This window comes from Frankia sp. CcI156 (assembly GCF_001983015.1).
In the GTDB taxonomy this organism is placed as follows: domain Bacteria; phylum Actinomycetota; class Actinomycetes; order Frankiales; family Frankiaceae; genus Frankia; species Frankia casuarinae.
Genome location: NZ_MOMD01000014.1, coordinates 57,672 through 115,342 on the forward strand (window position 1 = coordinate 57,672; position 57,671 = coordinate 115,342).

General features: G+C 71.7%; 40 protein-coding genes (1 of these 40 only partly in view). 21 read left to right on the forward strand and 19 right to left on the reverse strand.

The window, feature by feature from the left end:
• Positions 1 to 1,775: 1,775 nt before the first annotated feature.
• The 5 genes from CcI156_RS06565 to CcI156_RS06585 all read right to left on the reverse strand — a co-directional run bounded on the left by CcI156_RS06565 (position 1,776) and on the right by CcI156_RS06585 (position 8,402).
• A complete protein-coding gene (locus CcI156_RS06565; RefSeq protein ID WP_011435173.1) occupies positions 1,776 to 3,002 on the reverse strand; it encodes a glycosyltransferase family 1 protein in 1,227 nt (408 codons plus the stop codon).
• Positions 3,003 to 3,047: 45 nt separating this feature from the next.
• Complete coding sequence (locus CcI156_RS06570) at positions 3,048 to 4,652, reverse strand: glycosyltransferase (RefSeq protein ID WP_076804768.1); 1,605 nt, start codon at positions 4,650 to 4,652, stop codon at positions 3,048 to 3,050.
• On the reverse strand, positions 4,649 to 6,067 hold the full coding sequence (locus CcI156_RS06575; RefSeq protein WP_011435175.1) for a glycosyltransferase family 2 protein: 1,419 nt from the start codon (positions 6,065 to 6,067) through the stop codon (positions 4,649 to 4,651). Before CcI156_RS06575 ends, CcI156_RS06570 begins: the two co-directional genes overlap by 4 nt.
• Positions 6,064 to 7,326, reverse strand: coding sequence for an ABC transporter ATP-binding protein (locus CcI156_RS06580; protein ID WP_076804769.1), 1,263 nt, complete (start codon positions 7,324 to 7,326; stop codon positions 6,064 to 6,066). Before CcI156_RS06580 ends, CcI156_RS06575 begins: the two co-directional genes overlap by 4 nt.
• 119 nt (positions 7,327 to 7,445) lie before the next feature.
• Complete coding sequence (locus CcI156_RS06585; protein WP_076804771.1) at positions 7,446 to 8,402, reverse strand: ABC transporter permease; 957 nt, start codon at positions 8,400 to 8,402, stop codon at positions 7,446 to 7,448.
• Positions 8,403 to 8,916: 514 nt separating this feature from the next.
• Here CcI156_RS06585 and CcI156_RS06590 point away from each other — a divergent pair.
• Both CcI156_RS06590 and CcI156_RS06595 read left to right on the forward strand, forming a co-directional pair.
• Positions 8,917 to 11,505: a haloacid dehalogenase gene (locus CcI156_RS06590; RefSeq protein ID WP_076804773.1), complete on the forward strand. Its 2,589-nt coding sequence runs from the start codon at positions 8,917 to 8,919 to the stop codon at positions 11,503 to 11,505.
• Complete coding sequence (locus CcI156_RS06595; RefSeq protein ID WP_076804775.1) at positions 11,502 to 12,932, forward strand: class I SAM-dependent methyltransferase; 1,431 nt, start codon at positions 11,502 to 11,504, stop codon at positions 12,930 to 12,932. Before CcI156_RS06590 ends, CcI156_RS06595 begins: the two co-directional genes overlap by 4 nt.
• On the opposite strand, the gene CcI156_RS06600 is transcribed toward CcI156_RS06595, so the two are convergent.
• The 3 genes from CcI156_RS06600 to CcI156_RS06610 form a co-directional block, all read right to left on the reverse strand.
• Positions 12,914 to 15,247, reverse strand: a complete 2,334-nt coding sequence (locus CcI156_RS06600) for a WD40 repeat domain-containing serine/threonine protein kinase (protein ID WP_076804776.1) — start codon at positions 15,245 to 15,247, stop codon at positions 12,914 to 12,916. The genes CcI156_RS06595 and CcI156_RS06600 overlap by 19 nt on opposite strands.
• A 366-nt stretch (positions 15,248 to 15,613) precedes the next feature.
• Complete coding sequence (locus CcI156_RS06605; RefSeq protein ID WP_235462814.1) at positions 15,614 to 17,692, reverse strand: DUF2142 domain-containing protein; 2,079 nt, start codon at positions 17,690 to 17,692, stop codon at positions 15,614 to 15,616.
• A 504-nt stretch (positions 17,693 to 18,196) separates the two neighbouring features.
• Entirely contained in the window at positions 18,197 to 18,871 is a 675-nt protein-coding gene (locus tag CcI156_RS06610; RefSeq protein WP_175637544.1) for a DapH/DapD/GlmU-related protein, read from the reverse strand.
• Between the two features lie 212 nt (positions 18,872 to 19,083).
• Between CcI156_RS06610 and CcI156_RS06615 the strand changes: the two genes are divergently transcribed.
• From CcI156_RS06615 to CcI156_RS06660, 10 genes are all read left to right on the forward strand, one after another.
• Positions 19,084 to 20,067 carry a glycosyltransferase family 2 protein gene (locus CcI156_RS06615; protein WP_023839898.1) on the forward strand — a complete coding sequence of 328 codons (984 nt, stop codon included), beginning with the start codon at positions 19,084 to 19,086 and terminating at the stop codon, positions 20,065 to 20,067.
• A 5-nt stretch (positions 20,068 to 20,072) separates the two neighbouring features.
• Positions 20,073 to 21,266 (forward strand): glycosyltransferase family 4 protein, encoded by a 1,194-nt coding sequence (locus CcI156_RS06620; RefSeq protein WP_076804779.1) that lies wholly within the window; start codon positions 20,073 to 20,075, stop codon positions 21,264 to 21,266.
• 151 nt (positions 21,267 to 21,417) lie between these two features.
• Positions 21,418 to 22,131 carry a class I SAM-dependent methyltransferase gene (locus tag CcI156_RS06625; RefSeq protein ID WP_011435185.1) on the forward strand — a complete coding sequence of 238 codons (714 nt, stop codon included), beginning with the start codon at positions 21,418 to 21,420 and terminating at the stop codon, positions 22,129 to 22,131.
• Between the two features lie 3 nt (positions 22,132 to 22,134).
• Positions 22,135 to 22,410, forward strand: coding sequence for a hypothetical protein (locus CcI156_RS06630; protein WP_011435186.1), 276 nt, complete (start codon positions 22,135 to 22,137; stop codon positions 22,408 to 22,410).
• Positions 22,411 to 22,491: 81 nt separating this feature from the next.
• Positions 22,492 to 23,907, forward strand: a complete 1,416-nt coding sequence (locus CcI156_RS06635) for a glycosyltransferase family 1 protein (RefSeq protein WP_076804781.1) — start codon at positions 22,492 to 22,494, stop codon at positions 23,905 to 23,907.
• 82 nt (positions 23,908 to 23,989) lie between these two features.
• Positions 23,990 to 25,120, forward strand: coding sequence for a glycosyltransferase family 1 protein (locus tag CcI156_RS06640; RefSeq protein WP_011435188.1), 1,131 nt, complete (start codon positions 23,990 to 23,992; stop codon positions 25,118 to 25,120).
• 136 nt (positions 25,121 to 25,256) lie between these two features.
• The gene (locus tag CcI156_RS06645; protein ID WP_175637545.1) at positions 25,257 to 26,177 is read left to right on the forward strand and encodes a glycosyltransferase family 2 protein; all 921 of its coding nucleotides are present in this window, start codon (positions 25,257 to 25,259) and stop codon (positions 26,175 to 26,177) included.
• A gap of 205 nt (positions 26,178 to 26,382) precedes the next feature.
• Positions 26,383 to 27,456 (forward strand): sugar phosphate nucleotidyltransferase, encoded by a 1,074-nt coding sequence (locus tag CcI156_RS06650; protein ID WP_011435190.1) that lies wholly within the window; start codon positions 26,383 to 26,385, stop codon positions 27,454 to 27,456.
• Between the two features lie 175 nt (positions 27,457 to 27,631).
• The gene (gene dnaN, locus CcI156_RS06655; protein WP_076804783.1) at positions 27,632 to 28,933 is read left to right on the forward strand and encodes a DNA polymerase III subunit beta; all 1,302 of its coding nucleotides are present in this window, start codon (positions 27,632 to 27,634) and stop codon (positions 28,931 to 28,933) included.
• A 364-nt stretch (positions 28,934 to 29,297) separates the two neighbouring features.
• Positions 29,298 to 30,182: an alkaline phosphatase family protein gene (locus CcI156_RS06660; protein ID WP_076804785.1), complete on the forward strand. Its 885-nt coding sequence runs from the start codon at positions 29,298 to 29,300 to the stop codon at positions 30,180 to 30,182.
• Between the two features lie 98 nt (positions 30,183 to 30,280).
• On the opposite strand, the gene CcI156_RS06665 is transcribed toward CcI156_RS06660, so the two are convergent.
• The 4 genes from CcI156_RS06665 to CcI156_RS06680 all read right to left on the reverse strand — a co-directional run bounded on the left by CcI156_RS06665 (position 30,281) and on the right by CcI156_RS06680 (position 34,359).
• Positions 30,281 to 31,087 carry a DUF3105 domain-containing protein gene (locus tag CcI156_RS06665; RefSeq protein WP_023839903.1) on the reverse strand — a complete coding sequence of 269 codons (807 nt, stop codon included), beginning with the start codon at positions 31,085 to 31,087 and terminating at the stop codon, positions 30,281 to 30,283.
• A gap of 160 nt (positions 31,088 to 31,247) precedes the next feature.
• The gene (locus CcI156_RS06670) at positions 31,248 to 32,576 is read right to left on the reverse strand and encodes a coenzyme F420-0:L-glutamate ligase (RefSeq protein ID WP_011435194.1); all 1,329 of its coding nucleotides are present in this window, start codon (positions 32,574 to 32,576) and stop codon (positions 31,248 to 31,250) included.
• Positions 32,569 to 33,588 carry a 2-phospho-L-lactate transferase gene (cofD, locus tag CcI156_RS06675; protein WP_023839904.1) on the reverse strand — a complete coding sequence of 340 codons (1,020 nt, stop codon included), beginning with the start codon at positions 33,586 to 33,588 and terminating at the stop codon, positions 32,569 to 32,571. The genes CcI156_RS06670 and cofD overlap by 8 nt, the downstream gene beginning before the upstream one ends.
• A 162-nt stretch (positions 33,589 to 33,750) precedes the next feature.
• The gene (locus CcI156_RS06680; protein ID WP_035940905.1) at positions 33,751 to 34,359 is read right to left on the reverse strand and encodes a TetR/AcrR family transcriptional regulator; all 609 of its coding nucleotides are present in this window, start codon (positions 34,357 to 34,359) and stop codon (positions 33,751 to 33,753) included.
• A 278-nt stretch (positions 34,360 to 34,637) separates the two neighbouring features.
• On the opposite strand from CcI156_RS06680, the gene CcI156_RS06685 reads away from it, so the two are divergent.
• The 4 genes from CcI156_RS06685 to CcI156_RS26650 all read left to right on the forward strand — a co-directional run bounded on the left by CcI156_RS06685 (position 34,638) and on the right by CcI156_RS26650 (position 44,010).
• Positions 34,638 to 34,934 (forward strand): hypothetical protein, encoded by a 297-nt coding sequence (locus CcI156_RS06685; RefSeq protein WP_011435197.1) that lies wholly within the window; start codon positions 34,638 to 34,640, stop codon positions 34,932 to 34,934.
• 135 nt (positions 34,935 to 35,069) lie between these two features.
• Complete coding sequence (locus CcI156_RS06690) at positions 35,070 to 37,769, forward strand: bifunctional FO biosynthesis protein CofGH (protein ID WP_076804787.1); 2,700 nt, start codon at positions 35,070 to 35,072, stop codon at positions 37,767 to 37,769.
• A 448-nt stretch (positions 37,770 to 38,217) separates the two neighbouring features.
• Entirely contained in the window at positions 38,218 to 38,841 is a 624-nt protein-coding gene (locus CcI156_RS27605) for a WhiB family transcriptional regulator (protein WP_076804789.1), read from the forward strand.
• 27 nt (positions 38,842 to 38,868) lie between these two features.
• Positions 38,869 to 44,010, forward strand: coding sequence for a DUF5719 family protein (locus tag CcI156_RS26650; protein WP_076804792.1), 5,142 nt, complete (start codon positions 38,869 to 38,871; stop codon positions 44,008 to 44,010).
• A gap of 139 nt (positions 44,011 to 44,149) precedes the next feature.
• On the opposite strand, the gene CcI156_RS06705 is transcribed toward CcI156_RS26650, so the two are convergent.
• Both CcI156_RS06705 and CcI156_RS27610 read right to left on the reverse strand, forming a co-directional pair.
• Positions 44,150 to 45,451, reverse strand: coding sequence for a type I phosphomannose isomerase catalytic subunit (locus CcI156_RS06705; RefSeq protein ID WP_076804794.1), 1,302 nt, complete (start codon positions 45,449 to 45,451; stop codon positions 44,150 to 44,152).
• A gap of 70 nt (positions 45,452 to 45,521) precedes the next feature.
• On the reverse strand, positions 45,522 to 45,914 hold the full coding sequence (locus CcI156_RS27610; protein ID WP_035940918.1) for a metallopeptidase family protein: 393 nt from the start codon (positions 45,912 to 45,914) through the stop codon (positions 45,522 to 45,524).
• Between the two features lie 401 nt (positions 45,915 to 46,315).
• Here CcI156_RS27610 and CcI156_RS06715 point away from each other — a divergent pair, with 401 nt between their 5' ends.
• From CcI156_RS06715 to CcI156_RS06730, 4 genes are all read left to right on the forward strand, one after another.
• Positions 46,316 to 46,681 (forward strand): DUF3499 domain-containing protein, encoded by a 366-nt coding sequence (locus tag CcI156_RS06715; protein ID WP_035908204.1) that lies wholly within the window; start codon positions 46,316 to 46,318, stop codon positions 46,679 to 46,681.
• Positions 46,682 to 46,913: 232 nt separating this feature from the next.
• On the forward strand, positions 46,914 to 48,272 hold the full coding sequence (locus CcI156_RS06720) for a phosphomannomutase/phosphoglucomutase (protein WP_076804796.1): 1,359 nt from the start codon (positions 46,914 to 46,916) through the stop codon (positions 48,270 to 48,272).
• A complete protein-coding gene (locus tag CcI156_RS06725) occupies positions 48,272 to 48,469 on the forward strand; it encodes a Trm112 family protein (protein WP_011435205.1) in 198 nt (65 codons plus the stop codon). The genes CcI156_RS06720 and CcI156_RS06725 overlap by 1 nt, the downstream gene beginning before the upstream one ends.
• Before the next feature lie 15 nt (positions 48,470 to 48,484).
• Positions 48,485 to 49,633, forward strand: a complete 1,149-nt coding sequence (locus CcI156_RS06730) for an SIS domain-containing protein (RefSeq protein WP_011435206.1) — start codon at positions 48,485 to 48,487, stop codon at positions 49,631 to 49,633.
• A gap of 36 nt (positions 49,634 to 49,669) precedes the next feature.
• Here the strand turns inward: CcI156_RS06730 and CcI156_RS06735 are convergent, their stop codons facing one another.
• Both CcI156_RS06735 and CcI156_RS06740 read right to left on the reverse strand, forming a co-directional pair.
• The gene (locus tag CcI156_RS06735) at positions 49,670 to 51,913 is read right to left on the reverse strand and encodes a transglycosylase domain-containing protein (RefSeq protein ID WP_254847301.1); all 2,244 of its coding nucleotides are present in this window, start codon (positions 51,911 to 51,913) and stop codon (positions 49,670 to 49,672) included.
• A gap of 790 nt (positions 51,914 to 52,703) precedes the next feature.
• Positions 52,704 to 53,666, reverse strand: coding sequence for an RDD family protein (locus tag CcI156_RS06740; protein WP_076804798.1), 963 nt, complete (start codon positions 53,664 to 53,666; stop codon positions 52,704 to 52,706).
• Positions 53,667 to 53,833: 167 nt separating this feature from the next.
• On the opposite strand from CcI156_RS06740, the gene CcI156_RS06745 reads away from it, so the two are divergent.
• On the forward strand, positions 53,834 to 54,844 hold the full coding sequence (locus CcI156_RS06745; protein WP_011435209.1) for a stage II sporulation protein M: 1,011 nt from the start codon (positions 53,834 to 53,836) through the stop codon (positions 54,842 to 54,844).
• A gap of 30 nt (positions 54,845 to 54,874) precedes the next feature.
• Here CcI156_RS06745 and CcI156_RS06750 read toward each other — a convergent pair whose 3' ends face one another.
• The 3 genes from CcI156_RS06750 to CcI156_RS06760 form a co-directional block, all read right to left on the reverse strand.
• On the reverse strand, positions 54,875 to 55,750 hold the full coding sequence (locus CcI156_RS06750; protein WP_011435210.1) for an ABC transporter substrate-binding protein: 876 nt from the start codon (positions 55,748 to 55,750) through the stop codon (positions 54,875 to 54,877).
• A 311-nt stretch (positions 55,751 to 56,061) separates the two neighbouring features.
• On the reverse strand, positions 56,062 to 57,357 hold the full coding sequence (locus CcI156_RS06755) for a DUF58 domain-containing protein (protein WP_076804800.1): 1,296 nt from the start codon (positions 57,355 to 57,357) through the stop codon (positions 56,062 to 56,064).
• Between the two features lie 9 nt (positions 57,358 to 57,366).
• Positions 57,367 to 57,671, reverse strand: partial view of a MoxR family ATPase gene (locus CcI156_RS06760; RefSeq protein ID WP_076804803.1) — the final stretch only. 751 nt of this gene lie beyond the right edge of the window; the window shows 305 of its 1,056 coding nt (coding positions 752-1,056); its start codon lies off the right edge, out of view; it ends in the stop codon at positions 57,367 to 57,369.

A 57,671-nucleotide genomic window follows, 5' to 3' on the forward strand; every position in this document is an offset into this window, starting at 1 on the left:
TGTTCGATGGGCTGACCGGCGTTGCGGCGTGGTAGTCGGGGCGACACTACCCGGCCGAGGCGGAGAGGGTTGCCGACGTGCCTGGCGGGGATGCGTGGCAGGCGGTCGAGACCTCCACGCGGGTGCCTGGGACCGGTGCGGCGCCGGAGGCTTGGCGGGTGGCGGATCCGGGGCGGCGCTGGCTTGTGATCGGGGTGGTCGCGGCCGGCATGGTTTTCTCCGCGCTCGGCGTGCTCGTCGCCGCGGTCGTGCCTCCCTTCACCTCGGCCGACGAGGCACAGCACACCGCCTACGCGTTCGACGTCGCCGACGGCTMGTTGCCCGTGCTCGACTCGCCCGTGCACTCCCGCATCCCGAGCATGCCGGGACTGCCCGCCGACTGCGTGGTGCCGCCGCCGCAGGCGCGGGCCGCGGTGGCCTCCCACGTCGATCGGCTCTGTGGGGTGCGCCTCGGCCGACCACTGGCGAACGTCGACCTCACCTACACCGCGAACCATCCACCACTGTTCTACGCGGTCGAGGYCGTCCCGCTCCGGACGGGCGTCGCGCTGGATCATCCGCTGGCCGGTTTCCGGGCCGCCCGCCTTCTCAACGTGGCGTTTGGGATTACCGCGGTGATCGCGACTGCGGCGCTGGTCCGCGGTGTGCTGCCGGGGCGGCCCGGTGTCGCGGTCGGCGCGGCGGCGATTGTCGGCGTGGTCGGCATGTTCGTCCTCATCTCCGGCCAGGTCTACAACGACACCCTGGCGGTGGCGACCATCACCGGCCTGCTCGCGGTGACCGTTGCGATCATCCGCCGGGGACCGGGGCCGCGGACCTTGGCGGCACTGGCGGTGCTCGGCCCGGCGGCGGCGGCGAGCCGGGCCAGCGGCGCGCTGGCCGTCGCGGTGGTCGTCCCGGCTCTCGCTGTCGCCGTCTCGATGTGGACGTCCGGTGGCGCGCTGCGGCGAGCCGGGCGTGGCCTGACGGCCGCGGTCGTGCTCGTCGCGCTGACCTTCGCCGCGACCGGCTGGTTCTACCTGCGTAACGTGCGCCGGTACGGCGATCCCACCGCCTCGGGCCGGGTCGCCGAGATGTTCCCGATCCGCGATGGGCGGACGTCGGCCTGGCAGGTGTCACGCGACAGCGACTTCTGGTGGCACATCTACCGCGGGTTCTTCGGACGTTCCGTCCTGCTGACCGGTCACGCCCGGACGATCGCCGTCGGGGTCGCGGTCGTGACCGGTGCGGGTCTGGTCGCGGCGGGGATTCGGGTCCTGGGCGCCCGGCTGCGGACCGTTGCGCGGCCGGGCACTCGGATCGCGGATACCACCGATACCCGGCCGGCGGACGACGGGGCGGACGACGGGCATCCCGAGGCGGATCCACCGGGAGGTCGGCTGGCCGGCAGCGTCGTCATCGGCCTTCTGCTCACCCTGCACTGCCTGCTCGTCGTCGCCACCCTGGTGGGCTACGTCGCCGTCGGAGGCGCGCCGTTCACCCGGTACCTGCTGCCGATACTGCCGATCCTCGCCCTTGTCGTCGCGGCCTGCTGCGGATCGCTGCCGCTGGGCCGTCGCGGCCTGCCGACGGTCGCGGTCGTCGCCGCGCTGGCGGCGCTCACCGTGGTCATGCTCATCCGTGACCTGGCATTCAAGCGGCCCGCGCTCGCCCCGCTGGCGAACCTGGACCGGCTGCGGACCGCCTGGGACCAGACGGCCCCGGGCCCGCCCGACCTCGGGCTGTCGTGCCTGGCGGGATGGGCCGTTCTCGGCGGTGTCCTGCTCGTCGTCGCGTTATGGAAGCTCGCTGACCCGGCGGTAGACGGCCGCGGTGAGCTGCGCGGTGCGCCGCCAGGTGAACGTGCGGGCGTGCGCCCGGCCGGCGTCGGTGTCGCCGGGGGAGTCGAGCAGCTCCAGGATCGCTTCGGCGAGGTCGTCGGCGAACGAGTCGCGGTCGGTCTGCCGAACGAGCCGCACCGGACTGGTGGAGCGGGTGATGGTCAGCCCGGGGGCCTGGCCAGGGGTCTGCTCAGGGGACCGGCAGGCGGGGGCGGCGACGTCGACGAGAGCGGCGGTGACCTCCCGCACGGTCGGGATGTCGGCGGCGACCACCGGAGTCCCGGCGGCGAGCGCCTCCAGGGGGGGTAGCCCGAAGCCCTCGTACCGGGACGGGAAGCACAGCACGCTCGCTCCGGCGACGGTCATCCGCAGTGCCTCGCTGTCGAGATAACCGGCGACGACGACGGCGTCGGACGGCAGGTTCGCCAGGTCCAGTGCCGGTCCCCACCCCGGAGGCCCGACGAGCACCAACGGCGGAGCGTCGATTTTCGCCGCGTGCAGCCGGCGGACCGCCTCCAGCAGCGCCGGGAGGTTCTTGCGGGGCTCCACCGAACCGACGAACAGCAGGTACCGCTCGGGCAGGCCACGGGCCCTGCGCCAGGCGAGGCTCGGCTTCGCCGTGGTGAACCAGGCGTCGTCGACGCCGAGCGGCGTCGGGGTCACCAGCGCGGGGTCGAGCCGGTAGGCCGTCACCACCTCGTCGGCCACCGCGCGGCTGGGCGTCAGCACGGCGGACGCCCGGCGCAGGCCGCGGGGGACCAGATCGCTGTAGCGGGCGGACGCCGCCGTCACCGTGTCCGGGGTACGCAGGTAGGACAGGTCATGGATGGTCAGCACACCGCGGGCCCGGCGCAGCGGTGGAAGGACGAAGTTCGTCGCGTGCACGACGTCGGCGGGGCCGGTGAGCCACTCGACGGGCGGGTACTCCGAGCGGGCCCAGGCATCCTGCAACAGCCGGGCCGGTGCCCGCCGGGCCGCCGTTCGCACCCCGGCCGGCAGCGCGCCCGGCAGCTCGTCCAGCCCGCGCCAGGTGAACGCCGTCGCCGCGAGTTCCCACCCGGCCCCGGCTTCCCGCCCGGGCTCGGTGGCGAGCCGGGCGAGCCCGGTCAGCAGATGCTCGGTGTAGCGGCCGACCCCGGTGCGTTGCCCGAGCAACGGCGTGCCGTCCAGCACGACCCTCATGCCGGAATCATCCCCTCCTTTCCGGGAGTGCCACGCCCCGCCGGTTCACCGCTCGTACAACCCGTGCCGGATGGCGATCTCCCGCCATTGCCGCGCGAACGCCGCATCGGAGAAGGTCTGGGCGCGTTCGATCGCCGCGGCGGCGAGCCGACCGCGTAGACCGTCCTCGGCGGCGAGCCGGCGAGTGAAGGAGGCAACCTGCTCCGGGCCGGTCCATCGGTAGCCGTCGATTCCGTGCCGGACGATCTCTCGCTGGYCGGCCCGGTCGATGACGACGGGAACGCAGCCCCCGGCCATCGCCTCGACGGTGGTCATCCCGAAGTGCTCCGCCGTCCAGGGACGCCGGTCATCGTCCTCGCCGTACCCGGTGGCCGACCAGAACACCGAGCTGGTCGAGAGCAGCCGTTCGACCTCGGCGCGCGGGGCATTGGGATGGATCTCCACCGGCAGCCCCGCGCCGGCCGCCCGGACCTGTTCCAGGTAGGGCAGTTGAGAGTCCTCACAGCCGCCGACGACGTGCATCGTCCAGTCGGGCAGGTTGCCCGCACGGTACAGGTCGCCGAACCACTGCACCATCTCCAGCTGTCGCTTGGCGTGGCCGAGGCCGGGGGCGAAGAACCGGCCGACGGTGACGACGGCCTTCTCCCGCCGCGGCGCCGGATGCAACCGTTCCACCTGGATGGGGGGGAACAGCAGGTCGGCGTCGCGCTTCCACAACCGGCGGATCCAGCCGCGGGTGAACCGCGAGTTGGCCATGACCACGTCGTAGCCGTCGAGGTAGCCGAGGTCGGCCGGGTCCCGCAGCAGCCAGGGGAAACGCAGCGGGAGCCGGGCGATCGGCCCCTCGCCACCATCGGTGACCCGGGGGCGGCTCACCGCCACGCCGAGTTCGCGCACGTCCGCCGCGCCTGGCGAGAACGCGTCACTGACCAGGGTGAGCTCGGTACCGTTCGCCGACGGCGGCAGCGATACCTCGAACGGGGTGAAGTCGGTGCCGATCCGCAGCTTGGCCAGCACGCCGCCGTCGGCGTCGAGGAGGCGCAACGCCGTACCGACGGGCGCGCCGGGCCGGCCGATATCGGCGCGCAGGGTGCGCCGCTTGCCCGGGCTGACGGCGAGGATGCCCGCCCCGTTCGTCCAGGTCCACTGCCGGCGGCGGCCGCCCTCCGGCGGGTACCAGCCCTGGCCGAAGCTCACCGCTGGGCGAACCCCGCGCAGCAGCGGCCCGGCCGTGCGGACCGCGGCCTTGCGCCAGGCCGCCATGTCGTGGTCGAACGGCGTCGGGAAGAAGCACAGGTACGCCGAGTGGCGGGCCTTCGGCATGATCCGGCTCATGTACGAACCGTTTACGAACAGGTCGTAGCGCCTGGAGAGGACGGCGATGGCCTCCTCGCCCCGGTCCGGCAACCGCACGTACCGGCAGTCGGCGAGATCCAGCCCGAGATGCTCGCCGAGCGCCGCGAGGTCGACCTCGGAGTGCCCGAGGAGATCGACCACGGCGCCCTCGGCGGCCAGTACCTGGGCGATCATGCCGTTGTGGCGTTCCCCGCCGCCCATGGAGTGCCAGAACCGGTTGTAGACCGCCGCCCGCACCCCGTCGGCCGGTTGGTCGTTCTCGGCCGGTTGGCCGGCTCTCGCGGGATCGTTCATCGGGACACCAGCCAGCTCTGCAGGCTCGCCCGCCGTTGCGCGGCGCTGCGCCCGATCTCGCGCCGGGCCCGCAGCATGTCGGGCAGCAGCCGCAGGTAGGAGCCATACACCCGCAGCCGCAGCAGGGTCGGTCGGATCGCGGGCTGGCTGCGCGCGCGCCAGGCCTGGCGCAGCGTGCGCACCGCGATCGAGACGGTGGTCAGCGGGTAGCGGATCACGGCGGCCAGCGCCATCGGCGCGGTCGCGTCCTTGGTGAGCATCAGCAGCCGGTTGCGGTCGGTGTGGAAGACGAACAGCGGTGACCATTCGACGCTCGACGCCGAGTGGATGTGACGCAGCACCGCCCCCGGGACGTAGCGGATGCCGTACCCGCGGGCCCGGATCCGCCAGGACAGGTCGGTGTCCTCGTAGTAGAGGAAGAACGCGTCGTCGAACCAGCCGAGCTCGTGGCCGAGCGACGAACGGATCGCCATCCCGTTCCCRCAGGCGGTGAACACGTCCTCCGGCTGGTCGAACTGGCCGACGTCGACCTGCTGGTAACCACGGTCGGCACCGTAACCGTCGGTCAGGACGATGCCGCCGACGTTGTTGATGACGTCCACCCGCGGCGCCTCACCGCCGACGGTCAGCGACACCGTCGTCGACTCGGGGCCCACCGCGAGGTCCGCTCGCCCTCCGGCCGACGTGCCGGTCGGGCCGTCCCAGCTCAGGGTGACCTGTTTGCGCGATTCCGCCGCCCAGGTGAACCCGAGGGTGACCGGGCCGCCGTCGGGGATCGGCACGCACAGTTCGCCGTCCCCTCGGGTCCAGAAGTACGGCGAGCCGCTCGGTCCCTCGGCACCATAGGTGAGGTTCTCCCAGAGCACCTCGCGCAGCGCCTCGCGCCCGTCCACCGTCACCGAGGACACCCGCACCCCCAGCTCGCGGGAGTCGTGCGGACCCGGGACGAAGGTAGGCGTGTGCAGCCTGATCCGCAGGAACCGGGGGAGGAAGACGACCTTGCCGGTGGTGGCGCCGAGATGCCGGCCGCCGGGCTCGTCGAACGGCGCCAGCAGCGCCGCGAGCCAGGTGGGCTCGGGGATCGCGTCGTTGTTCACCAGGACCGCGAACGGCGTCGTGACCTGGCGCAGCGCCAGGTTGTTGCCGCCGGCGAAACCGAGGTTGCATTCCGCGGGCACCACGCGTACCCAGGGGTAGCGCTCGGCGAGCAGCTCCCGCGAGCCGTCGGACGAGGCGTTGTCGACCACCCAGGTCTGGTAGGCGAAATCCGCCTCCTGCTTGGCGATGCCGTCCAGGCAGGCCGGGAGGAGATGCGCGCCGTTCCAGTTGACGATCACGATGGTCGCCAGCGGCTCGACGGTCTTCGACTCGACGGCCGATCCCGCCTCCGGCCGGGTCGGGCGTTCCTCGCTCATCCGCGCAACCTCGCATCGTAGTCGACCTTGAGCAGTCCGTCCGCCTGCGCACCACCGACGCCGAACAGCTCCTCGAACCGGCGGGTGGTGACCGGGACGCCGGTGGCGGCGTCCGAGACGTGCACCTTCACCGCGAAGGCGCCGAGCAGCTCGGGCAGGCGTGGTACCGAGAAGTCGACGATGTGGCGGCCTGGCCCGATGGCGAGCCCGCCGAGTGGCGTCTCCATCATCCAGATCGGCACCTCGTTCTGGCCGACGATGTAGGTGTGCAGGTACACGTGCTCGGGGGCACCCTCGGTGACGTCGAACTCGACGCTGACGGTGAGGGACTCGCCGGGGCCGTACTGCACGGTGGGCGGCCCGCCCGGCTCGTGGCTGAAGGTGACCGACTCCGGCCTGACCGTGGCGTACTGGTAGGAGACCGGTTCCCCCGCGGGCAGGCTGCCCAGCTTCTGCCGCAGCAGTTTGGTACCCACGGCCGGCGGGCCGTCGAAGAACAGCGACCCGGACTCCAAGACCAGGATGCGATCGCACATGTTCTCGATGAGGTCGAGGGAGTGCGTCACGAACAGGATCGTGYGGCCCTGGGCCCGGAATTCGGCGATCTTGGCCAGGCACTTGCGCTGGAACGCCTCGTCCCCGACGGCCAGGACCTCGTCGACGAGCAGCACGTCCGGGTCGACGTGCACGGCGACGGCGAAGCCGAGGCGGACGTACTGGCCCGACGAGTAGTGCTTGACGTCATCGTCGATCTTGTGGCGCAGCTCGGAGAAGTCGACGATGGAGTCGAAGAGCTGATCGATCTCCCGTTTGGACAGTCCGAGCAGGGACGCGTTGAGGTAGACGTTGTCCCGGCCGGAGAGCTCGCCGTTGAACCCGGCACCGAGTTCGAGCAGCGAGGCGATCCGACCGTGTACCGAGACCCGTCCGTCTGTCGGGCGCAGGATCCCGGCGAGCACCTTGAGCAGCGTCGACTTGCCCGAGCCGTTCGCACCGGCGAGACCGACCGTCTGGCCTCGTCCGATCGTCACGTCGATGTCGCGCAGTGCCCAGAAGTCGTCCCCGGCGGGGCCGCCCCGACGKACGAACCGTTCCTTCAGACTGGTCGCCCGGTTGTGGTACGAGACGAATTTCTTGCTCACTCCGGCGGCCTCGATCACCACGGGCGCCTCGCGCGCCGGGTCGGGTGACGCGGCGGCCTCCCTGCCCTCGGGCGGGGCGGCGGGGCTCGGCGGGTACGCGGACGAGTATCGGGCCACTACTGCTACTCCTTGCTGGCCGCCTGCGGACGTCCCAWCATGATCGCACCGCGGTCGGCGTGCTGGCTCCCGGGGCCTTCGGCGGGCGACGAGGACAGGGCCGGTCCGCCACGGGCCGACTACAGATCCTCGGCGAAGTCCGCCTGCAGGGCGCGGAACACGTGCAGCCCCAGCCACAGCAGGGCGAGGGAGWTCACCCCGGCGACGGCGAGATGTTCCAGGTAGAACGTGTAACCGGGGTTCGCCAGGATGGGGGCGGAGCCCGTCGAGTTACCCGGGGGTGGATCGTAGATCGCCCGCTGGAACGTGATGACCACGACGGCCATCGGGTTGAGCAGATACACCCAGGTCAGGTCGGCCAACCTGTTCTGGATGAGGCCGAAGGCGTACACCATGGGATTCAGCCAGAACCAGGCGAGCAGCGCCACGTCGAGCAGATGGGCGGTGTCGCGGTAACGCACGTTGAGCGCGCTGACCAGCAGGGACAGTGCCACGGTGAAGGTGAGGGCGACGGCTCCGGCCGGGACGAGCAGCAGCAGCTCGGGGCCGAGCAGGCTGTAGCCGAGCGCGAGGATCACCACGAACAGGACCAGCAGTTGCAGCAGGAAGTGCACCGCGGCGAAGCCGACCGCCGACAGGGGGAGCACGGCGAGGGGARAGCGGACCTTCTTGACGAGGTTCGCGTTCGCCACGACGCTGCCGCAGGACGCGGACACGCTGCCCGAGAAGGCGTTCCAGACGAGCAGCCCGGACATCAGGTAAATACCGAAGCGGGGGATTCCTGATTTCAGCACGATCTGGAACACGAAGGTATACACGACGAGAAGGAGCATCGGGTTCGCCAGTGACCAGGCGAATCCCAGCGTCGACCCCTTGTACTTGACCTTGAGATCCTTGCGGATGAGATTGCGCAGCAGTTCCCAGCGCACCCTCGTCTGGGCCCGGCTGCGACGGGCCAGCCGGCTCACGTCCAGCGCGTGATGGTGCTCCGGCCCGGGCGGCCCTGGCGGACCGGTCTGCGGCTCCGGGGCGGACGGAGCCACCGGCGGCAGCGCGGCGTCAGCCAGATGTGACACGGCCCGCCCTCCCCGTCTCCCGAACGCGCGGGTACCGCTCGCCGCCATGGCGCGACTGGAGCTGCACCTGTCCGCTCCTCCTCGACACTTCGGCTCGACACTTCGGCTCGACACTTCGGCTCGACACTTCGGGGACCTGAACACTACCGAGACCGAGGCGCCCCTGGTTCGTCCCACGTCCAAGCGGGTTCCGCGACTCGACCGGCCRTCTTTTCCGGCTACCGAGAGTATCGCCCTGCTTGCGGAAGAATAGTCAATGGTGTCCAGGGTCGAACTGGCCCGCTTCTCGTCAGAATCGGACGGTACCGTGCCATCGCCGGGCGGGCGACGCCACCCACTCCKGTGGCCGACGGCCAGAGCACGGTTCATAGTATTGATCCGTCCATCTGGCTTCGGCCGGCCGAGGCCGCGGGGGAGAATCCCGACGCACGCCGGCCGTCGTGGCTGACCCGGCGGAGGCGGTCGTAACCGGCCGCATGGAGCGGTCGTAACCGGCCGCACGGAGAGGACGGTCGTGTTCACCGACGTCCGGCTACGCGAAGTGTGGTCGCACCTGGAGTCGGGCGGGGCACAGGCCCTGACTCTGGATGTCTTCGACACCCTCCTGTGGCGCATGGTGCCAGAGCCCGCCCATGCCTTCGTGCTGTTGGGCCGGYGGCTCGCGGACGCGGGCCACCTGCCCGCCAGCGTCTCCCCGGGCGAGTTTGCCCGGCTGCGGGTCCACGCCGAGCAGCTGGCCCGCCTGCACGCCGAGGCCACCCGCGGTACCCATGAGGTGCGGCTGGACGAGATCTGGCAGCTGCTGCTGCCTGCGCTACCCGGTGCCCCCGGCGTCCAGGACCTCCTGGACGCAGAGGTCGCGGTCGAACGCGAGCTCTGCCGCGCCGACCTCGCCGTGGTGGAGCTCGCCGAGCTCGCCATGACGAAGCTCGGCCTGCCGGTCTACCTGCTGTCCGACACGTACTTCTCGGCCGGCCAGCTCGAACGGCTGCTGAACCGGCCGGAGCTGGCCGGCGTGCCCTTCACCCACATCTTCACCTCCTCCGACGCAGGGACGTCGAAGAGTGACGGGCTGTTCCAGCACATGCTCGCAGCGTCGAACCTGCGGCCGTCCCGGGTCGTGCACCTTGGCGACCACCCCGTCGCCGACGTCGAGGGCGCCCGCGAGCACGGGCTTGTCGCCATCCATTACCCGAAGTACTCCGGGGCGCTGGAGCAGACCCTTGAGCTCGAGGGTCTGCGTAAGGCGCCGAGCGACGACCTCCCGATCGACCCGGTAGACGGCGACTACGGGATGACCGCGTTGCGAGCCCGGTCACTGCACCGTGCCGACGCCCTCGCGGTCCCCGCGGGGCTGCGCCGGTACTGGGAGGCCGGCGCGACGGTCTTCGGGCCGGTCTTCACCGGTTTCGCGGAGTGGGCTGTGGAACGGGCCCGTGACTTCGGCGCCGACCACATCCACTGCCTGATGCGGGAGGGCGACTTCCTTTCCCGCCTGCTCGTCGGTCCCGGCGAGGATGTCGGGGTCACCATTTCGACGCTGTGGGCGTCGCGGCAGGTGTGCGCGCTGGCCAACGTCTTCGAGGGCAACCCCGAGGAGCTCAGGAGCTTCCTGGTCCGTCGGCACGCGCCGAGTGTGGGGCAGTTGCTGCGCCAGCTCGGGGTCCGGCTGGAGAACGTCGCCGGCATCTCGGCGCTGGCCGACCGCCGCCTCGACGTGCCCGGCCTGCTCGACGACACCCTCGAGGCGCTCTGTTCCGATGAGCGGATCCGCAGCGAGATCGTGCTGACCGCGTCCCGCCTGCGTGAGCGTTACGTGCGCTACCTCGACAGCCAGCTACCCGAGAGCGGCCGGGTCGTCTTCCTCGACCTGGGCTGGGGCGGGACGATCCAGGCGCTGCTCACCCGGCTGCTCGCCTCCACCGGCCGCGGGCTGGACATCCTCGGCCTGTACCTGGCTACGAACCAGGCGGCGATGACGCACCGGTTGGCCGGTCTGGAGCTGGAGGGATATGTTGCGACAAGCGGTCAGCCCGAGACCCTGGCGAACCAGCTCATGCGTAGCCCCGAGGTACTCGAGCAGCTTTGCATGCCCGACGTCGGGTCACTGGTCTCCTTCGACGAGATGGGTAATCCGGTGCTCAGCATCGACCGGACCTCGCGGACGCAGGTCGCCCAGCGAGCCGCCGTCCAGGACGGCGTCCTGGCCTTCCAGCGGGAATGGCTGCGTTACCGGCGCTCGGAGACCCCGATGCCGTCGCTGGCCTGCGCCGGGGCGCGCCAGGCGGGGCTGCGGACGCTGACCCGCTTCGTCGCCCGGCCGACCGCGGTGGAGGCCGCGGCCTTCGGTGCCTGGGCGCACGACGACAACTTCGGCTCCGACGCCACCGAGGGCCTGCTGCCGCCGGAGCTGGTCCGCCGGATGCCGTATCTCACCCCGGCCGACATCGACCGGATCTCCATGCGCGAGCTTTACTGGCCCGCCGGGGTGGCCGGGGTCGCGAACCGGCCGCTGGCCGTGATCAGCGGGCTGGCCGCCGCCGCGGGCATCCCGCCGGAGGAGGTCTCGCCCGAGGCCGCGGCGGGGCCCGTGGAGGTCTACATCGACACGGGCGGGGACTTCGTCAACGGTCCGAAGGAGACGGCGGTCACCCGGTCGGCCCGCGACGGCCTGTCGATCGTCCGGCTCAGCCTGGAGGCGGTCGGGGTACGCCGGATCCGCATCGACCCGGCGGGTCGGCGCGGTCTGCTCCGCCTGGACTGGCTGACGCTGTCCTTTCATATCAACAACACCCCAGAGCCGGACAAGATAACCATCACCTCGCTGGACGATCCCGCCCAGCAGCTCGCCCTCCTCGGCTGCCGGCTGCTCCAGCCGAACCTGGTAGAGATCACCGGGGACGACCCACAGTTCGTCTACACGATCGACCTCGCCACACAGCCGCAGCTCGCCGGGGTCTACGCCCTCGACGTCGAGCTGGCGTTCGGCTGGATGGGCATCCGGGGTGATCCGCTGGCCCTGCCCGCGGCGGAGCCCGCCCGCGACGGTCTGCCGCTGCGGGCGGCCYGCAAGATCCGGCGCGAGCTCGGGGGATCGCGGTGACGGACCACCCGGACTCAGAGCGCAGCGAGGTTCGGGACAGTTTCGCCGAGCTCGCCGCCGTCGCCGCCGGGATGGACGCCGGAACGGACCTCGAGGCCCGACCAGGCACCGGACCGGGCACCGGACCAGGCACGGCGCCCACCTGGCAGGGCGATCACGCCGTCGAGGTCGGGGACGCCGCCGAACCCACGCTGGCGCCCCTGCTCCTGCACTCCCTGYCCGATCTGCGCGAGATCTGGGTGCCGCTGCTGGAGACGTCCGGGGCGCGCAGCATCGCGGAGATCGGTTCCGAGAGCGGGGTCACCACCTCGCTCCTCGTCGACCTGCTGCGCCGTGGCGGTGGCGGGCGGTTAGTGGTCATCGATCCCGAGCCCGGGGTGTCGCCGGCCTCCGGCGGGGGCCTCGATGTGCACGTGATCCGGGGGCACAGCCCGCAGGCGCTCGACGGCCACGCGCCGACCGACGCCTACCTCATCGACGGGGACCACAACTACGCCACCGTGCACGGCGAGCTCACCGAGATCGACCGAGCGGTCACCTTGTTCGGCCGGTCCTACTTTCCCCTGGTGATCCTGCACGACGTCGGCTGGCCGGCAGGCCGGCGCGACCAGTATTACAACCCCGACCGCATTCCCGAGGGCGCCCGGCAGCCGCACTCGTGGGACGTCGGTGTCGAGATCGACAACAKGGAGACGGTTCCCGGGGGATTTCGGGGCATGGGAGCCTTCGCCTGGGCGCTGACCGAGGGCGGTCCGCGTAACGGGGTGCGCACGGCCGTCGAGGACTTCGTCGCAGACCACCCTGACCTGCGTTTCTTCACCGTGGCACCGATCTTCGGGTTGGGCGTGGTGATCGACCGGCGGGCTCCCTGGGCGCGTCGCGTCGCCGACCTGCTCATTCCGTGGGTGTCCAACCGGCTACTTTCCCGCCTGGAGCGCAACCGCATCGACCTCTACCTGCACGTCCTGCGGTTGCAGGACACCGCGGCGGCGGTCGCCCGGGCGCGGCAGCGGGAGTGGGCGCGCCTGGACGACGAGCGCAGCCGGCTCGCGGCCATCGAGCTCGAGCACCTGCACCGTATCGCCCAGCTTGAGCAGGAGGTCGCCGAGCTCCGCCGGCGCGAGCAGGAACGCGAGGAGCGGTGGGCCCAGAGCCACTGGGCGGCCGCGGACGTCGACGAGCCCAAGCTGATGCAGGTCGCGCGGATCGCGAACTCGGTGCTGCGGTCCCGGCTGAGCACCACCGGACAGGACCGCCTGGCGAGGGTACAGACGCGGATCGCCGATGCCGGCGCGGGTCGCGGCGCCCTGCCCGCGCTGCGCCGTCGCTCGGCCACCCCGGTGCCACCCCCGCCGGCAGCGGCGCCGCCGGGCATGCGGCGACCGCCCTCGGAGCGGACCTCRGATGGTCAGCAGACCGGTTGGTAGGGCACGTCTGAGATGTGGCGCTGCCATTCGGCATCGGTGATCTGCTTCGACGGGTCGGCGCACGCGGCGGCGATCAGGTCGGCGTCACCGATCCGGCTGATGCGCACGGTGTAGTCGTCGCTTGYCGTGGCGATGCTGTGGCTGTCCGGTGTCCACGCCAGGGCCTGCACCCAGTCCCCGTGCCCGGTGATGGTGCCGATCGCCGGCGGCCGGCCCGGTTCGGTGACATCCCACAGGTGCACCGTGGTGTCCCAGCCCGCGGTGGCCAGGGTCCTGCCGTCCGGGCTGAACGCCACGTCGAACACCCATTTCTCGTCGGCCGGGAAGGAAGCGGTGGCCGCCGGCCGAGACGGATTGGTGATGTCCCAGATTCGGGCCGTACCGTCATAGGCGCCCGTGGCGAGGCGCCGGCCGTCCGGGCTGAAGGCGACCGCCCACACGTAGTCGGTGTGCGCGGTGATGGCCGCGAGCGGTCGCGGCCGGCGCGGATCGGTGACGTCCCACAGCCGGGCCGTCCGGTCGGCGCTGGCGGTCGCCAACAGGTGACCATTCGGGCTGAACGCGACCTCGTTCACCCAACTGGTGTGGCGGTCGAGCACGGACAGTTGACTGGGGCGGSGCGGATCGGTGACGTCCCACAGCCGGGCCGTGTTGTCATAGCCCGAGGTGGCGAGGACCTTCCCGTCCGGGCTGAACGCGGCGTCGAGTACCCAGYCGTTGTGTCCGAGGATGACGGAGAGTTCGACGGGGTGGCGCGGATCRCCGAGGTCCCACAGGATCACCGACCGGTCGTAGCTGACCGTGGCGAGCAGCCGTCCGTCCGGGCTGAACGCCGCGTCGAGCGTCCACGAGGTGTGCCTGGCCAGGGTGGCGAGCTTCACCGGATGGGAACGCGCGGAGATGTCCCACAGCTGGACGAGGTTGTCGGCACCGGTCGAGGCCAGCAGGCGCCCGTCCCGGCTGATGTCCACACCGAGCGCCGACTGCGTGTGCCCGTCGAGCACCGTCGCCGTCGCGGCGGCGAAGGAGGTGCGCAGGGCGGCGCGGGCCTCCCGCACCGGGCTGATGCGGTAGGCCGCCAGGGACAGCCGGGCGGCCAGGTTCGCATCGGAGTTGCGGACGGCCTCGGCGGCCAGAGCGACGCGAGCGGCCGTCTCCTCCCGGCTCGGCCGCCGGTCACTGCCGGTGGTGAGCGCGAATGGTATGAGGGCCGCGATGAGCAGGACCGCGAGGAGCGGGGCGGCCAGCAGCGCGACGCGGCRCCAGTTCCACCGGCCGCGGTCCCGTGCCGACAGGTCGACGGGCGGCCCGGCGCCGACCGACCCGCTTGAGGCAGACCCGCCCGGGRCAGACATCTGTCCGGGCGCGCAGCGGTCCGGGTCGGTCCGCTGCGGKGGCGCGGGCATCGACACCCCGGCACGGATGACGCGGGTCACCTCCGGGTCGGGATGCGTGGTCGGACCCATTCCGACCAGACGCAGGAACAGCTCCTGGGCACTCGGCCGGGTGGCCGGGTCCTTGCGCATGGCCTCTTCGACGATCGGCCGCAGGGCTGGAGCGAGACCGTCGAGCAGTGGTTCGCKGTGTACGACGCGGTAGAGCTGCACCGGCGTCGGCCCGTCCCMGAAGGGGAAGGAACCGGTGCCCGCATAGGTCACCAGGCCACCCCACGCGAAGACGTCCGCCGCCGCCGTCACCGGCTCGCCGTTGGCCTGCTCCGGGGCCATGAACGCCGGTGTACCGATCCGCTGGATCTCCTGGCTGAGCATCGTCGGGGCGTCCAGCGCCCGGGCGATGCCGAAGTCGATGACGCGGGGACCCAAGGCTGAGAGCAGCACGTTGGACGGTTTGAGATCACGGTGTACGAGGCCGGCGCCGTGGATGGCGGTCAGCGCCGCGGCCACGCTGACCGCGACGCGCTCCAGGTCGGCCGACCGCAGCGGGCCGTCCGCGGCCACCGTCTGGGCGAGGGTGAGGCCGTCGATGTACTCGGTGACGAGGTAGGGCCGCCCGTCCGGCGGATCGACGACGCCGAGTACCTCGGCGGTGCAGAAGCGGGCGACCCGGCGCGCGATGTCGGCCTCCCGGCGGAACCGGGCCCGGAACTCGGGCACCCGGGCCAGGTCGGGCCGAATGACCTTGACCGCGACGAGCCGGCCGGCGTGCTCGGCGACGTCCGGCCTGCCCCGCCCGAGGAAGACGGTCCCCATCCCGCCCTCACCGAGGCGTCCCAGCAGCGTGAACTGGCCCAGTTCGGTCGGGTCGCCGCTGTCGAGGGGCTCGATGGACGGCCCCGTCAGACCGCTGCCGCCCACCGGGCCGAAGCYCGGCGCCGAGGACGTCCCCCGTCCCGACCGAGCGGCGGGTCCGGAGGGCGTCTCGGGTCCCACGGGGTTCGCTTCGGAGGCGGGGTCGGGTCGAGCGGGCGATGCGGACGGGGGCGCCACCGTCCCCGCGTTGCCCGTCTCCCGCTTGCGGCGCAAGACCCCTCCCGAACCGAGATGGTTGACATCGCGGATCCTATGCGCCTCGGAATCACCATCCGAGGCCCCCGAGCCCCGATGCGCAGCGCCGCCGTGGCCGGTTGCGCCTTGTCCGAGGCCCAGGATTCAGTGTTACTCTCCGTGAGAGAACGCGCACGATGGTCGGATGGTTTCCGGTTCCTTGTCGGCGATGCCGGATCAGGGGGAGCGCGGATGCCCCGCGGCGGAGGGGCCCTGGCCGGTGGGCTCCGGACTCGTGCCGGCCGCCGGGCCCGAGCCGGTGACCGCCTTCGAGCCGGTGGTGGCATCCGGCGCGCCGGCGGTCCGCGGCCGTTTCGGCGGCAGGTGCGACGGATACGGCGCGAGGGGTGGAGCCGGCCGCTGTCCCGTCGATGGCGACCGTCCCCTGGACGAGGACGGAGGCTGAGCGGGGGCCCCGCCGGCGGAGCGGGTGGCCGGACCGCCGGTGACAAGGACCCCGATGCAGCAGGCCAGGGCTGCCACGGCGAGGACGCACACCGCGCCGGCAAGCCACGTCAGGGCGCCCTGCGGCCATGGGGCCCACGCCACCATCGCGTCCCACGCGTCGCTGAGGTCGCCGCCCGTGGGTCGCCAGAAGTGCGGAAACACCATCGAGATCGCCCAGGCCTGCAGGGTGGTCGCGCCGGCCAGGAAGAGCAGCGGCATGATCCGGGAGAGATAACGGCCGGTCGCCGCCGCACCCATCCCGACCCCGATCGCCAGCGACGCCAGGCCCGCGTACAGGTAGCGGCCGGAGATCCCGCTGACGTGGAAGTACCTGTCGAAGTTCTTCGCGGACTGCAGGGTCATCAGGCCGAACAGCGCCCAGGTGGGCCAGAGCAGGAACAGCAGGTCCACCCGGATGCGTCCGGTCCGGGCCCGGATGAGGGCGAGGGCGAAGAAGACGATGACGACGGCGGTGCCCGTGCGCACCGGGACCGTCGTCAGGTTGACCTCGAACCATCCGAAGGATCCCCACCAGCGCAGGATCGTCCCGTTGATCAGCAGCTCGGTGTAGGCACCCCAGTCGTCGCCCAGATACTGGCCGAGCGGGAATCCCGGCGTCTCCGGTTGGAAGGTGCCGTAGCGGACGATGTTGACGATCCACCACCAGCCGCCGAGCGCGATCGCCAGCGCGCCGCCAAGCAGCAGCTGGCGCCAGGGCACGCGAAGCGCGGAGGCGGGTGGTCCCGCGGGTCCGGCCTCGGCGAGCAGGAAGGGCTCCGTCCCGGTGGGGTGAGGGCCCGTTGTGCGGGGGCCGGTTGTGCGGGGGCCGGCGGGGTAAGGGGTGGCCGGGTAAGGGGCGATGGCGGCTGGTCCGGTTACTGCCACGGCGACCGCTGGTCCCCGCGCCCACGCAGCCCGGGCGTCGCGTCGGGCCCGGCCCCAGGCGACGAGGTAGGCCAGCGCCGCCATGGGAACCAGCGTGATCGCCAGTGACTTCGTCATCAGGGCGAGGCCGACGAAGACCCCCGTCCAGGTCGCGGTGCGCAGGGAGGTGTCCCCGCGCAGCACGTAGACGATCGAGACCGTGGCCAGGCCGCTGGTCAGAACCAGCAGGTTGTCGTTGTTGACGCTGGATCCGATGTGGGTGAGCTGGGGGATCCCGAGCGGTACCAGGGCGGCACAGATCCCCGCCACCCGGCTGCCACCGCTGAGCCGGTTCGCCCCGGCCCAGGCGAGCAACGGCAACGGCGCGACCATTGCCACGCTGATCAGGCGCAGGATCCCGATGATCTCGTCCCAGCGCAGGTGGTCGCCACCGCCGGGGACGGCCTTGAGAATCATGGCGTCAACCCAGTAGTACAGCGGGGGATGCTGCACGAGCTGCTGGATGCTACCCTCCGGCGCCGGCGTCCGGTCCAACTCCTCCCAGCTGGGACGATCGTGGCGGGGGACGGCGTCGGCCGCGGTGAACGGGCCGGCGGACAGGTCGCGGGGCCGCTCCTCGGATCCGTAGGGGGCAGCCATGATCGCCCCCACGCCGCCCTGCGTCACGATCGCATGGCCCGGATGCGGCCAGCCCTTGCCCTCGACGAGCCGCATCACAGCGTCCACGTGGTTTGGTTCGTCGGGCGCATGGTATTGCGGCATCATCACCGACCAGCCGGCCAGCAGCGCGGTGAAGAGCAGGGTGATCACCCAGATGGCCGCGGGGATGGTGCGGAGAATCCCCCACGGCCGGAAGCGCGTCCCCATCGGGAACACGTCTCCGCCGGCCTCGGCGTCGGCGCGGGCCGTTGCGGTCGAATCCACAGAGTCACCCACGAGTGGCAGAGTCCCATCGGACGAAGGTGGAGTCATGCTACGGACCCCCGATTCCCCGTCGACATCATGGGTGCCCTTCTCCCGTCAGCCCTGGTCGCGCACGGTGGTGAGGGTGCTCCCGGGCGGGTGTCCAGACCGTTGTCGCGGTGTTCCCGGACCGTCAGTGTTCCCGGACCATCAACGTCGCAGCCCGCAACCATCATCCTGACCRCCCGAGGGCCGGTTCACCGTCATTGAATCGGGAGGTCGATACGGATGTCCTCGGCTATCCGGCTGCGAAGTCCGCCGGATAGCAGGACCTGTCGGATAGCAGGATCTGTCGGATTTCGGCGAGGCGAAGATTCCGGTTTAGGCGTGGCCGCGGAGGTGTCCGCGTGGCACGCGGACAGCCGAGGCCGCCTTTGACGTCCGACTGCCCCCGACGTCCGGCTTCCCACCCTGGCGTCCGAGGTCCGAGGTCCGGCGTCCGGAGCGCGTGATCCGGACGCCGGATCAGCGCCAGGAGTCGATGTGGCCGACGATCTTCGCGGGGGATCCGGCGGCGACGGCTTTGGGCGGCACGTCCCGGGTCACCACCGAGCCCGCGGCGACGACGGCGCTCTCGCCGATCGTCACGCCCTTGAGCACGATGGCCCCCGCGCCGATCCAGGCCCGGTCCTCCAGCACGATCGGTCCGCTCATCGGCTGCTCCACGCCGTCGACGACCATCGGGTGAAAGTCGTTGTCGAGTAGCTGGGTGTCCCACGAGACGTTGCAGCAGGCGCCGATCGAGACGCGTTCGCGCACGAGGATCTTGGCGAACCCGTTGATGTTCGCCCCGGGGCCGAGTTCCAGCACGCCCGAGTCGACGACGATCCGCACGCCCCGCTGCAGCGACACGACACCTTCGCAGCGCAGGCGGYCCTCGGGATGCACCCGGATGATCGAGGTATCGCGTCGGGTCGACAGCCCGAACGCGCCGAGCCCCACCCGCAGCGCCGCGCCCTCGGCGAACTCGATGCGCTCCCGGCCTTCGATCACGGTGGGGGAACCGGTCCAGATCGGTTGCCTGTATGCGAGCGGGTAACGCAGCCCGGCCACGAACGAGCGGGCCGAGGTCTCCTGCGCCGCCCGCAGCGAACGAACGTGCCGCACATACTCCCGCAGATCACTTTTGAACGCACCCACGGAGCAACAGTAGGCGCTGCCCAGGTGGCCGGACCGCCCGGCTGTCGGCTCGCCGGGTCGGGCGTGCCACCCTAGAGTCGTGCGCGAGCCCTCGACGGAGCGTGCACCACCGCCACGGACCGGCGATCGGAGCGGGAACGACGACGTCGGACCGCCAGGACGCCGGCCCGGGACGCYGCTGGGCCGGAACGACGACCGGGAGCCACACCGACGTGAGTGTCAGCGCCATCCACCGACCTGAACATCCGCAGGCCGGCACCCCAGTGCAGGCGGCTTCCGGGGACGGCGTCGCCGCCGTCGGTCCGGACGCCCCCTACGTGACCATCGTGCTGCCCTGCTACAACGAGCAGGACCATGTGCTGCTCGAACTCGAGCGCATCACCGCCGCGATGGACGCGAGCGGTTACTCCTACGAGGTCCTGGCGATCGACGACAAGTCGACCGACAACACGCTCGCGGTGCTGCGCGAGGTGGCCCCGCGGTTTCCGCGCATGCGGGTGATGCCGTTCCGCCGCAACGGTGGTTCCGGCACGGCCCGCCGGATCGGGACCCAGGAGGCCCGCGGCAAGATCGTCGTCTGGACCGACGCGGACATGACGTACCCGAACGAGCGCATCCCGGAGTTCGTCCGTTACCTGGACGACAACCTCGACGTCGACCAGGTCGTCGGGGCGCGCCGCACCGAGGAGGGCACTCACAAGTGGGCCCGGGTGCCGGCGAAATGGTTCATCCGGATGATCGCCCAGCGGCTGTCCGGCATGAAGATTCCCGACCTCAACTCCGGGCTTCGCGCCTTCCGCCGGGACGTCTCCCTGCCCTATCTGCGGCTGCTGCCCCCCGGTTTCTCCTGCGTCACCACGATCACGATGTCCTTCCTGTCGAACCAGCATCCGGTGGATTACATCCCGATCGATTACGCAAAACGGTCCGGAACGTCGAAGTTCCATCCCTTCCGGGACGCGCGGCGTTACATCCTTCAGGTGCTGCGGATGGTGATGTACTTCGATCCGATCAAGGTTCTCATGCCGGTCGCCCTGTGGATCATGGGCTTGGGTTTCGTCAAGCTGATCGTGGACCTGATCCGCTACGACTTCCACGTGGCGACGTCAACGCTGCTGGCGATTCTGGTCGGCTTCCAGATCGTCGTGCTGGCGTTGATCGGCGATCTGGTGGCCCGCTCGCGCAGCGACACCTGACCGGCGTGCGCATCGCGATCGTCGGTCCGACCCATCCCTACAAGGGGGGGATCGCGCAGCACACCACCGAGCTCGCGCACCGGCTGTCGGCGCGGGGCCACGAGGTGGCGGTCGAGTCCTGGTCGGCGCAGTACCCCGCGCGGCTCTATCCCGGCGTGCAGCRCGTCACCGAGCCCGAGATGGAGCCGTTCGAGGTCACCCGCTACCCGTTGTCGTGGCGCCGGCCGGACGGATGGATCCGGCTCGGCAGGCGCCTGCGGCGGCAGGCCGACGCGGTGATCCTGGTCGTCGTCACTCCCGTGCAGGCCCCGGCGTACCTGGGCGTCCTCGGCGCACTGCGGGCCCGGGGGCCGCGCGGCCGGGGCACGGCTTCCGGGCGAGCGGGTTCCGGGGGTGCGGACCCCGGGGGTGCGGGTCCCACGGTCGTCGCGCTCTGCCACAACGTCCTGCCACACGAGCGCCGGGCCGTGGACGAACCGCTGACCAGTGCGGTGCTGCGCCGGTCGTCGGCTGTTCTCGTCCACACGCCGGCCCAGGCGGAGCTCGCCGCGCGCCTCACCCCTGCTCCGGTCCTGGTGGCCGAGATGGCCACGCACCTGTGGTCCTCGGCTCTGTCGTCCTCGCCGCCCGGGCCGGTGGCCGGCCGCGGTGGGCCATCCGCCGACGTCACCCGGCGCAACCTGCTGTTCTTCGGGCTGGTGCGGCCGTACAAGGGACTGGACGTCCTGCTGCGGGCGTTGGCCCGCGGGCCGGCGGACGTCCGTCTCACCGTCGCCGGCGAGTTCTGGGGCGGGACGGGGGAGATCGCCCGGCTGGTCGAGGAGCTCGGCCTGGCCACCCGGGTGGACCTGCGGTCGGGCTATGTCGACGCGGCGGAGGTGCCCGCGCTGTTCGCTGGTGCCGACGCCCTGGTGCTTCCCTACCGGGCCGGAACGGCGTCGCAGAACGTCGGTCTCGCGCACCTGCACGGCGTGCCGGTCGTKGCGACCACGGTGGGAACGCTCGCCACCACGGTCCGCGATGGGGTGGACGGTCTACTCGTGCCGCCCGACGACGCGGAGGCGCTGGCGGTGGCGCTGCGGCGGCTCTACGAGCCCGGCGTGCTCGCCGGTTTGYGCTCGAAGGTCATACCGCCGGACGTTGACGGGGCGTGGGAGCGTTACCTTGATGTGACGTTGGGCGCGCTTGGGCGCACATGAGCCGTGGCGCATACGCGAGTCACGGCCCATCCATGGGTCACGGCCCATMCATGGGTCACGGCCCACGGGTGAATCGTGGACTCGGAAGGCGGAGTGGAATGAGCAAGGCGGACCGGATCGGCGGGGCTGACTGGACGGGCGGGGCCGACCTGTGAGCCCGGTGCGGGACGACGCCCTCGCCTTCGTGGGCCATCAGGTACATGTCATGCGCCGCCGGGAGGTCGGCACCCTGCTGTCGTGGGCGGGAGAACTGGCCGGGCGCACCCTGCTCGATGTGGCCGGCGGTGACGGCTACTGGGCCGGCCAGGCCGTCCGTCGCGGGGCTCGGGCGGTGTGCCTCGACCTCGCCCGRCACAAGCTGCAGTTCGGTCGCCGGCTGCGCGGGCATCCCGGGCTCGTCGAGGGGGACGCCTTGGCGCTGCCGTTCGCCGCGGCCACGTTCGACGTCGTCATGTCGGTCTGCGCCATCGAGCACTTCGACGATGGTCCGGCCGCGCTTGCCGAGATGGCGCGGGTGCTGCGTCCGGGTGGCGACCTGGTGATGTCCGCCGACGCCCTCACCCGGGCGGCGTCCTGGCCGGACCTGTTCGACCGGCACCGCGAGCGCTACCACGTCAGGCACACCTATTCCGGCGACCATCTCGCCAAGCTGCTCGATGATGTCGGGCTTGAGGTCATCCGGCAGACGTACATGTTCCGCAGCGAACGCGCCGAGCGGCTCTACCTGACTTTGTCCGCCAAGGGCGGCAGGACGGGATGGAACGCCGCGGCCGTGCTCTCGCCGGCCGTCGCCCTGTCGGACCGGCGGGCTCCCGACACCGCGGGCAGCGTCGTACTCACCCACGCCCGCAGACGGGAGGGCTGAACGATGGCGCCCGCCGGCCGGTCGGCAGGCCCGGGCCCCGGCCGTGAACCGCGCCGGCAGCCGGAGCACGACCCGCGGACGGGCCCGCCGGCGCCCCCCACCTCCCTGCGCAACCAGCGCATCCTCGCCGCCGTCCTGACAGTGCTGCTGTTCGGGCTGATCGTGGCCGGGACGGGTGCCGGGTTCGCGCTCTTCGGCCATCGGGGCTGGGGATACCTGGTCGGCGGGATCTCCTGCGTCGTGATGGTACTCGCGGCTCTGCGCGCCCGCGGCCGCTGACCCGCTGACCCGCCGGCCCCGGCTGTCCGGGGACCGGGCCGGCTGTCCGGGGACGGAGGAGGCAGGGGCAGACTGTGACCCGTGCGTGTGGGTTTCCTTGTCGAGCAGCTGCTCGCGCCGGTTCCCGGCGGGACCGGGCGCTACTCCGCCGAACTCGCGGCGGCGCTCGCCCGCACCGCCGCTCCCGAGGATCGGGTGACCGGGTGGTGTGCCGGGCRCCGAGAGGTCGGTCCGGCCGTGCTGCCCGGCGTCCTCGGTCCGTTCCGGCTCGGTCTGCCTCGCCGCGCACTCGCCGTGGCCTGGGCGCGTGGCGTGGGTCCGGCTCCGACGGGGGTAGACGTCATTCACGCTCCGACCCTGCTGGTGCCACCCGCGGGTGGCACCCGGGGGTTCGTGACCGGTTCGGTGGCGGACGCCCTGCGCGGCCTCGACGACCGGACCGGGTCCCGGCGCGGGCAACGGTCCGGTGGCTCCCGGCGTTCTCCTGGTTATCGGCGTTCTCCTGGTTATCGGTGCTCCCCTGGTTATGTGGACTCATATCCACCTTCCGGACTTTCCGGCGCGCCGCCCCGTCCGTCGCTGGCTTCCTGGGCCTCCGGAACCGTCGCGCCGGCCCTGGGCGATGCCCTGGACCGGCGCCGGCCGCGCCCGAAGCTCGTCGTGACGATCCACGACGCCGTTCCCTGGACGCATCCCGAGACCCTGACCCCGCACGGGGTCCGGTGGCACCGGCTGATGGGCGAACGGGCCGCACGCCACGCCGACGCGATCGTCGTGCCGACGCTCGCGGTGGCGGCCGAGATCGCCCGGCATCTGCCGATCCCCGAAGATCGCCTGCACGCGATCGGGGAGGGAGTCGCCGACGCGGTGGTCCGGGTTCCGCCCGATGCCGACGCCCGCGCCGCGCGGATGGGGCTACCCCCTCCGGGGCGTTATCTACTCACCCTCGCCACGCTCGAACCCCGTAAGGGCCTCGACACCGCGCTCGCGGCGCTGCGACGACCGGACGATCCGGGCCTGCCGTTGGTCCACGTCGGCGCGACCGGTTGGGGTGGGCTGGACGTGCGCGCGGCGGCGGCCAGGCACGGTCTGGGCGCGGACCGGGTGCGCACCCTTGGGCGGCTCAGTGACGAGGATCTCGCCGTGGTCCTGTCCCGTGCGGGCGTATTGCTCGCGCCGAGCCGGTCGGAGGGCTTCGGGCTGCCGGTCGTCGAGGCGATGGCGCACGGTGTGCCGGTCATCGTCTCGGATGCCCCCGCGCTGGTCGAGGTCGGCGGGGACGCCGCCGTGGTGGTCGGGGTGGACGACCCGGCCGCGCTGGGCGCCGMGGTGGCGAAGGTCATGGGCGATCCGGACCTGCGGGGGCGGCTGTCGGAGTCTGGACGTCTCCGTGCCCGGTCATTTACCTGGAAAGGGGCAGCACTGGCGACGTGGGCGCTCTACCGTCGAGTCAGCGGTTCCCCCGCCGTGTCCGTCGCCGACGACGGGCGGGCGTAGTGTTGCCCCCGTTGAGAAGCAAGCGGTCACCGTGAAGCAAGCGACCACCCCGTCGCGGGTGGCGCGTCAGGGAGGGAGCGCCGTGGGACCCCGGGTGCTCGTCGACGCCACTTCGGTCCCGGCCGACCGTGGTGGCGTAGGGCGTTATGTCGACGGGTTGGTCGCGGCGCTGGGCGCGACCGGCGCGGACATGGCGCTCGTCTGCCAACGGTCGGATGAGGAACGCTACAGCCGGATGGCCCCACACGCCACCGTTCTGTCCGGGCCGGCGGCCATCGCCCACCGGCCCGCGCGGTTGGCCTGGGAACAGACCGGGCTGCCACTGGTCGCCGAACAGGTGAATGCCGATGTCATCCATTCACCGCACTACACGATGCCGTTGCGGGCGCACCAGCCCGTGTGCGTGACGATTCACGATGTCACCTTCTTCACCGAGCCCGACATGCACACCGCGGTGAAGGGCACGTTCTTCCGGTCCGCGATGCGCACCGCGGTGCGCCGGGCGGCCCGGATCATCGTCCCCTCGAAGGCCACCCGGGACGAGTTGGTGCGGGTGCTCGACGGGGAGTCGACGACCACCGACGTCGCCTACCACGGCGTCGACACGTCGACCTTCCATCCGCCGACCGAGGAGGACAAGCGGCGGGTGCGCCGCCGGCTCGGGCTCGGCGACTCGCGCTACGTCGCGTTCCTCGGGATGCTGGAGCCGCGCAAGAACGTGCCGAACCTCATCCGGGGCTGGGCCGAGGCGGTGCACTGGCGGGACGAGCCGCCCGCGCTCGTCCTGGCCGGCGGCTCCGGCTGGGACGACGACGTCGATGCCGCCGTCGCCTCGGTGCCGAGCCACCTGCGGGTGATCCGGCCGGGTTATCTGCGCTTCTCCGACCTGCCGGGCTATCTGGGAGGTTCGTCACTGGTGGCGTATCCCTCGCACGGTGAGGGCTTCGGGCTGCCGGTGCTGGAGGCGATGGCCTGCGGCGCCCCGGTTCTCACCACGCCGCGTCTGTCGCTGCCGGAAGTCGGCGGCGACGCCGTCGCCTACACTCAGCCGGACGCCGGCTCGATCGCCCGGGAGATGGGCGCCCTGCTCGATGACGCCGAGCGGCGCAGGCAACTCGGTGAGGCCGGTCTCGCCCGGGCCCGGGAGTTCACCTGGGCGGCCAGCGCCGAGGCGCATCTCGCGAGCTACGCGCGGGCGGTCGCCGAGCACTGAGGCGCCCGTCGGCCCGGCCCCGGGGCGAGGACCGCCGCAAAGGGCGCGCTACGGTCTCCTCGGTGCACAAGGTGCCGTGCGTCGTCACGGGAATGTGTCGGGCGACCGGTGGTGGGCGAGAACGGGCGGGCGAGACATGGGTGTGGATCCGGAGATCCGGGTCGTCGTCGTGACCTTCCGGTCCGGGGAGGTGATCGGAGCCTTCCTCGACTCGCTGGCGAAGGCGACCACGCGGCCCTACGAGGTCGTCGTGGTGGACAACTCGCCGCACCTCGACGAGGGCACGGCGGCGGCCGCCGAGCGGGCCGAGGTGCGCTTGGTGCGCCCGGGTCGCAACCTCGGCTACGGCACCGCGGTCAACCGTGGTGCCGCCGGAGCCCGCGGGCCCTGGCTGGTGATCTCCAATGCCGACATCTCCTTCGCGCCCGGTGCGGTCGACGAACTGCTTGCCGCGGCCGACCGCTGGCCGGGGGGCGGGGCCTTCGGCCCGGGGATCATCAATCCGGACGGGGCGCTCTACCCCTCGGCCCGGGACCTGCCCTCGCTCGGCCGCGGGGTGGGGCACGCCTTGTTCGGCTGGTGTTGGCCGACGAACCCGTGGACGGCCTCCTATCGGCGGSAGCGGGGTCTCCCCCAGGAGATGACCGCCGGCTGGTTGTCCGGTTCCTGCCAGCTGCTGCGCCGGGAGGCGTTCGAGGCGGTCGGCGGGTTCGACGAGTCCTACTTCATGTTCATGGAGGATGTCGACCTCGGCCGCCGCATCGGCGAGGCGTCCTGGCAGTCGGTGTACGTGCCGTCCGCGGTGGTCGAGCATCTCGGCGGACACTCGACGAAGCGGTCGTCACGGCGGATGGTGCTGGCTCATCACCGCAGCATGTTCCGCTACCTGTCCTGGCAGTACCCCGGCAACGCGCGCGCGCCGCTGCGGCTGCTGCTCGGGGTCGGTCTCGTGGTTCGGCTGCTGCTCGCGCTGATCTTCGCCCGGGACAGCGCGGGGGCGAAGGCGACCCGTTCTGCGGATCTGCTTCCCCGGGGTGGTGCCGCGCGGGGCGCCTGAGCGGACCGCGGCCGGCCGATGGCCGGCAGGCGAGTTGCTGGTAGTCATGGATGTCCTGGATGTCCGAGATATTTGGAATATCCGGGCGGCTTGGTGAACCCCGGTCCGACACAACGTGTCGAAACCATGGCATGCCGTTCGTCGTATGGTCCTGACCCCGATCCGTTTTCAGCGTCCACCGCGTGTTCTGCGACACTGACGCCCCATGGACGCAGTGATGCTTGTCGGCGGTCAGGGGACCCGCCTGCGACCRCTCACGATGTCGGCGCCGAAGCCGATGTTGCCGGTCGCGGGGGTGCCGGTCACCGCGCACATGCTGGCTCGCGCGCGAGACGCGGGAATCGACCGGGTGGTGCTCGCCACCTCGTACCGGGCGGAGGTCTTCGAGGAGTACTTCGGGGACGGCTCGGCGCACGGACTCCAGCTGGAGTACGTCACCGAGACCGAGCCGATGGGCACGGGCGGTGCGATCCGCAACGTGGCCGAGCGGCTCCACGGGGGACCGGGCGATCCGGTCGTGATCTTCAACGGTGACATCCTCGCCGGTCTGGACATCCAGGCCCTCGTCGCGCGGCACACGGGGACCGGCGCGGCGGTCACCCTGCATCTGACCCGGGTGGTGGACCCGCGTGCCTTCGGGGTCGTGCCCGTCGACGACGATGGTCGCGTCACCGCCTTCCTKGAGAAGACCCCGGACCCGCCCACCAATCTGATCAACGCCGGGTGCTACGTGTTCCGGCGGTCCGTCATCGACACGATCCCGACGGGACGACCGGTCTCGGTCGAGCGGGAGACCTTCCCGGGACTGCTGGCCGCCGGCACGGCGGTCATGGGTTACCCGGATGACACCTACTGGCTCGACCTCGGAACTCCCGCGGCGTTCGTGCAGGGCAGTCGCGACCTGGTGACCGGCCGGATGGCGTCGCCGGCGCTGCCGGGGCCGGTCGGGGACTGCCTGGTGCTGCCCGGTGCCGTCGTGGCCGCCGACGCCAAGATCGGTGGCGGGGCGACCGTCGGGGCCGGCGCGTGGGTCGGCGCGGGTGCCGCGATCGACGGTGCGGTGCTGTTCGACGGTGCGGTTGTCGAGGCCGGGGCGGTCGTGCGGGACAGCGTGATCGGTCGGGACGCGGTGATCGGCTCCGGTGTCGCGCTCGACGGGGTGGTCATCGGCGACGGGGTACGGATCGAGCGAGGCAACGAACTACGGTCCGGGGCGCGCGTGTTCCCCGGAGTCGTCCTCTCGGCGGGCGCTGTGCGATTCAGCTCGGACCGCACCTGAGCGCAGCCGACCGGTTGCGGGTGGCGGCGGACCACTGGTAGCGCCGCCGCGTTTCCTCACGACGCGGCGGCTGCGGTCCGTCCGTGCGGAGATCTCGCGGACATCCACGGACGGGGAACAAAAACCGTCCGCTGAATGCGGCGATTCCGCGCCGTGGCCGAGGACAATCGCACTCATGAGGTTCAGCGTGGAACGCGACGCGTTCGCCGACGCGACCGGCTGGGCCGCTCGGCATCTGCCCAACCGGCCGGGCCCGGCCCGGAACGTCCTGACCGGCATCCTGCTCGCCGCGGGCCATGGCTCCCCGGCGTCTCCCGGTTCCGCGGCGGTTCCCCTGCCGTCGGGCTCCGCGGCGTCTCCCGGTTCCGCGGCGGTTCCCCTGCCGTCGGGCTCCGCGGCGTCTCCCGGTTCCGCGGCGCCCCTGGGGGCGGCCACGGCCTCGGTCCTGACGATCTGCGCGTACGACACGGAGGTGGCGGTGCGGGCTCCGGTCGCGGCCTCGGTGGACGAACCGGGGCGGGTGCTGGTGCCCGGCCGGCTCCTCACGGACATCGTGCGCAGCCTGCCCGCGACGACGGTCGACGTCGTGGTCGACGGTGACCGGCTGGTCCTGCGCTGCGGCAGCGTCCGTTTCACCGTGCCGCTGATGGACCCGGGTGAGTACCCGCAGCTCCCTAGCTTTCCCGGACCGATCGGCGAGGTGGACACGCTTGGGTTCGCGTCCGCGGTCGGTCAGGTCGCCCCGGCGGCCGGCCGGGACGAGACCATGCCCGTGCTCACCGCGGTCCGGATGGAGATCTCCGGGCGTGGGCTGGCCCTCGTCGCCACCGACCGGTACCGGCTCGCGGTACGCGGCATACCCTGGCAGCCGACAGTCGACGATCCGTGGGCGCTCGCGCACGTGCCTGCCAAGGTTCTCGCCGAGGTGGCCCGCACGCCGACGTCGGCCTCCCGCATCGTGATTGGTCTGGACCTCGACGATCCGTCCGGCGCCCGGCTCGGCCTCGCCGCCGGCGGCCGGCAGACCATCGTCCGGCTCATCGAAGGGACGTTTCCCAACTACCGCAAGCTCCTGCCCGAGGCGGCCGCGCTCGTCGTCACCGCGCAGACCGCGGCGCTCGCCGCGGCGGTCCGTCGGGTGGCCGTCGTCGCCACCCGCACCGGGCCGCTGSGGTTCACTTTCACCCACAACCAGGTCGTCGCCGAGGCCGGGGACGGTGGTGGCGCACAGGCCAGCGAGACGATTCCGGTCGAGTACGCAGGTCCCGAGCTCTCGGTGCTGTTCAATCCGTCCTACCTGCTGGACGGGCTCGGTGCCGTCGAGGACGATCAGGCGACGATCGGGTTCGTTGACGACGATCCGGTCGAGGCCGCCGCGAAACCCGCGGTGCTCACCGGCAAGGACAGCGGCCGCGGCGCTGTCGACGAGGGCGCCTACCGCTACCTACTGATGCCGATCCGCCACGGCGGGGGCTGAGCCGAGGGCCAGGACCGTTCCTCCTGATCGTCTGGTTCGGCGGTCCAGGGTATGGATCCGGGGTGATGAGCCGGCCCGGCCGCGGCCCTGACGAGGACCGGACAGCCTTGTACCCGGATAGCCGGAGACAGGCCACAGATACGCCGAAGAAACACCGTGGGAAATTCGTCCCGCGGCCTCCGCGCGACCCCGCTCGGGTTACCGATGCGGAGAGAACCCGACATCTCCCGTTCGGGATCCGGCCCCTCCTGTTTCCCCGGTTCTTACCTCTGGTGCACTGACGATGTCCGGTGGAGGCTCTAACCTGATCTGGCTCCACGGTAAGAACTCGTTGTTACTTTTCTGGTTCCTCGGGAGGCCTGCCGTGTCCGTTCTCGCCGGTGTCCGGCGTTCACGTCTCGTGTTGACCGCGTTTGCCGTCGGTCTGATCGTCGCCGTGCTCGTATCCTGGAATATCGCGCCCGCGCGGGCGGCGGCGCTGCCCAGCCCTGACCATGTCGTCGTGGTGGTGTTCGAGAACCATTCCTACTCGCAGATCATCGGTAGTTCCAGCGCCCCTTACATCAACAATACACTGAAAAGTGGTGGCGCCAACCTCACCGCGTCGTACGGCCTGACCCACCCGAGCCAGCCCAACTATCTCGCCCTCTTCTCCGGAGGTACCCAGGGCATCACCAACGACAACTGCTACACGCCGGGGTTCAGTAGCGCCGCCAATCTCGGCTCCGAGCTGATCGCCGCCGGTCGCACCTGGGGAAGCTACAACGAGGGCCTGCCCGCCGAGGGCTCGACGGTGTGCACCAACAGCAGCACCAAGTATGCGCGCAAGCACAATCCATGGTTCGCCTTCAGTAACGTGCCGCTGAACACCGCCCACACCTTCGCCCAGTTCCCGAGCAACTACTCCACGCTGCCHAAGGTCTCGTTCGTCATCCCGAACCTGTGCAACGACATGCACGACTGCTCGGTCTCCACCGGTGACACGTGGCTGAAGAGCAATCTCAGCGCCTACGCGACCTGGGCCCAGACCCACAACAGTCTGCTCATCGTGACCTTCGACGAGGACAACGGCTCCAGCGGCAATCACATCACCACGGTGCTCTACGGAGYGCACGTCACCCCCGGAAGCAGCTCGTCGACGACCTACAACCACTACAACGTGCTACGTACCCTGGAGGACCTGAGTGGACTGACCACCCACGCGGGTAACGCCGGAAGCGCATCGGACATCACCGGTATCTGGAGCTAGCACCGGTATCTGGAGCTAGCCGGGCGGGCCGTGCCCGGGACGGTGCTCGTCCTGGGCGGCCCGCCTCGTCACCGACATCTCCGCCCCGGCCGAGAGGGTTAGGGTGCCGGGGCCGGGGTGGTGGGCGACAGTGACATGGTGCCCGCGCCGGGGATCGGGGAGGCGGCCGCGCCCGGATCCACCAGGGGGCCGTCCGCCGTCACGTTCAGGGTGCCGCCCGCCGCGCCGGACTCCGGCGCGGTCGGTGAGTCCCAGGTGGCCCCGGCGGCGTCCGGGTTCGCATGCTTGGTGACGAAATCCTTGATTACGTCCGCGGAGACCGTCGAGCAGCGCTGGGTGCGGTCCCAGGCGGTCAGGACGAAGTGCTTGTTGTCGACGAAGGTGCTCCGGGGCCAGGGCACACCGATGAACCGCGGCCCGGCGTCCGCCGCGAGCTTGCGCAGCTTGTCGACCTGATCCGTCGGCAGGCTCTTGTCGTACCAGCCGATCACGAAGCCGTGTTCGAGGTTGTGTACGGCCCGTTCCACCGAGATGCCCGAGTTCGGGTTGTAGAAGGGAATGCCGTCGGGCAGGGGGTCGGGGTTGTGGTTACCCGAGGATGGCGGTGACGCCTCGTACGTGACCGCCGTGCTGACGTGCGTCGAGCCGCGGAACGGGTCGTTCGCCGTGCCGGTGCACCCGGCCGCGGTGGCGGCCGCCGAGGCCGGCGCGACGTAGCCGACCTTGCGGGCCTCGTTCTTCGATCTGCTGTCCGCGACGCTGTAGATGATGATGCCGACGAGGAGCGCGACGGCGACGAGCCCCGACGTCCCGTAGATGAGCAGCGCGCGGCGGCGTTCCCTGCGCTTCTGTTCACGGCGCAACTGCTCGAGCCGGGTGTTGCGTTCGACGCTCTTCTTACCCACGGCAACTGATCCTACGAAGTGTTGAACCACGTCGTCCGGGCAGGATGGATCCGACCCGCCGAACACCACCGGACACGCCCTGTTCCGCCACGCCGCACCGTGACCGTGGCGTCCCGGATCATCCCGGAGCCGGGCCACCCGGAAGAGGTCGGCCACGAGGTCAGCGGTGGAGGACGAACGCCGCGGTATCGCGGTCCGGTCGGGCGGGTGCGGGCGCGGCGGCGTGCCCGACCCCGACCGCGCCCATCGGTGTCCAATCGGCCGGCAGGTCGAGCACCCGGGTGACCACCTCCGGGCAGAACAGCGTCGACGACACCCAGCACGACCCCAGACCCTCCGTGGCCAGGGCGACGAGCAGGTTCTGCACCCCGGCCCCGACGGAGACGGTGAACATCCGCTCCTCGGCGGCGGCGCGGCGGGCGTCCGGATAGGGATGCGCGCCGTCGAGGACCATGATCGGAACGATCAGCAGCGGGGCACGCCGCAGCACCTCGCCGCGCCGAAGCCGACGCTCGACGGCCGCCTCGTCGAACCCGTCGCGTCGTAGATCGTCCGCCCAGGCTTCGGCCATCGCGTCGAGCAGCGCGGCGTGCCGCTCGGTCACGATCACGAAACGCCATGGTGTGGTGTGGTGCGGGGCCGGGGCGGTGAGTGCGGCCGCGATCGCCCGGTCGACCGCGGCCGGGTCGACCGGGGCGTCGGAGAAGTCCCGCACGGTGCGCCGGTCGCGCAGCGCCGCCCGGCGCGCCTCGAGGGTGCCGAGGCGGAACATGTCCTCACCAGCGGGACGCAGCAGTGCCCGCCCGCCGGCGCCGTCGTCGGGCAGCCGGCCGTAGCCGCGGACGACTGCCACCGGTGTGGCGCCCAGCTTGCCCTTGACGAGGTCGGCGGCCGCGGCGAGCTCGTCGGCCTCGGCCACCTCGGTCATCCCCAGCTCGTTGCCGTAGCCGTCGAGGTCGCCGACGTGGCTGCGCAGCGCCGCCATGCCGGCCACCCCGACGGCCATGTCGGTCAGGCCGCGCCGCCACGGCCGTCCGGCGGTATCGGTGACGATGACGGCGACATCCACGCCGAGCACGGTGGCCAGGCCCGACCGCAGCCGCCTGGCGCTGGCGTCCGGATCCACCGGGAGCAGGGCGAGGGAGTCCTTGGCGATGTTCGACGCGTCGACCCCCGCGCTGGCGAGGACGAAACCGTGGTGCGTCTCGACGATCCGGGTCGGGCCGCGCCGGGCGACCTCGCGTACCGATTCACTGTCGATCATGGCCTGTCTGGCTTCCTCGCGGTCGCCGGACACCGTGACGAGCCGTCCCTCGGCCTTCGAAACAATCTTTGAGGTGACCGCGACGACATCGCCGTCGGCGAGTGTCGGGCCGTGCGTCCGGACGGCCGAGGCCACCAGGACGGCGAGATCGTCGCCGGGACGGACCTCGCCGATGCCGGTGAGCGGGAACACGCGCAGCGCCCGTTCCGCGCTGCGCTCAGACACCGGCGAGCTCCAGAGCCGCCCGGACGATCGCCACCGTGGCCTTCAGATCGGTCATCAACAGGGGTGTCGCGGCCACGGTCGCGCCGGGAACGGTCGCGCCGGCGTCGGCGGTGTCGACGAGCCAGCCGTCGAGCAGGCCGTCCGCCGTCCCGTCTCCCGGGCGCGGGGCCGTCCCGTGCCCGGTCGTGGCGGGCGCGGTGGCCGGCTCGGCGGTGCGCCCCCGGCCGCCGTAATGCACGCCTACCGCCTGGGCGGAGGTCTCGACGCCGATGGCGGCCAGGCAGGCGTCCGCCATCCCGCGCACGGCCGCGCCGCCGATGATCGGCGACACCCCGACCACCGGCGCCGCGGTCTCGTGCACGGCCGAGCGGATCCCGGGAACGGCGAGGATGGTGCCGATCGAGACGACCGGATTCGACGGGGGGAGCAGTACGACGTCCGCGTCGGCGATGGCGGCCAGGACGCCGGGCGCGGGCCTGGCCTTTTCCGCGTTTACCGGGATGATCGCCTGTGCCGGCACGGCGGCACGCAGCCGCAGCCACCATTCCTGGAAGTGCACCGCGCGCTGGCCGTCGGCGTCCGAGATCACCACGTGGGTCTCGACCCGCTCGTCCGACATCGGCAGCAGCCGTACCCCCGGCTTCCACCGCTCACACAGCGCCCGGACCACGTCCGAGAGGGAGTAGCCGGCGTCGAGCATCCGGGTGCGCACCAGGTGGGTGGCGAGGTCGCGGTCGCCGAGTCCGAACCAGGCCGGCCCGACGCCGTAGGCGGCGAGTTCCTCGGCCACGACGAACGACTCGCCCTCGCGCCCCCAGCCCCGTTCGGCCGAGATCCCGCCGCCCAGGGTGTACATGACGGTGTCGAGATCGGGGCAGATGCGCAGTCCGTGCAACGTGATGTCGTCGCCGGTGTTGCCGATTACCGTCACGTCGGCCTCCGGCAGCGCCGCGAGCACGCCGCGCAGGAACCGGGCGCCACCGATCCCGCCAGCCAGGGCTGTAACTCTCACACCGACCAATCCTGGCACCGCGCCCCGACGGATGGGGCACCGGTGGGCGGTGGTGGATCTCCCGGCCGGGGTGATAGCGGCCACCGCCGGGCCACGGACGGATTTCTCCGGACCGGGGCGGKCGCGCCGGTCGTGTTCCTGACCGAGCCTCGGTCGGGGTTCCTAACCGAGCCTCGGTCGGGCGAACAACGGCGTCATCCATCCGTGGAACTCCGGCTTCGCCGGTATCGGCGTGTCCGTGCAGAAGGCCGAGAGCAGAAAGTGCACGAGATGGCTGGTCGGCCGGGAGGGTGCAGGGTTGGCGAGCCCGCCCTCGATGGTGGCGACCACCGCGTCCGCCGCGAGCTCCCGATCGGGTTCGGGCACGAAGTCGTGCACCGCGGCGAGCGCGAGCCCGTGCAGCCAGTCGTGCAGCCGCTCGTGGTACTCCATGACCGGCGCGGCGTGCGGGGCGCGTTCGGCKACACAGGGATGCAGCGTGCGGCGCCGCTCGACCGAGTCCAGGGCAAGGAAGAGCTTCGCCGCCGGGTCTCCGGGTAACGCGGCGATCCGGTCGACCTCAACGTCGAGCAGTCGGTTCAGCACCGCCGCGAAGGCGTGGTCCTTCGACCGAAAATACCAGTAGACGGAGCCCGGTTCGATGCCGGCGGAACGGGCGATCTCCGCGATGGACGTCCCGGCGAACCCGCGGGCCAGGAACTGCTCCTCGGCGACGGTGAGCAACGCATCGATCCGTTCCTCGCGGGGAACCTCCTGGCGGTTGCGTGGCACCTGATCAGCGTAACGACTCCCATGGTGGGGCAGGAGAAAATCGATGCCCAGTAGTGGTAGCCCCCGTGCGGTACGCCGGCGCACGCCGGCGCCGTCCCGACGCCGGCATGATCGGAATCGTGTCCCGGTGTCGGTGGGTGCACTCCGGCCGGGCTCGGGTAGCGGGGTCCGGTGGACGTCTCGGGCGGATGTGTCCTGCTCACCGTCTTTCTCTTGATTCCGATTAGAGAGAGCTGTGAGAGTGAATCCCAGCTCTCTACGTTGCTGGAAGGACCGTCATGTCCGATATCAGAACCACCAAGAGCCTCGAAGCCCTGTCTGCCTCCCTTAATCGCGCGCTTGCTGGGGTCCGCGCCCCCCAGGTCGTGGCCGCCCGCCGGGCCCAGATGCGACAGACCACCGGTACGACGCCGGACGGGTCCGACGTCGCCGGCGCCGGCCGGCGAGCCGACCGGACGCAGGCTCTGGTCGAGACGCTGGCCTCGCGCCGGCGGACGAATATGTTGATCGGCACGCTCGACCGGCTGCGCAGACCCGCCACCGGGTGGCGTGCGGCCGGCCGCGTGACCCCCTGACTCCGGGCCGACCGGGTTTCCTCCCGAACCGCTCAGTACCGTTTCGACACCGCATCCCTTCGATCCCGATGGCCACCGACCGGACCGGTTCACCTGCCGGGCGCCGGGGGCGCCGCCGGAGAATCAGAGGAATTCATGATGAGTACGGCGGCGACATCCAGCGGTGCCGAATCCAGCGGTGCCGAATCCAGCGGTGCCGAATCCAGCGGTGCCGAATCCAGTTCCCCACCGTCCCCGTCGGCGCTACGCCGGGCGCTGCGCCGGGCCCGGGACGGCGCCACGCTCGACGTGGTAGAGGCCACCATTCTGCTGGCCGCGCGCGGCGATGACCTCGCGGACCTGTGCCGCTCGGCGGCCGGGGTCCGCGACGCGGGTCTGGCGTCGATCGGGCGGCCGGGTGTCGTCACCTACTCGCCGAAGGTGTTCATCCCGTTGACCCGGTTGTGCCGGGACCGCTGCCACTACTGCACCTTCGCCACCGTGCCGCACCGGTTGCCCGCCCCCTACCTCACGGTGGACGAGGTGCTCGGCATCGCCCGGGCGGGCGCCGCGGCGGGCTGCGCCGAGGCGCTGTTCACGCTTGGTGATCGTCCCGAGGATCGGTGGCCGGCGGCCCGGGAATGGCTCGACGCCCACGGCTACGACTCGACGCTGGGTTACCTGCGTGCCGTCGCGATCGCCGTGCTGGAGGAGACCGGTCTGCTTCCGCACCTCAACCCGGGTGTACTGAGCTGGGTGGAACTCGCCCGGCTCAAGCCGGTGGCCCCGTCGATGGGGATGATGCTGGAGACGACCGCGACCCGCCTGTGGTCGGAGCCGGGYGGGGCGCACTACGGATCACCCGACAAGGACCCGGCCGTCCGCCTGCGGGTCCTCACCGACGCCGGGCGGTTGTCGATCCMGTTCACGACCGGCCTGCTGCTCGGCATCGGGGAGACCCGGACGGAGCGGGCCGAGACGATCTTCGAGCTTCGAGGTCTGGCCCGCCGCTATGGGTCGATCCAGGAGGTGATCGTCCAGAATTTCCGCGCCAAGGACGACACCGCGATGCGCTCCGCGCCCGACGTCGGTGCCGAGGAGTTGGCCGCGGCCGTCGCGGTCACCCGGCTGGTGCTGGGCCCCACGATGCGGGTGCAGGCTCCGCCGAACCTCGTTGACACCGTGGAGTGCGCCCTGCTGCTTTCGGCCGGCATCGACGACTGGGGCGGCGTCTCCCCGGTCACCCCCGACCACGTCAACCCCGAGCGGCCCTGGCCGGACCTGGACGTCCTGGCGGCCGTGACGGCGCAGGCCGGGTTCACGCTGCGGCCCCGGCTCACCGTCTACCCCTCCCATCTCGGTGAACCGTGGATCGACCCGCGCCTGGCCGGACACGTCGGGGCGTTGGCCGGCGTGGACGGCCTGCTCGCCGACGGCGTGCTCCCGGTCGGCCGCCCCTGGCAGGAGCCCGACGGCGGACTCGCTGACACCGGCCGCACCGATCTGCACGCCGCGGTCGACACGGTCGGGCGCCGCAGCGAGAAACGGGCGGACTTCGACACGGTCTACGGTGACTGGGAGTCGCTTCGGGCACAGGTCAGCGCGGCCGGGACGGGGGTTGACGGAGTCGTCGGCACGGGCAGCCGGGCCATCGCGAGCCGGGCCGGCGCGGCTGCCGGTGCCGGTGCCATGCGGCGGATCGACCCCGACATGCTCGCCGCCCTGCGCCACGCCGGGTCCGATCCGGCCGGGATCACCGACGCCGAGGCGCTGACCCTGTTCGGCGCGGACGGCGCCGCCCTGGAGGAGCTCTGCGCGCTCGCGGACGGATTGCGCCGCGACGTCGTGGGCGAGGACGTCACCTACGTCGTCAACCGCAACATCAACTTCACCAACGTCTGCTACACCGGATGCCGGTTCTGCGCGTTCGCGCAACGCCGTGGGGACGCCGACGCCTACACGCTGTCCTTGGACGAGGTGGGCAGCCGGGCGGCGCAGGCCTGGGCGGTCGGCGCGACCGAGGTCTGCGTCCAGGGCGGGATCCATCCCGATCTACCGGGCGCCGCGTACTTCGATCTTGCCCGTGAGATCAAGCGGCAGGCGCCGGGGTTGCATCTGCACGCCTACTCGCCGATGGAGGTTCTCAACGGCGTCACCCGCACCGGCCTGTCGATCGGCGACTGGCTCACCGCGGCCCGTGAGGCCGGCGTCGACACGATCCCCGGCACCGCGGCGGAGATCCTCGACGACGATGTCCGTTGGGTGCTGACGAAGGGCAAGCTGCCCGCGGCGAGCTGGGTCGAGGTGGTGACCACCGCGCACCGGGTCGGCCTGCGCTCCTCGGCCACGATGATGTACGGGCACGTGGACACCCCCGCACACTGGGTGGCCCATCTGCGCCTGCTACGGCGCATCCAGRACTCCACCGGCGGCTTCACCGAGTTCGTGGCCCTCCCCTTCGTCCATCACAGCTCGCCGATCTACCTGGCCGGTGTCGCTCGTCCCGGCCCCACCCGCCAGGAGAACCGGGCTGTGCACGCGATGGCGCGCATTCTGCTGCACGGCTCGATCGACAACATCCAGTGCTCCTGGGTCAAGCTCGGGGTGGAGGGCTGTCGGGCCGTGCTCACCGGTGGGGCGAACGACATCGGCGGCACGCTGATGGAGGAGACGATCAGTCGGATGGCCGGCTCGCAGCACGGCTCGCGGCGCTCCGTGGCCGAACTCGAGGAGGTGGCCGCGGGGGCGGGTCGTCCCGCTCGGCAACGCACCACCACGTATGGCCGGATCCCTGACGAGCGCTTTCGCGCTGCCCGGGGCCGCACCGTCCGKGCCATGCTGCCGGTGGTGTCCTGACACCCGCCAAGTTCTGATCACCAAAAACTACTCTCCGTAGTCGAATGGGCTGGGGTTGCCGGGTCTGGCGGCTGATCGGTATGCGCCTGCGGCGGTTGCCCGAGCTCAGACCTGCCCTTTTAGGGGTTTATGCCCTTTAGATCTGGGCGGGATAATGCCGTTGCCGCGACCCGTCTGATCGCGCAGAGTGACGGAAGGGAGGGWTGCGTGGACCCTCGGCGACAGGCTGTAGTGACTGTGAGCTATGGTCTCATCGCTGGTTGTAGAAGATGTTGCGACGGTGGGGTTGACGCGATCGAGTCTGGAGCGTGTAATTACMGGCGTGTCATTCCCCCCGCTGGCGGGGTTCGTGCGGTAGTGCGTCGCCTGACCGGTGTGGAAACTAGTCACCTGCGCGCCGGCGCCCAGGGGTGGCCGACCGCACCGCGACGGGTCTGGAGGAGTCCACATGGAGCACGCCGACGCGGGCGTCCACACTGTCCTCGCGGACGTCGAGCGTCCCGCTGAGCATGACCCGTTCGCTGATCACCCTGAGCGGGTGCTCACCGAACGGCACACCCGGGCCACATCCGAAACGGTCCCGCGGGCGCGGGTGCCGGCCACGGCCGCTCCCGCCCTCCCCGAGTTGACCGGTCGGTCCGTCGCCGAGGGCACCGACCTCGTCGAGGACATCCAGGACGATTCCGTCGAGGACATCGACGATGTCGACGATGTCGACGAGGCTGACGAGGCTGACGAGGCTGACGAGGCTGACGAGGCCGAGACCGAGGACTTGGAGGATCTTGGTGGATCGGCCGGGAGGTCCGCCCTCGCCCAGGTGATCGATCTGGGGATGGGGGACCTTCTCGGCGAGGCGATGGAGTGGCAGGAACGCGCGCTGTGCGCGCAGACCGATCCCGAGGCGTTCTTCCCGGAGAAGGGCGGCTCGACCCGCGAGGCCAAGCGCATCTGCTCGGGCTGTGAGGTCCGGGCCGAGTGCCTGGAGTACGCGCTGGAGAACGACGAGCGGTTCGGGATCTGGGGCGGCATGTCCGAGCGGGAGAGGCGCAAGCAGCGACGCCGAGCGGTCTGATCCCGACCGGTGACCGGCGGTCGGCGCATGACGGGCGATCCGGGCAGGTCACAGGCGGCCACGGTCGCCGCGGTGACCGTGGCCGATGACGCGGGGCCGCCGGTCGTCGCGGTCTGCGTGCTCGGTCGAGGGGGTGGTGGACCCGACGTTGCCGCCCAGGTCCGGGCCGCCCTGCGTGCCCAGACCAGACCGCCGGACCGGGTCGTCGAGGTGCGGCTCGGTGGCGGGGGATGCGTTCCCCGGCAACGCGCGTCTCCCCTGGACGGGGAGGGTCGCCTCCCGTCCGCCGACCATCCCGTCGACCCGGGCACCGACGGCGCGGATGCTCAGGCCGGTGACCCGGTCGCCGAGCCCCTCGTCGTAGAGGTGCCGTCCGCCACACCGTTCGGCGCCGCCGTAGCCGTGGGGCTGGCTCGGCTGGGGAACCCACCGGAGCACGGATTCGTCTGGCTCCTCGACGACACCGCGATCCCCACCCCGGGCGCGTTGCACACCCTGCTGGCCTACGCCCGGCTGGACCGGGGCGCCGCCGTCCTCGGCCCCAAACTGCTCGCCCGCGCTCCGGAATCCGCCCCACCCGCCAAATTCGTCCCACCCGCCGGAGCGGGCGGTTCCGCTGGACCGGCAGGTGCGCGGTCCCGGCCGGTGACGAGACCCCGGGTGGTTGAAGCCGGGGTGAGCGTCGACCGGGCCGGGCGACGGCATCCCGGAATTCGCCCGGACTATGATGATCATGGACAGTGTGACGGGGTACGTGACGTCCTCGCCGTCGCGTGTTCGGGCATGCTCGTGCGGGCGGTGGTCTGGCGACTGCTGGGTGGACTCGACCCCGAGCTCGATGGTGGTCATGACATCGATCTCGGCTGGCGGGTGGCCCGTGCCGGCCTACGGGTCGTCGTCGTCCCGTCGGCCACGGTGACCGTGACCTCGGCCTCAGCCTTTTCCGGGGGGCCGGCCTTCCCCAGGGCATCGGCCGACCGCGCGGGGGTTCTACGGGTCCGGCTGGCGAACACGGCGACGGTGCTGTTTCCGGCGATGGTGGTCGCCCTGCTCGTCGGAACGGTCGTGCGCACCCTCGGCCTGCTCCTGCGCGGCCGACGCCGGGCGGCGCYCGCCGAGCTCACGCTCGCCGGTACCGTGCTGGGGCGGCCATGGCAGCTGCGCCGGATGCGTCGGCGCGCCGCCCGCACGTGGGCGGTGCCGCATCGGGCCGTCCGCCCGTTGTTCCCGGCCCGCCTGCCGTGGCGGCGCGGAGCCGGCGCCGATGATCTCCTTGATCGGGCCGGAGCCGCCGAAGACGTCGCCGACACCACCTTGATGGTCACCGGGCCCAGACCGGATGTGCACCCGCGCCGGCCGGCCTGGCCGCCGACGACCCTGGCGGCCCTGCTGGGTGCCGTCGGGCTCCTGGCCATGCGGGGGATGCCGGCGGACATGCTCGGCGGGGGCCTGCCGCTCCCGGCAGGCAGCCGGAACCTGTGGTCGGCCGTGTGGTCTGGATGGGCGGGGGCGCCCGATGGACCTCTGAGTGGTCCTGGGCCGGCACCCCCTTTCACCGCGCTGCTCGCCGCGGCAGCCACTCTGCTGGGGGGGAGGCCGGCGCCGGCCGCTTGGATCCTGCTGGCGGCCGGCCCGGCGCTCGCGGGCCTGAGCGTCTACCGGGCCCTCGCCCGGCTGGGACCACATCCGATCGCCCGGTTCGGGCTCGCCGCCGGCTACGGGTTGAACCCGGTGATGACCGGGTCGGTCCTCGCCGGCCGCACCGACACCGTGGGCGCGGTGATCGGCCTTCCCCTGGTGCTCGCCGCCGCCGACGCGGTCCTGCGGGACCGGCGGGACGGCTCCGGCTTTGGCGTCGGTGGGGCGCCGGGCCGGCCGGTGTGGACGCTCGCGATCTGTCTGGTCGGGTTCATCGCCTGCGCCCCGTCGACGCTGGCCATCGCCTGGGCGGGCCTGGTCGTCGTCGCGTTCCTGACCGCGCGGTCCAGGCTGCCCGGGATGATCGTCGCTCTGCTCGCGACGATCATCCCGGTGCTTCCGGACCTGCGGGTGGATCCCGTCGCTGTCCTCACCGAATCGGCGATCACCCTGGCCCGGTTGCCCCAGTACTCCCTGGCCCTGCTGGCCGGTGCGGACAGCGGACCCAGGGCCGATGTGGCCGGCTTCGTCGGTGGATGTCTGGCCTGCTGGTTGTTCGGCCGCCTCGCGGGCCGGGAGCGGGGCCGCCGGCGGCGCACGGCCGTGCTGGTGGTCCTTCCCGTGACGCTGCTCCTCCTCGTCGGGCCGCTGATCCTTGCCGCCCGCTTCCTGGCCGTGGACGTGGCCCGGCCCGGCGACACCACAGGGGCGAACCCGGCCGGYGTCGAGGGGTCCGCCCTCGCCCACGCGGTCGCGGCCGTGACCCGCGCCGCTGGGCCGGGTGCCCGCGTCCTCGTCCTGCACCAACCGGCCTCGGCCAGAACGATCCGGTACACCCTGGCCTCCGCGTCCGGGCCGACGTTTCCCGAGGCCGGCGCCCGCACCCCGCGGCGGTCCGGCCGGTTCCTCGCCGACATGGTCGCGGACCTCGCCACCAACGGTGGCCGGGCAGCCGGCTGGCTCCCGCTTCTGGGCGTGACATCGGTCGCTGTACCTACGGTCGACTCGGCCTCTCAGCTCGTCGCCCGCCTGGACGCGACGCCGTCCTTGATCCGGGATCGTCCCCGCCCGGGGGCGATCCTCTGGCGCCCCGCCGTTGCGGCCCGTGGTGCGACGGCCTTGGGAGAGCCCGGTGGGGCCGGCGCGCCGCGACCGGACGCATCCGGGTGGGCGGGCGGACCCCTGGCCTGGGTGATGGAGTCCGATCGGGCCGATCGTCGTGAGCCGGTGGCGCGGCACTCCGCTCCCGCGGCGACGAGGCCGACAACCCGCCCGATCGGTACGGCGCCGGGTGTTCCTCCCCTCCTCTCGGCGCCGCTGCCGCCAGCGCCCTCCTCGGTACGTCGGTTGGCCTCCGGCGAGCGGTTGCCCGCCCTCGCAGCCCGGTCCGGCCCGGCACGCTGCCTGGTGCTCGCCGTACCGGCGGATGCCGGATGGCACGCGTGGCTGGAAGGCCGGCCGCTGGCTCCGTTCCGGGCGTGGGGCTGGGCAGCCGGATTCCAACTGCCGCCCGACGGCGGTCGGCTCCGCATCGACCACGACCGGACTTCACCCCACCGGGCAGTGGTGGGCCAGGCTGCGGCACTCGCCGCGCTCGTCCTGCTGGGAATCCCGGTCATGCTGGGAATCCCGGTCATGCGGTCGCGGCGGATGGCTCCCCCGGCTGCGACGCAGCCGGGGCGGGTCGGGAAGGTCGAACGGCCGTCATACCAGCGGCCGTCGTGTCACGTCGTGGTCGTTTCGCGGACGGTCGTTTCGCGGACGGTGCTGCCGCTGGCGGTCCTCGGACTGCTCGGGCTGACCGGGGCGTTCCTCGCCGGCACCGGCACCGGCACCGGCACCAGCACCAGCACCAGCACCGGTRCCGGGAAGGGACGGATCTGGYCGCTGTCAGGCGCCATGCTGGCCTGCCCGGACCTGACGCTGGTGGCACCCGATCCGGACGGGCCGGGCGGGCGGGCCCGTTCGCTCGGCCTGGACGTGGCCGCCGGCGGTGGACCGACGGGCCGGGTGCGGGTGTCCACGGTGGGGTCCGAGGTTCCAACCAAAGGGCTTGGACTACGGATGGACGCCCGTGGTCGACGTCACCTGGACCTTCCGCGGCCCTCGGAGAGCAGCGCCGTCACCGGCGTGGCGGGCAGCCGCGGATCGATCCTGGTGACCGCCCAGGGTGCGTCCGCCGGGGGACTGTCGGCCACCGTGACGGCCCGGGACARAGACGGCGTCGGGTCAATGGACGGCGTCGGGCCGATTCAGGCGCGTTGCGAGCCGTCCCGGGCCCGGGTCTGGTTCACCGGACCATCGACCGTGGCCGGTCGGGATCCGGTGGTGATCTGGTCGAATCTGGCAGATGAACCGGCCCGGATCAACGTGCGGGTGCTTTCCGACGGACCGGCGACGTCGCCGCAGGACATCACCGTGCCCCCGGAGCACGCGGTGATCCGGCGACTCGCCTCCCTCGCACCGGAGGCCACCGCGACCGCGCTCGACGTCCAGGTGCGCTCCGGCCGGGTTCTCACCTGGGTCGCGGACCGGCCCAGCGCGGGGCGTACGGACTCGGTGCCGGGGACGGACCGGGCGGGGCGTGCGGATCCGGTGAGCCTTGTCCCGAGCACCTCCGCCCCGGCCCGGCGTCTCCTGCTTGGCGGGGTCGTCGTCCCGGCGGGGTCAGCGTCCTCGACGGCGCACCTGGTGCTCGCCGCACCGTTGCGGGAGGCCACGGTGCGCATCACGGTCCTCACGGGTACGGGTCGGCACACGCCGATCGGCCTGGAGGCCGTCGTCGTGCCCGCCACGGGTGCGATCACCACGCCCGTGCCGCTGCCGGCGGGCGCCGCCTCGGCGGTCCTGGTCGAATCGGCCGATGACGCACCGGTGCTCGCCGGACTGGCCGCACCGTCGGGCCGGGCGGGAGAGCGGTCGACCGGYTCGGCCGGCGGATCCACCTGGGTCGGCGCCACCAGCCTTGATCCTCCGCTCGACCCGCGCGGGCTCGACGCGTACGGCCAGGCGGTCGGCCTCTCCGGGCCGACGGGGCTGGCCGCCGGGGCGGGATCCGCGCCGGACGCGGTCGTCTCCCTCCCACCGGTGCCGCCCGGCGCGACCGGCGTCGTCGTGCTCGCAGCTCCGGCGGGAGCGGTCACGGCGTGGATCGACGGCGAGCTGGTACGGGTACGGCCGGGCACCGTCGCGACTGCCCGCATGCCGATCGGACGGGCCGGTGGACGGCTTGTCGCGGTCGGCGGCCCGCTGGAGGCCACCGCCGTGATCGGCCCTCCCCCCGGTACGCCGGGGGAGGGCCGGGTATCCGGGGATCCGCCCCGTGGGCCTACCCCCTCCGGTTCCTCCGGCTCCACCGGCTCCGCGTCGTCGACCGCCGCGTCGTCGACCGCCGCGTCGTCGACCTTCGGGATGCCCAAGCCCGTGATGCCGCGGAGCATCTCCACCGTCGTTCCGTTGTGGGGGGCGTCGAGGCTCCTCGACGCTCCGGTCTCCATCGAGGATCCCACCGTCCTGTATCAGCGCGGCTAGGCCTGTGTCCGCCGACCTTCGACCTTCGCCTCGTGGCGGGCCGGGCACCGGTCGGCGTCCTCCCAGGACGTGCGGGAGGTTCGTGACGTTTCCGGTCTTCCGGGCCGTCAGCACCCCGCCCTGTCGGTGGCGTCGCCCGTCAGCGGCCGGAAGCGGCGAGAAAGACCCGACCGGTGCCGGTGAGGGTCAACGCGGYGGATCCGGYCAGCAGGGCGGACCGRCCCCCGCGCAACTCCACCGGGGCGACGGTCGTCCCGTCGTCGGCGGTGCCGGTCACCCGGACCGCACCCTCGATGGCCAGCAGCAGCATGGGCCGTCCCACGTCCAGGGCACCCCCGGTGCAGATCGCCTCGGTGAGGGCGAAGTCCCCGACGGGGACATCCCAGCCGCGGAGCAGACCACCGGAGGAGACCGCGAGGGTACGGGGCATGAGGATCGGTGCCGCGCTCGGAGTGGGATCGAGGATGCGTAGGAGCTCGTCGACATCGATGTGCTTGGGGGTGAGCCCGCCGCGCAGCACGTTGTCCGAGGCCGCCATGATCTCGATACCCAGGCCGGAGACGTAGGCGTGGAGCAGCCGCGCGGGCTGGAAGAGCCCCTCCCCGGGGCGCAGGGTGACGTCGTTCAGCAACAGGGCGGCCGCGATCCCGACGTCGCCCGGGTGCGCGGCCGCGAGCAGACCGATCAGATCGGCCGCCCGCGCGACGTCATCGGCTTCGGCGCCGTCCACCGCGGCCCCGTCCGTCGCCGTGTCGTCCGTTTCGGCGCTGGGCGGCCCCGGCGCCGTCGGCGCTGCCGCGCCGTACGGGCCGGCGGCGAGCCGGCGGGCCGTCGCTACGAGGCCGCGAACGAGGTCACGGGCGGGTTCGCGCGGCATGGTCAGCAGGGAGCGGAGCACCTGTGCGGCGCCGCCCGAGGGATCGTCGGCCAGTGGTCGGAAGGCGGCGGTGAGGGCCGGTGAGCCCAGCCGGGCGACGATGGCGAGGGTCCGGCCGGGATCACGCATGCCGGCGAGAGCCCGAAACGGGGACAGCGCGACGATCAGTTCGGGCTTGTGATTCCGGTCACGGTAACGTCGACGTGGATCGCCCAAGCCGAGACCGGCCGCGTCGTCCGCGTCGAAGCCGGCCCGGGCCTGCGCCAGGTCCGGGTGCACCTGCAGCGACAGCGCCTTCTCGGCGGCCAGCACCTTGAGCAGAAACGGCAGCTGACCGACGAGGTCGGTGGCCGGACGGCGGATGCCGTCGTCCTCGGCGAGGGCCGTCGCCACCGGATGGGTGCCGAGCCACAGCTCCGCGACCGGCTCACCGGTCGCGGCCGCCCCGAGCAGGTTCGGAATCGCGGTCGGGGACCCCCAGGCGTACGACTGCGCCTGACCGTGCAGTGGCAGGACCCGGGCGCCGGATGCCGTCGCCCGAGCGGGCTCGTTCCTGGTGGTCACGGTCTCCCTCGTGGTGGGTGTCCTGCGGCCGGCCAGCCACCGCGGCTCGGCTGTTCCTCGCTGTTGCTCGCTATTCCTCGTCGCCCCAGCCGTGGCCCTCCGGGTCGATCACGGCGGGGTCGACCCCCATCATCTCAGCCATCTCGTGGATGATCGCATCGAGGACGAGCTCGGCCAGGTCCTCGCTGTCGACGGCCCGCGCCTCGATCGGGCGGCGGTAGACGACGATGCGTCGCGGGGTTCCCGACCGACCCTTGCCGCCGGCCGGCTGGTAATGGGCGAGCGGGATCTCGTCATCGGTCACCGCCACCGGCGGTACGTCCTCGACGGCGAACTCGACGTCCGCGAGCTCAGTGGACCACCGGTGGTCGAGATGCTCGACGGCGTCCAAGACGAGATCGTCGAAGCGGTCGCCGCGGGTGGCGTAGGCGGGCACGTCCGGCGGAAGGAGAGTGCCCCGGATGCCACGGCCGCGCCGGTCGCGCCGGCGCCGTGGCGGGATCGGCCGGGCGACTGCCGGGAACCGCTCGGGCTCGGTCACCCTGTCAGCGTAGCGTTCAAGGATGGACGGTCGTCCGTCGATCGCGGTGAACTCCGCGCCGCTTCCGGCATCGCTCGGAGTGGTGCGCCGATCCGTGGGCGCGGCAACGACGGTTCCGGTCACATCCCTGCGCTCCATCCCCCATCGCTACCAGCTCGAGGACGGTCCATGATCTCAAAATCGCTCTGGATACGTGCTGAACGAGGGATATTGTATGCGGGCCGCGATGGCATGGTCGACGCCGCGTGACGATTAGTCGTCGCGCCACGCGACACGACCCGAGGTGGTGGCCGTCGTCCGTTCCGGGGGCTACCGTCCGGAACGTGAAGCCTCGGCGCTGCTCCCGCTCGGCCTGTTCCGCAGCCGCGGTCGCCACGCTCACGTACGCCTACGCGGAATCCACGGCGGTGTTGGGCCCGCTCTCCCCGTACGTCGAACCACACTCCTACGATCTGTGCGGCACCCACGCGGATCGGCTCACCGTGCCGCTTGGCTGGGCTGTGGTCCGGCTCGAGGCCGAGGCACCCCGTGAGGGGGGTCGTGAGGTGGCCGGGGACGATCTGGAGGCCCTCGCGGACGCCGTGCGTGAGGCGTCCCGGCGGGGAGGGCCGGAGCCCCCGCAGGGTCCGCAGGCCCCACCCCCGGGTGGCCGGCGGGGTCACCTGCGGGCCGTTCCCAGTCCGTCCTGATCCGGAGCGCTCCCACCTCTTGGCCGTCCCGGTCAGGTGGTCGTCCCGATCTTCCGTTTGTCCTGGTACCGGTGGTTCGGCGAGTGGTTCGGCGCGAGTTCGCCCGGACGCGGTTCCAGCGGTGTCGGACCCGGCGGATAAGGTCAACCGAGCCGGTCGCAGTAGTGGCCGCGCGGCCGGGAGGCACCATTCACCCGGTGCCGGGGGACACCAGGGAGAAGGGTTGGAAGGGATGCGTGACCTCTCGCGGATCTTCAAGGCGTACGACGTGCGTGGCGTGGTGCCGGCGGAGTTCGACGCCGACGTCGCCCGAGCCACCGGAGCCGCCTTCGTGCGGCTGCTCGGCGCCCCGCGGATCGTGACCGCGCACGACATGCGGGAGTCGTCGGTCCCGCTCGCCGAGGCCTTCGCGGAAGGGGCGGCCAGCCAGGGCGCGGACGTGATCGCCGCCGGGCTGGGATCCACCGATCTGCTCTACTTCGCCGCCGGTTCGCTGAACATTCCGGGTGCGATGTTCACCGCGTCGCACAACCCGGCGAAGTACAACGGCATGAAGCTCTGCCGGGCCGGCGCGRCACCCATCGGCCAGGAGACCGGGCTCGCCGACATCCGCGCGATGATCGAGGCGGGCATTCCCGCCGGTCCCGGTCGTCGCGGCACCGTGGCTCGGCGGGACCTGCTGGACTCCTACGTGCGTCATCTGCGCACCTTGGTCGACTTGGCGCAGATCCGGCCGCTGACGGTCGCCGTGGACGCGGGCAACGGCATGGGCGGGCTGACCGTCCCGGCCACCTTCACCGGGCTGCCGCTGACAGTGATCCCGCTCTACTTCGAGCTGGACGGCTCCTTCCCGAACCACGAGGCGAACCCGATCGAGCCGGCGAACCTGCGGGACCTGCAGGCCGCCGTCCGCAGCTCCGGAGCCGACATCGGCCTGGCCTTCGACGGCGACGCCGACCGCTGCTTCGTCGTCGACGAGCGGGGGGAGATCGTCTCTCCGTCGACCATCACCGCCCTGGTGGCCGATCGCGAGCTGGCCCGGGAGCCGGGGGGCACGATCATCCACAACGTCATCGTCAGCCGGGCGGTCCCCGAGCTGGTCACCGAGCGCGGGGGGGTCCCGGTCCGGACCCGCGTGGGCCACTCGTTCATCAAGGCCGAGATGGCCCGTACCGGCGCGGTTTTCGGTGGCGAGCATTCCGGTCACTTCTACTTCCGCGACTTCTGGCGAGCGGACTCCGGCATGCTCGCCGCGCTCCATGTGCTCGCCGCGTTGGGCAGCCAGGACCGGCCGCTGTCCGAGCTGCTCGGGGGGTACGCCCGTTACAGCGCGTCCGGTGAGATCAATTCCGAGATCGCGGACGCCGCGGCGGCGATGAACGTGATCGAGAAGGCGTACGCGCCGGACGCTGCCGACGTGGACCACCTGGACGGGTTGACGATCTCCTTCTCGGACGGATCCTGGTTCAACCTCCGCCCGTCCAACACCGAGCCGCTGTTGCGGCTCAATGTGGAGGGGCCCGACGACGCCACGATGCACCGGCTGCGCGACGAGATCCTCGCTCGGATCCGGAGCGGAAGGGAAGCCTGATGAGTCTCGACCCGCTGCTGTTGGAGATCCTTGTCTGCCCGTGCAGCAAGCACGGTGAGCTGCGGCCCGACGAGCTGAGCGGCGCCCCCGTGCTGGTGTGCCTCGCCTGCGACCTGGCGTTCCCGGTGCGGGACGACATCCCGGTGATGCTGCTCGACGAGGCGATCCCGTTCTCCGGCGCGTCGGCGTCGAACTGACGCCGCGGCCTCGACGTGTATCTCGACGAGGCGATCCTCGACGACACCGCCCGGATCGACGCCGGTCACGCCGGCGGTCTCCTGCCGCACATCGCCTCCGCCGCCCGCCAGGTCCGTCGCGGTGCCACCCTCGCCCAGGAGGCCGGGGTCGGTCGCCTCGCCGCCGACGGACGGCCCCGGGCGGTCGTCGTGGTGGGTGTGGGCGGCGCGGCGCTGGCCGCCGAGGTGCTCGCCGCCGTCGCCGGGCCGGCCAGCCCGGTGCCCGTCATCGGTCACCACACCTACGGCCTTCCGGGCTGGGTGGGGGTGGCCGACATCGTCCTCGCGGTGTCGGCGTCCGGTGCCTCCGCGGAGACCTGTTCGGCGGTGGAGGAGGCGAACCGGCGCGGCGCGCGGGTGGCCGTGGTCGCCCCTGCCGACACCCCCCTGGCCTACCTGGCCGGGGTGGCCGGTGCGCCCCTCGTCGTGACTTCGGCGGAGCGGCCCGCTCGTGCCGTCCTGTGGTCGTTGTCGCTGCCACTGATCATCGTCGCCCGGGCCCTGGGTATCGCGCGGGTGGCGGACGAGGCGATCGAGGCGGCCGCCGTCCGCCTCGAGGACGTCGCGACCCGTTGCCGTTCGTCCAGCGAGTCGTTCGTCAATCCGGCGAAGACGCTCGCGCTCGAGCTGGCCGGTACGTTGCCGCTCATCTGGGGAACCTCACCGGTGACGAACGTGGTGGCCGAACGTGCCGTCACCCAGCTCGCGACGAGCGCGAAGTATCCGGCCATCGCCGGGGCGCTGCCGCATCCCGCCCGCCACCAGGTCGCGCTGTTCGACGGTGCCTTCGGGGCGGGTCTCGCGGCGGCTGGCGACCCGGCGCGCGACGACCTCGACGACTTCTTCCGCGACCGCGCCGAGGAGGACGAGTCGATCCGGCTCCGCCTGGTCCTGCTGCGCGATCCCGACGTCGAACGTCCGGATGTCGCCCGGCAGGCCGAGGCGGCGGTGGCGGTGGCGGCCGAGCGAGGCGTCGGCGTCACCGAACTGCGCGCCGACGGCGGCGGGCCGTTGGAACGGCTCGCCTCACTCATCGGCCTGTTCGACTACACGGCCGTTTATCTCGCCTTGGCGCTCGGGGTCGATCCCGTGCAGGTACCCGCCGCCCACGACCTCAGGCGCTGACAGACCTCAGGCGCTGACAGACCGCCGGAAGGCGGGCTAGTGGGCGGCAGGCTGATCCCCTCTGCCGGATCCCGGTTCGGCGCCGTTCTGGGGTTGCTGCGGCTGTCCCTGGTTCTGCCCGCTCTGGTCCGTGCCGGGCTGGCCGAGCGGGGTGCCGCCTCCCTGCGGCTGCCCGCCCGTGCCAGGGAAGATCTGCTGACCCAGGTTCTGCAACAGGTCGCCGAGGCCCTGACCGGGTGCCGGCGCTGGCGGGGTGTTCTGCAGACCTCCCTTGATGCCGCGCGCGACGGTCGGATCGGCACCGGGCAACGGGACTACCGGCTGGTTGGCTAGGGCGGCCCGCATCGACTTGCTCCAGATGATCGCGGGCAGGTCGCCGCCGAAGACACGGGGCCAGGTCCGGCCGTCGGCGACGACGCCCCGCAGCGGGTGGCTCTCCGCTCCCATGGGATCGCCGACGGCTACCGCTGCGGTGATCTGCGGGGTAAAGCCGACATACCAGGCGGCCGAGAACTCGTCGGTGGTGCCGGTCTTGCCCGCCGAGGGGCGGTCGATGGCCGCCTTGGTCCCGGTCCCGTGGAGCGGGACGCCGGCGAGCACGCTGGTCACGGTGTCGGCGACACCCTTGGCGAGTACCTGTTCGCACTGCGGCGGCTGGGCGATGTCGATCGGGTCGTGGCTGGAGTCGACGGCCCCGGTGGCGAAGCGGGGCGTGCAGCGCACCCCGCCGCCGGCGATCGTCGCGTAGGCGTCGGCCATCTGCAACGGGGAAACGTACATGTACTGGCCGCCACCGATGGCGGTGGCCCCGTCGGTGGAGCCGATCTTGTCCGCCTTCGGCGGTGTGACGCCCAGGCGTTTGGCCATCTCCAGGACCGCCGGGATGCCGGTCTTCTCCGCGAGCTGCACGTAGAAGGTGTTCACCGAGTCCCAGGTGCCCTTGGGGATGTCGTAGATGCCGGCCTCGGCGGGATCGGAGTTCGAGAAACCCCTGGGGCAGTCGCCCTCACCGCGGTCCAACGGGAACTTCTTGCTCTCGTAGCAGGCCGGGGAGTAGAAGGCCGTCGAGGTGCCGTAGCCCTGTTCGAGCGCGGCGGCGAGCACGAAGGTCTTGAACGTCGACCCGGGCTGGAAGGTGGCGTTGGTCGGCAGCGGCACCACCGTCTGGTTGGCTGCTGTGTTCGAGCCGTACACCCGGTTCACTGCCATGGCGAGGATGTTGCCGGTACCGGGCTGGATGACGACCTCGGTCGCCGACACCCGGTTGCTCGGCGATATGGTCGAGTTGACGGCGTCCTGCGCCGCCTGCTGCACCAGTGGGTCGAGAGTGGTCCTGATGACCAGGCCGCCCTCGTAGATGCGTCGGTTGCGTTCCTCCAGGGTGGAACCGAGCGCCGGGCTCGCCCGCAGCTGGGAGCGCACGTAGTCGCAGAAGAACGGCGCCGACGACGTCTCGCAGGAGTCCGCGGCTGGCGGCGGGGCTTTCACGACGTTCAGCGGCAGCTGCTTCGCCGCCTCCGCCTGGATGGTAGAGACATACCCCTCGGCGGCCATCTTGTCCAGCACGGTGTTGCGCCGGGCCAGCGCGGCCTCCGGGTGAGCTGCGGGGTTGTACCGGGACGGACTCTGSACGAGCCCGGCTAGCAGCGCCGCCTGTTCGAGGGTGACCTGGGAGATGGGCACCCCGAAGTAGTGCTCGGCGGCGGTGCCGATCCCGTACGCGCCGTCACCGAAATACGCGATGTTGAGGTAGCGCTCCAGGATTTCGTCCTTGGAGAACCGCTTCTCGATGTCCAGGGCGTACCGGAGTTCCTGGATCTTGCGGTCCAGGGAGTCTCCGGCCACGACCTCTMGCTCCCGCGTGGTGCGGGCGTTCTGCAGCAGCACGTTCTTGACGTACTGCTGAGTCAGCGTCGAACCGCCCTGAGCGACTCCGCCGGCCTCGCTGTTGCGCAGCGCGGCGCGGAAGACGCCCTGTGGGTCGACGCCGCCGTGCTTGTAGAAGCGGGCGTYCTCGATCGAGACGATCGCCTCGCGCATGATCTTCGGGATCTCGTTGCCGGGCACGACGATGCGGTTCTCGGCGCCGCGCAACGTGGCAATCACTGATCCGTCGGCGGCCAGAATCGTCGAACTCTGCGGCAACGGAGGCGTGACGAGCTCGCCGGGCAGCCCGAGGAAGTGGTCCGCGCTTTCCTTGGCGAACAGGCCGACCGCACCGACGAACGGCAGGGACAACAACGCGACGACCAGCCCCAGAACGATCGCCGTCAGCCCCATCTTCTTCAGGACCCGACGCCGGTTCACGGGCGGACGGGGGTTGAGCGGCCTACCCGCTCCACCGGCCCCGGCCGCGCCGGCTGCGGCCGGACCGTCGCCCGTGCCGCCGGGGGAGCGACGCGCGGAAGCGCCGTCGTCCGCATAGGTGACGCCGCTCGCCACGTTGCCCGGCCTGGCGGATCGGGATGGCCTGGCGGATCGGGATGGCCTGGCGGATCGGGGCGATGCGGCGGATCGGGGCGATGCGGCGGATCGGGGCGATGCGGCGGATCGGGGCGGGGCGGGGGCACGTTCCGGCGCGACGGCGCGCGACGGGACACCCGGCCGGGCCGGCTTGCTCGGGTCGGCCGGCTTGCTCGCGCGCGGGGGCGGGGTGGCTTGAGATGGAGTGCTCGACTCCCGTCCGACAGACGTCAACGTCACCCCCTCCGTGGACCGGCGCAAGGGCCGGAGTCTTCCTGGGACCTGTCCAGCATGCGTGAGCCGGCACTTGGTCGCTCACCGGCATCACCGCCTCGAACCCGGTGCGACGTGGCAGCGGGTGCGCGCCGGGTTCGAGGCGGTTGGTGCGGAYGGTCTGATTCCTAGGTAACGCTAGACGAGCGTTTCACCGGCGGACCAGCCGCCACGTCCGGTGTGTGCGGTACGCCCCACATTGTTTAGCAGACGTTAAGGAAGTGTGGATCTGATGGTGCGTGTCCCGGCTGGTCCGGGCGGGTGCGGCCGGATGATGGGCTGGCTGCCTGCCGGGGACCGGTGAGGGCGGCGGGGGTTACCGGCCCGGCGGGGGTTACCGGCCCGGCGGGGGTTGCGGGGCCGTGGGGTAGGGGGGTGGCGGGGATTGGTCTTGGGCCGTCGGGTACTGGGCCGTCGGGTACTGGGCCGTCGGGTACTGGGCCGTCGGGTACGGGGAGAAGACGGGAGAGGGTATCGATCTCGGCCGGTTCGCCGTCAGCCGATGGTAGGCACGCCGGGTTCGCTCGGCCAACACGGCGGACAGGTAGGCCCAGCCCGGCGTGCCGGGCGGCGGCGGTGGTGTCACGACGGCCCRCACCTGCCGGACCAGCCCGCTGCCGAGGCGTTYGAGGGCCTGCGGGGACAGCTCGTGCGCCCGGCCGAGGAACTGGCGGGCACGCAGGGCCAGAGCATCATCCAACCCGGTGAGGTCGAGGGTGGCGGCCCAGCCGACGAGCTGGGGCGGGACGGACGGCGGCGCTCCGCCAGGGCGCGGCACGCTGGCCTGCAGGACGACCGTGCCGGCGAAGACGTCCCCCAGCCGCTTCGCGTGTTTCGACACCAGCATGCTGATCACCGCGGGCAGGCCCAGTAGCAGTCCGGGACGTTCGACGACCGCCCCGACCAGACCCCGGGCGAACGCGTGCCGGAAGTGGATGGGACCTCCGTCGTCGCGGACGACACGCAGCCCCATGGCCATCTTGCCGAGGGTCCGCCCGCGCGTCAGCGTCTCGCAGGTGACCGGATACCCGAGCACGACGCCGACGTAGACCAGCAGGAATACCGCGGCGATCAGGGCGTCGTTGTCGGGCCGCACGATCAGCAGGGCCGCGGCGCCGACCGCGTAGAGGATGTAGAGCTGGATGAGCAGGTCGAGCAGGCCGGCGATCAGACGGGAGCCCAGCCGAGCCACCCGCAGTTCGATGGTGATCGCTTCACCTGTGACGATCGCCTCACCCGTGAGGACACCCGTGCCGGCGAGACCGGCGGATCCCTTTCCCGTGACGACCTGGTTCATCTGGGCCCCCCGGGACCTCGATGGGTATCCGGACATCACCTTATGGCTTACGCCGCCCGGTTCGATCCTCCTCGCCGGGTGGTGCCGCCGACGGCGGTGAGGACGGTTCGGACGCGTGCGGCTCGAGGTCTGGGAGGATCTCGACGGGCTGGGAGGATGAGACCGCCATGGATCTCGATGCGTACGTCGCCGTGCACCGTCCGGAATGGGTCCGGCTTGGTCGGCTCGTCGACAAGGCCGGCCGGCCGCGGCGGATGGCACCGGACGAGCTCGACGAACTGGTCGAGTTGTACCAGCGCACGGCTACCCACCTCTCGGTCATCCGCAGCCGGTCGTACGACACGACCCTGGTCGACGATCTGACGAACCTGGTGGCGCGAGGCCGGGCGGCGGTGGGCGGCGCACCCGACCCCGGCTGGCATGTCGTCGGCCGTTTCTTCGCGGTGACGTTTCCGGTGGCCGTGTACGAACGCCGATGGTGGGCTGTCGCGACGGCGCTCGGTTCCCTGCTCGTCGCGCTGGCCGTCGGTCTGTGGGTCGTGCACGACGCCGAGGTGCAGGCGAACCTGCGTGCGCCGGACGCGGTCGCGGATCTGTGCCGCCACGACTTCGCGTCCTACTACACCGAGAATCCGGCCTCGTCCTTCGCCAGCCAGGTGTGGACGAACAACGCCTGGGTGGCCGCGCAGGCGGTGGTCTCCGGGGTGCTGCTGGGTCTCCCGACCCTGCTGGTCATGTTGCTGAACGCGCTGAATCTCGGCGTCGTCGGCGGATACATGTCCAGCTGTGGGGAGAGCGGGCAGTTCTTCGGCCTGATCCTCCCGCACGGCCTGCTGGAGCTCACGGTCGTGTTCGTCGCGGGCGGGGTCGGGCTGCGTCTCGGTTGGACGATCATTGCGCCGGGTCCGCGCAGGCGGGTGGAGGCCTTGGCCGCCGAGGGGCGCGCGGCGGTGGCCATCACGATGGGGATGGCGCTCGTGCTGGCCGCCTCCGGGCTGATCGAGGCGTTCGTGACCCCGTCGGGGTTGCCCACGGCGATCCGGATCGGGATCGGCGCGGTAGCGTTCGGCGGCTTCATCGCCTACGTCCGGCTGTATGGCGGCCGGGCGGCCGCGGCCGGAGAGACCGGTGACATCGACACCGGACGCGGCGGCGCCGACCTGCTCCCGGTGGCCTGAGCGCGGGTACACCGACTACCCGGCACCATCTCATGGGTGGCGAGCACCATCGGTTTTCAGAACGGGGGCTCCGGCCGTGGTTGAAAGCCACTGCTCGGTGATCCTCCTGAGCTCGCCGCTGGCGGTCAGTTCCGCCAGCGCGGCGTTGACGTTGCGCACCAGCGGATTACCCTTCTCGAACAGCAGGCCGAACTGCTCGGGCTCGCCGGTCGAGGGAAACTGACCGATGATGACGGAATTCTCGATCTCGGTGGCGGTCAGTTTGAACGCGGTGGGCAGGTCGACGACGATCCCGTCGATCGGGCCGTTCTCCAACGCGGTCTCGGCCTCGTTGGTGTCGTTGAAGACGGCCGGCTGCGCTGCCGGTTTCACCTGCTTGTTGATGGCGGTCAGACTCGTCGTGCCGATCGCGGCGCCGAGCTTGGCGTTCTTCAGCCCGGCGAGAGTCGTCACGTGCGCGATACGTGAGGATCTGAGCGCCACGACGGCCTGCGCGACGTCGTAGTAGCCGCTGCTGAAGTCGACTGCCTGCCGCCGTTCCGGCGTGATCGAGATCTCGTTGATGTCGAAGTCGAAGTTCTTCGCGCCGGGTGCGAACGAACTGTTGAACGGCACGTTCATCCAGTGCACCTGCGCCGCGGTGAAACCGAGTTTCGCGGCGACGGCGTAGGCGACTGCGCTCTCGAATCCCTGGCCGCTCTCCGGTCTGCCGTCGGCGAACCACGGCTCATATGCCGGTGAGCCGGTGGCGATGGTCAGCTGGCCGGGCTTGACCAGGTGAAGGGAGGCCGACCCGGTGGTGCCCGACGAGCCCGGGGTCGAACCACCCGACGACGCGCAGGACGCGAGTGCCAGTACCGCCGCGACCACCAGCGCGAGAGCGGCAGGCCGCCGTGGGCGTTGCATGGAAGACCTCCTGAGATGCCCCACCCTCGCGGATGGGCGCCGGAGCGCGGACTCTCGGGTCGCGCCGGCCTCGGGCCGGGCGGTGGGAGGGGCATGGTGTGCCTCGGCCGGCCAAGAACCGCGGAAACCGGCCTCCTGGACAAGGGCGCGACGCGGTCGGTGCGATGTCCCGTGACGCCGCCTTGGCAGCGGCCATCCCCGGACCATGCTGGTCAGAGTACCGTCTACCGCCACGGAACCATCCGGGGACACCGGCCGGCCCGGCCGGCACCTCGCGAAATCACCTTCGATGATTTCGCTGAGATAGTCGTCTAGAGCCGGCCGAGGGATTTCAGGGTGAGGTAGATGTCGGTGACGGCCGCCGCGTAGCCGCTCGGCGGTGCGTCCACCACCTCGACCCCGCGGCGGCGCAGCGTCTCGGTGAGCTCCCGTCGCCGCAGCAGAGTCTGTTCGGCCGCCGCGGCCGCGTACACCTCACGGACGTCACCTCGGCCGGTCGTCATCTCGTCCACGCGCGGGTCGCGCAGCGCCGCGACCACGACAGTGTGCCGCGCGGCCAGCGTCGGCAGAGCCGGGAGCAGCCCCTCCTCGATCACCGCTGGTACCAGGTCGGTGAACAGGACGACCAGGGACCGCCGCGAAGTCCCGCGCAGCACCGTCGACACGATTCCGCCATGATCGGCCTCGATCAGGGCCGGTTCCAGGGTGGCCATCGCGTCGCTCATCCGGGCGAGCAACCCGTGATCGTGCCCGCCTGGCAGGGTGATCCGAGGAACGCTGTCGTGCGCCACGAGACCCACCTGGTCACCCGCGCGTAGCGCCACCGCGGTGAGCAGCAGCGCGGCGTCGAGCGCGTGGTCCAGTCGGGGGGTATCGCCGATTCGCCCGGCCGAGGTCCGACCCGTGTCGAGTACGCAGACGACCCTGCGGTCACGCTCCGGTCGGAAGGTACGGACGACGACGGTCCCGCGCCGGGCGGTACCCCGCCAGTCGATCAGCCGAACGTCGTCGCCGATCACATAGTCCCGCAGGCTGTCGAACTCGCAGCCGGCGCCCGCGCCGCGGATGGCGACCTCGCCCTCGACCTCCCGCAGCCGCGCGAGAGCGGCCGGCAGATGGCGGCGTGACGTGAACGGCGGCAGCACTCGGACCCGCCATGCGCAGTGATGCCGTCCCTGCCGGCCGGCGAGGCCGAGTGGCCCCAGCGAACGGATCGTGATGCGGAACGGCTCCCGGTCGCCGCGCCGGGTCGGATGCAGCGTCGTCTCCAGGAAGCGCCGCTCCCCCGCCGGAACGGTGACCCGGTGCTCCCGCGGCCGGGACCCCGAGGACGGCGGCCAGGCGTCGCGGATGTGGGCACGCACCGTGYGGGTGCCGCCGTTCGTGACGCCGAGCACCAGCGGAACGGGCTGACCCAGCCGCCCGGCGGTCGGTCCGGAGCGGCTGAACTCCAGCGTGCGGACCCCACCCGCCAGGGCGAGGTCGAGGGCGACCAAGCCCACCACCACCAGGTCGACCAGCACGAGGGTCAGGCCCGGGGCGGGGGACAGGACGACGACCAGCGCCCCGAACAGGGCCAGTGCGACGGTACGGCCGGTGATCGCCACCGTTTCCGCCTACCGGGGCACCGGAACGGTGGCGAGTACCTGTTCGAGCACRACATCGGCCGTCACGCCGTCCAGTTCGGCCTCCGGACGGAGGCTGATCCGGTGCCGCAGGGTTGYCCGGGCCAGCGCCTTGACATCGTCGGGGGTCGCATAGCCGCGTCCCGACAGCCACGCCCAGGCCCGGGCCGTCGCCAGCAGCGCGGTGGCGCCGCGGGGGGACACCCCGAGCTGTACCGACGGTGCCGCGCGGGTCGCCCGGGCCAGATCGACGATGTAGGCCAGCACCTCCGGGTGGACTGCGACGGTGAGCACCG

Bases quoted from the DNA above. Each gene is read 5' to 3' on its own strand.
- CcI156_RS06565 (WP_011435173.1), bottom strand. From the start codon at position 3,002: ATGAGGGTCGTGCTGGACGGCACGCCGTTGCTCGGGCAACGCACCGGG.
- CcI156_RS06725 (WP_011435205.1), top strand. From the start codon at position 48,272: ATGAGTCTCGACCCGCTGCTGTTGGAGATCCTTGTCTGCCCGTGCAGC.
- CcI156_RS06745 (WP_011435209.1), top strand. From the start codon at position 53,834: ATGGATCTCGATGCGTACGTCGCCGTGCACCGTCCGGAATGGGTCCGG.
- CcI156_RS27605 (WP_076804789.1), top strand. From the start codon at position 38,218: ATGGAGCACGCCGACGCGGGCGTCCACACTGTCCTCGCGGACGTCGAG.
- CcI156_RS06685 (WP_011435197.1), top strand. From the start codon at position 34,638: ATGTCCGATATCAGAACCACCAAGAGCCTCGAAGCCCTGTCTGCCTCC.
- CcI156_RS06750 (WP_011435210.1), bottom strand. From the start codon at position 55,750: ATGCAACGCCCACGGCGGCCTGCCGCTCTCGCGCTGGTGGTCGCGGCG.
- CcI156_RS06630 (WP_011435186.1), top strand. From the start codon at position 22,135: ATGGCGCCCGCCGGCCGGTCGGCAGGCCCGGGCCCCGGCCGTGAACCG.